General features: G+C 66.7%; 52 protein-coding genes (2 of these 52 only partly in view). 19 read left to right on the forward strand and 33 right to left on the reverse strand.

The genetic code is table 11. The annotated features are described in order from the left end of the window. A protein-coding gene (locus tag DSD28_RS04795) for an acyl-CoA dehydrogenase family protein (RefSeq protein WP_119255210.1) crosses the window boundary here: on the forward strand, positions 1 to 209 show its 3' portion. 1,003 nt of this gene lie to the left of the window's left edge; the window shows 209 of its 1,212 coding nt (coding positions 1,004-1,212); the start codon falls outside the window, past its left edge; its stop codon occupies positions 207 to 209. 195 nt (positions 210 to 404) lie between these two features. On the opposite strand, the gene DSD28_RS04800 is transcribed toward DSD28_RS04795, so the two are convergent. The 8 genes from DSD28_RS04800 to DSD28_RS04835 form a co-directional block, all read right to left on the reverse strand. Continuing rightward, the gene (locus DSD28_RS04800; RefSeq protein ID WP_119255211.1) at positions 405 to 1,619 is read right to left on the reverse strand and encodes an SfnB family sulfur acquisition oxidoreductase; all 1,215 of its coding nucleotides are present in this window, start codon (positions 1,617 to 1,619) and stop codon (positions 405 to 407) included. Positions 1,620 to 1,644: 25 nt separating this feature from the next. Then, positions 1,645 to 2,685, reverse strand: a complete 1,041-nt coding sequence (locus DSD28_RS04805; RefSeq protein WP_119255212.1) for an isopenicillin N synthase family dioxygenase — start codon at positions 2,683 to 2,685, stop codon at positions 1,645 to 1,647. Between the two features lie 253 nt (positions 2,686 to 2,938). Next, the gene (locus DSD28_RS04810; RefSeq protein WP_119255213.1) at positions 2,939 to 4,300 is read right to left on the reverse strand and encodes an O-acetylhomoserine aminocarboxypropyltransferase/cysteine synthase family protein; all 1,362 of its coding nucleotides are present in this window, start codon (positions 4,298 to 4,300) and stop codon (positions 2,939 to 2,941) included. Further along, on the reverse strand, positions 4,297 to 4,626 hold the full coding sequence (locus tag DSD28_RS04815; RefSeq protein ID WP_119255214.1) for a hypothetical protein: 330 nt from the start codon (positions 4,624 to 4,626) through the stop codon (positions 4,297 to 4,299). The genes DSD28_RS04810 and DSD28_RS04815 overlap by 4 nt, the downstream gene beginning before the upstream one ends. Next, the gene (locus DSD28_RS04820) at positions 4,616 to 5,404 is read right to left on the reverse strand and encodes an ABC transporter ATP-binding protein (protein ID WP_119255215.1); all 789 of its coding nucleotides are present in this window, start codon (positions 5,402 to 5,404) and stop codon (positions 4,616 to 4,618) included. The genes DSD28_RS04815 and DSD28_RS04820 overlap by 11 nt, the downstream gene beginning before the upstream one ends. Beyond that, positions 5,404 to 6,405: an ABC transporter permease gene (locus tag DSD28_RS04825; protein ID WP_119255465.1), complete on the reverse strand. Its 1,002-nt coding sequence runs from the start codon at positions 6,403 to 6,405 to the stop codon at positions 5,404 to 5,406. Before DSD28_RS04825 ends, DSD28_RS04820 begins: the two co-directional genes overlap by 1 nt. Before the next feature lie 5 nt (positions 6,406 to 6,410). Continuing rightward, the gene (locus tag DSD28_RS04830) at positions 6,411 to 7,445 is read right to left on the reverse strand and encodes an ABC transporter substrate-binding protein (RefSeq protein WP_119255216.1); all 1,035 of its coding nucleotides are present in this window, start codon (positions 7,443 to 7,445) and stop codon (positions 6,411 to 6,413) included. 203 nt (positions 7,446 to 7,648) lie between these two features. Beyond that, a complete protein-coding gene (locus tag DSD28_RS04835) occupies positions 7,649 to 8,374 on the reverse strand; it encodes an outer membrane beta-barrel protein (RefSeq protein WP_348627898.1) in 726 nt (241 codons plus the stop codon). A 360-nt stretch (positions 8,375 to 8,734) separates the two neighbouring features. On the opposite strand from DSD28_RS04835, the gene DSD28_RS04840 reads away from it, so the two are divergent. The 5 genes from DSD28_RS04840 (at position 8,735) to DSD28_RS04860 (ending at position 13,998) form a co-directional block, all read left to right on the forward strand. Next, positions 8,735 to 9,697, forward strand: coding sequence for an amino acid ABC transporter substrate-binding protein (locus DSD28_RS04840; protein WP_245424762.1), 963 nt, complete (start codon positions 8,735 to 8,737; stop codon positions 9,695 to 9,697). Positions 9,698 to 9,810: 113 nt separating this feature from the next. Further along, positions 9,811 to 10,995, forward strand: a complete 1,185-nt coding sequence (locus tag DSD28_RS04845) for an amino acid ABC transporter permease (protein ID WP_245424748.1) — start codon at positions 9,811 to 9,813, stop codon at positions 10,993 to 10,995. Beyond that, positions 10,992 to 12,092, forward strand: coding sequence for an amino acid ABC transporter permease (locus DSD28_RS04850; RefSeq protein ID WP_119255219.1), 1,101 nt, complete (start codon positions 10,992 to 10,994; stop codon positions 12,090 to 12,092). The genes DSD28_RS04845 and DSD28_RS04850 overlap by 4 nt, the downstream gene beginning before the upstream one ends. A 97-nt stretch (positions 12,093 to 12,189) precedes the next feature. Then, positions 12,190 to 13,359 (forward strand): FMNH2-dependent alkanesulfonate monooxygenase, encoded by a 1,170-nt coding sequence (gene ssuD / locus DSD28_RS04855; protein ID WP_119255220.1) that lies wholly within the window; start codon positions 12,190 to 12,192, stop codon positions 13,357 to 13,359. Between the two features lie 99 nt (positions 13,360 to 13,458). Then, positions 13,459 to 13,998, forward strand: coding sequence for a GNAT family N-acetyltransferase (locus tag DSD28_RS04860; protein WP_119255221.1), 540 nt, complete (start codon positions 13,459 to 13,461; stop codon positions 13,996 to 13,998). 75 nt (positions 13,999 to 14,073) lie between these two features. Here the strand turns inward: DSD28_RS04860 and DSD28_RS04865 are convergent, their stop codons facing one another. Both DSD28_RS04865 and DSD28_RS04870 read right to left on the reverse strand, forming a co-directional pair. Further along, entirely contained in the window at positions 14,074 to 14,529 is a 456-nt protein-coding gene (locus DSD28_RS04865; protein ID WP_119255222.1) for a hypothetical protein, read from the reverse strand. Between the two features lie 46 nt (positions 14,530 to 14,575). Then, the gene (locus DSD28_RS04870; RefSeq protein ID WP_119255223.1) at positions 14,576 to 14,923 is read right to left on the reverse strand and encodes a YidB family protein; all 348 of its coding nucleotides are present in this window, start codon (positions 14,921 to 14,923) and stop codon (positions 14,576 to 14,578) included. 536 nt (positions 14,924 to 15,459) lie between these two features. On the opposite strand from DSD28_RS04870, the gene DSD28_RS04875 reads away from it, so the two are divergent. From DSD28_RS04875 to DSD28_RS04885, 3 genes are all read left to right on the forward strand, one after another. Then, on the forward strand, positions 15,460 to 16,911 hold the full coding sequence (locus DSD28_RS04875) for an NCS1 family nucleobase:cation symporter-1 (protein WP_119255224.1): 1,452 nt from the start codon (positions 15,460 to 15,462) through the stop codon (positions 16,909 to 16,911). Between the two features lie 186 nt (positions 16,912 to 17,097). Next, positions 17,098 to 18,003, forward strand: coding sequence for a glutathione-dependent disulfide-bond oxidoreductase (gene yghU / locus DSD28_RS04880; protein ID WP_119255467.1), 906 nt, complete (start codon positions 17,098 to 17,100; stop codon positions 18,001 to 18,003). An 11-nt stretch (positions 18,004 to 18,014) separates the two neighbouring features. Then, positions 18,015 to 18,392, forward strand: a complete 378-nt coding sequence (locus DSD28_RS04885; RefSeq protein WP_119255225.1) for a hypothetical protein — start codon at positions 18,015 to 18,017, stop codon at positions 18,390 to 18,392. A gap of 11 nt (positions 18,393 to 18,403) precedes the next feature. Here DSD28_RS04885 and DSD28_RS04890 read toward each other — a convergent pair whose 3' ends face one another. From DSD28_RS04890 to DSD28_RS04915, 6 genes are all read right to left on the reverse strand, one after another. Beyond that, positions 18,404 to 19,468, reverse strand: a complete 1,065-nt coding sequence (locus tag DSD28_RS04890; protein ID WP_119255226.1) for an ABC transporter ATP-binding protein — start codon at positions 19,466 to 19,468, stop codon at positions 18,404 to 18,406. Beyond that, the gene (locus tag DSD28_RS04895) at positions 19,465 to 20,388 is read right to left on the reverse strand and encodes a PfkB family carbohydrate kinase (protein ID WP_119255227.1); all 924 of its coding nucleotides are present in this window, start codon (positions 20,386 to 20,388) and stop codon (positions 19,465 to 19,467) included. Before DSD28_RS04895 ends, DSD28_RS04890 begins: the two co-directional genes overlap by 4 nt. Further along, entirely contained in the window at positions 20,389 to 21,411 is a 1,023-nt protein-coding gene (locus tag DSD28_RS04900; RefSeq protein ID WP_432430840.1) for an SIS domain-containing protein, read from the reverse strand. Further along, positions 21,408 to 22,253, reverse strand: a complete 846-nt coding sequence (locus DSD28_RS04905; protein WP_119255229.1) for a carbohydrate ABC transporter permease — start codon at positions 22,251 to 22,253, stop codon at positions 21,408 to 21,410. The genes DSD28_RS04900 and DSD28_RS04905 overlap by 4 nt, the downstream gene beginning before the upstream one ends. Then, positions 22,253 to 23,137 carry a carbohydrate ABC transporter permease gene (locus DSD28_RS04910; protein ID WP_119255230.1) on the reverse strand — a complete coding sequence of 295 codons (885 nt, stop codon included), beginning with the start codon at positions 23,135 to 23,137 and terminating at the stop codon, positions 22,253 to 22,255. Before DSD28_RS04910 ends, DSD28_RS04905 begins: the two co-directional genes overlap by 1 nt. Before the next feature lie 66 nt (positions 23,138 to 23,203). Then, positions 23,204 to 24,442 (reverse strand): extracellular solute-binding protein, encoded by a 1,239-nt coding sequence (locus DSD28_RS04915; protein WP_119255231.1) that lies wholly within the window; start codon positions 24,440 to 24,442, stop codon positions 23,204 to 23,206. Between the two features lie 141 nt (positions 24,443 to 24,583). On the opposite strand from DSD28_RS04915, the gene DSD28_RS04920 reads away from it, so the two are divergent. After that, entirely contained in the window at positions 24,584 to 25,789 is a 1,206-nt protein-coding gene (locus tag DSD28_RS04920; RefSeq protein WP_119255468.1) for an ROK family transcriptional regulator, read from the forward strand. 6 nt (positions 25,790 to 25,795) lie between these two features. Here the strand turns inward: DSD28_RS04920 and DSD28_RS04925 are convergent, their stop codons facing one another. Further along, positions 25,796 to 26,698 (reverse strand): LysR family transcriptional regulator, encoded by a 903-nt coding sequence (locus DSD28_RS04925; RefSeq protein WP_119255469.1) that lies wholly within the window; start codon positions 26,696 to 26,698, stop codon positions 25,796 to 25,798. A gap of 273 nt (positions 26,699 to 26,971) precedes the next feature. Here DSD28_RS04925 and DSD28_RS04930 point away from each other — a divergent pair, with 273 nt between their 5' ends. Genes DSD28_RS04930 through DSD28_RS04960 form a run of 7 tightly spaced genes read left to right on the forward strand, consistent with a single transcriptional unit; the run spans position 26,972 to position 35,046 of the window. Beyond that, entirely contained in the window at positions 26,972 to 28,477 is a 1,506-nt protein-coding gene (locus tag DSD28_RS04930) for a leucyl aminopeptidase (protein WP_119255232.1), read from the forward strand. Between the two features lie 28 nt (positions 28,478 to 28,505). Next, entirely contained in the window at positions 28,506 to 29,411 is a 906-nt protein-coding gene (locus DSD28_RS04935) for a proline iminopeptidase-family hydrolase (RefSeq protein ID WP_119255233.1), read from the forward strand. 14 nt (positions 29,412 to 29,425) lie between these two features. Continuing rightward, on the forward strand, positions 29,426 to 31,087 hold the full coding sequence (locus tag DSD28_RS04940) for an ABC transporter substrate-binding protein (protein WP_119255234.1): 1,662 nt from the start codon (positions 29,426 to 29,428) through the stop codon (positions 31,085 to 31,087). Positions 31,088 to 31,128: 41 nt separating this feature from the next. Further along, the gene (locus tag DSD28_RS04945; protein WP_281048094.1) at positions 31,129 to 32,124 is read left to right on the forward strand and encodes an ABC transporter permease; all 996 of its coding nucleotides are present in this window, start codon (positions 31,129 to 31,131) and stop codon (positions 32,122 to 32,124) included. Then, positions 32,124 to 33,095 carry an ABC transporter permease gene (locus DSD28_RS04950; RefSeq protein WP_119255236.1) on the forward strand — a complete coding sequence of 324 codons (972 nt, stop codon included), beginning with the start codon at positions 32,124 to 32,126 and terminating at the stop codon, positions 33,093 to 33,095. The genes DSD28_RS04945 and DSD28_RS04950 overlap by 1 nt, the downstream gene beginning before the upstream one ends. Beyond that, complete coding sequence (locus DSD28_RS04955; RefSeq protein WP_119255237.1) at positions 33,092 to 34,051, forward strand: ABC transporter ATP-binding protein; 960 nt, start codon at positions 33,092 to 33,094, stop codon at positions 34,049 to 34,051. Before DSD28_RS04950 ends, DSD28_RS04955 begins: the two co-directional genes overlap by 4 nt. Continuing rightward, positions 34,048 to 35,046, forward strand: coding sequence for an ABC transporter ATP-binding protein (locus DSD28_RS04960; protein ID WP_245424750.1), 999 nt, complete (start codon positions 34,048 to 34,050; stop codon positions 35,044 to 35,046). The genes DSD28_RS04955 and DSD28_RS04960 overlap by 4 nt, the downstream gene beginning before the upstream one ends. A 33-nt stretch (positions 35,047 to 35,079) precedes the next feature. Here the strand turns inward: DSD28_RS04960 and iolD are convergent, their stop codons facing one another. Together iolD and DSD28_RS04970 are read right to left on the reverse strand one after the other, a co-directional pair. Next, positions 35,080 to 36,921, reverse strand: a complete 1,842-nt coding sequence (iolD, locus tag DSD28_RS04965) for a 3D-(3,5/4)-trihydroxycyclohexane-1,2-dione acylhydrolase (decyclizing) (protein WP_119255238.1) — start codon at positions 36,919 to 36,921, stop codon at positions 35,080 to 35,082. Between the two features lie 90 nt (positions 36,922 to 37,011). Further along, complete coding sequence (locus tag DSD28_RS04970) at positions 37,012 to 38,202, reverse strand: Gfo/Idh/MocA family protein (protein ID WP_119255239.1); 1,191 nt, start codon at positions 38,200 to 38,202, stop codon at positions 37,012 to 37,014. A gap of 99 nt (positions 38,203 to 38,301) precedes the next feature. On the opposite strand from DSD28_RS04970, the gene iolG reads away from it, so the two are divergent. Continuing rightward, positions 38,302 to 39,303: an inositol 2-dehydrogenase gene (iolG, locus tag DSD28_RS04975; protein ID WP_119255240.1), complete on the forward strand. Its 1,002-nt coding sequence runs from the start codon at positions 38,302 to 38,304 to the stop codon at positions 39,301 to 39,303. A 9-nt stretch (positions 39,304 to 39,312) separates the two neighbouring features. Here the strand turns inward: iolG and DSD28_RS04980 are convergent, their stop codons facing one another. From DSD28_RS04980 to DSD28_RS05020, 9 genes are all read right to left on the reverse strand, one after another. Then, the gene (locus tag DSD28_RS04980; protein WP_119255241.1) at positions 39,313 to 40,224 is read right to left on the reverse strand and encodes a MurR/RpiR family transcriptional regulator; all 912 of its coding nucleotides are present in this window, start codon (positions 40,222 to 40,224) and stop codon (positions 39,313 to 39,315) included. A gap of 313 nt (positions 40,225 to 40,537) precedes the next feature. Further along, complete coding sequence (locus DSD28_RS04985; protein ID WP_119255242.1) at positions 40,538 to 41,485, reverse strand: substrate-binding domain-containing protein; 948 nt, start codon at positions 41,483 to 41,485, stop codon at positions 40,538 to 40,540. Between the two features lie 37 nt (positions 41,486 to 41,522). Then, positions 41,523 to 42,530, reverse strand: coding sequence for an ABC transporter permease (locus DSD28_RS04990; protein ID WP_119255243.1), 1,008 nt, complete (start codon positions 42,528 to 42,530; stop codon positions 41,523 to 41,525). A gap of 5 nt (positions 42,531 to 42,535) precedes the next feature. After that, entirely contained in the window at positions 42,536 to 44,044 is a 1,509-nt protein-coding gene (locus tag DSD28_RS04995; RefSeq protein ID WP_119255244.1) for a sugar ABC transporter ATP-binding protein, read from the reverse strand. 2 nt (positions 44,045 to 44,046) lie between these two features. Further along, positions 44,047 to 45,036: a hydroxyacid dehydrogenase gene (locus DSD28_RS05000; RefSeq protein ID WP_119255245.1), complete on the reverse strand. Its 990-nt coding sequence runs from the start codon at positions 45,034 to 45,036 to the stop codon at positions 44,047 to 44,049. Continuing rightward, positions 45,037 to 45,852 (reverse strand): HpcH/HpaI aldolase family protein, encoded by an 816-nt coding sequence (locus tag DSD28_RS05005; RefSeq protein WP_119255246.1) that lies wholly within the window; start codon positions 45,850 to 45,852, stop codon positions 45,037 to 45,039. Between the two features lie 11 nt (positions 45,853 to 45,863). Then, entirely contained in the window at positions 45,864 to 47,300 is a 1,437-nt protein-coding gene (locus DSD28_RS05010; RefSeq protein ID WP_119255247.1) for an NAD-dependent succinate-semialdehyde dehydrogenase, read from the reverse strand. A 127-nt stretch (positions 47,301 to 47,427) separates the two neighbouring features. Continuing rightward, positions 47,428 to 48,402: a Gfo/Idh/MocA family protein gene (locus tag DSD28_RS05015; RefSeq protein ID WP_119255248.1), complete on the reverse strand. Its 975-nt coding sequence runs from the start codon at positions 48,400 to 48,402 to the stop codon at positions 47,428 to 47,430. 17 nt (positions 48,403 to 48,419) lie between these two features. Then, positions 48,420 to 49,535, reverse strand: coding sequence for a Gfo/Idh/MocA family protein (locus DSD28_RS05020; RefSeq protein WP_119255249.1), 1,116 nt, complete (start codon positions 49,533 to 49,535; stop codon positions 48,420 to 48,422). 151 nt (positions 49,536 to 49,686) lie between these two features. Between DSD28_RS05020 and iolE the strand changes: the two genes are divergently transcribed. Then, positions 49,687 to 50,586: a myo-inosose-2 dehydratase gene (iolE, locus tag DSD28_RS05025; RefSeq protein WP_119255250.1), complete on the forward strand. Its 900-nt coding sequence runs from the start codon at positions 49,687 to 49,689 to the stop codon at positions 50,584 to 50,586. Between the two features lie 180 nt (positions 50,587 to 50,766). On the opposite strand, the gene DSD28_RS05030 is transcribed toward iolE, so the two are convergent. The 5 genes from DSD28_RS05030 to DSD28_RS05050 all read right to left on the reverse strand — a co-directional run. After that, positions 50,767 to 51,543 (reverse strand): ATP-binding cassette domain-containing protein, encoded by a 777-nt coding sequence (locus DSD28_RS05030; RefSeq protein ID WP_119255251.1) that lies wholly within the window; start codon positions 51,541 to 51,543, stop codon positions 50,767 to 50,769. Beyond that, on the reverse strand, positions 51,543 to 52,664 hold the full coding sequence (locus DSD28_RS05035) for an ABC transporter permease (protein WP_119255252.1): 1,122 nt from the start codon (positions 52,662 to 52,664) through the stop codon (positions 51,543 to 51,545). Before DSD28_RS05035 ends, DSD28_RS05030 begins: the two co-directional genes overlap by 1 nt. A 71-nt stretch (positions 52,665 to 52,735) precedes the next feature. Then, positions 52,736 to 53,680, reverse strand: a complete 945-nt coding sequence (locus tag DSD28_RS05040; RefSeq protein ID WP_119255253.1) for a sugar ABC transporter substrate-binding protein — start codon at positions 53,678 to 53,680, stop codon at positions 52,736 to 52,738. A gap of 85 nt (positions 53,681 to 53,765) precedes the next feature. Further along, positions 53,766 to 54,875 (reverse strand): phytanoyl-CoA dioxygenase family protein, encoded by a 1,110-nt coding sequence (locus DSD28_RS05045; RefSeq protein ID WP_162911256.1) that lies wholly within the window; start codon positions 54,873 to 54,875, stop codon positions 53,766 to 53,768. 201 nt (positions 54,876 to 55,076) lie between these two features. After that, positions 55,077 to 55,774, reverse strand: partial view of a LysR family transcriptional regulator gene (locus DSD28_RS05050; protein WP_119255255.1) — the 3' portion only. It continues 196 nt past the right edge of the window; 698 of the gene's 894 nt are visible here — the last part of the coding sequence; its start codon lies off the right edge, out of view; it ends in the stop codon at positions 55,077 to 55,079.

Here is a 55,774-nt window from a genome sequence, read left to right on the forward strand (position 1 = left end):
AGGTCAGCGCCACCCATGTTGCGCTCGACATCACCGCCCGCGTCTTCGAACTGACCGGCGCCCGCTCGACGGCCTCGCATTACCGCTTCGACCGCTATTGGCGCAACGTGCGCACCCACACGCTGCACGACCCGGTATTCTACAAGGCCCGCGAGGTCGGCGACTTCGTGCTCAACGGCCGCGTGCCTGAGCCGAGCCTTTATAGCTGAGGCTAGAGACTCCCAAGGCCACCATCCGCCGGCATGCCCGGCGGATGGATTCTCGGCTCAAGGCCGAGGATGACGGCAGCGGGCGGGGCAACCTTGCCGGCAAAAGGCTTCTCATGCTCCTCGTTCGTTCACGCAAAAAAGGCCGCAATCCCGAGGATTGCGGCCAGGCGACCACCCCCACCACGAGGGTTGATTTCAGAGCGCGCCGTTTCTCGGCGGCGTGACGCCGTTGAGGTGATAGTTGCCGACGACGTGGTATTTCCAGCGCACCGGATCGTGCAGCGTGTGGGTGCGGGCGTTGCGCCAATGGCGCTCGAGGTTGAGGCCGCGTTTGGTGGCGGAGGTGCCGGCCAGCTCGAAGAGCACGTTGGCCGCGTCGATGGCGAGTTCCGTCGTCAGCACCTTGGCGGCGGCGGCGGCGAGGGTTGCCGCGACGGCATTTTCCGCGCTGAGGTTCACCTGCGCCAGATCGACCTTCCGCCCGGCCCGCTCCAGCGTCGCCTCGGCCGCCTCGACGCGGATGGCGAGTTCGCCGATGCGGGCGATGGTCAGGGGATCGTCCGCGGCGCGCTCGACGCCGCTGTCGGTCCACGGCCGCGCCTTGTCGCGGACATAGCCGATGGTCTCCTTCAGCGCCGCGCGCGCGATGCCGAGATCGATGGCGGCATGGATGATCTGGCCGACCGAGCCGATGGTGCCGGGTCGCTCGAAGCCCTTCTGGTGCGGCACGACGGCATCGGCCGGCACGTAGACGTCGCGCAGGATCGTCGTGCCGCTGCCTGTCGTGCGCTGGCCGAAACCGTCCCAGTCGTCGACGATCTCGATGCCCTCCGTCTCGCGCGGCACGAAGGACATGGTGAGGCGGTCTTCCCCATCCAGCGCGAAGATCGCCACCCAATGGGCAAAGAGCACGCCGGTCGAATAGAATTTCCGACCGTTGATGCGGAAGCCGGCACCGTCGGGGTTAATGCGCGTGTTGTAGTCGCCGACGGTCTTCGTGCCGACCTCGGAAAGCGCGTTGCCGAAGCGGTCGCCGGCAAGCGCGCGGCCGAAATAGAAGCGCTTCTGCGCCTCGCTGCCGTCATGGCGCAGGGCTTCCAGAATGTAGAAGTGGTTCTGCGGGATCTGGCCGATGGAGCTGTCGGCCTCCGACAGGATCGCCGTCACCTCGGCCAGGACGGCATTCGACACATCGATGCCGCCATAGTCCGCCGGCACGGTGATGGCAAGGAGGCCGGAGGCGGAAAGCCGGTCCAGCTCGGCGAAGGGGAGCGCGCGCTCGTAGTCACGCCGGCTCGCGCCGCTTTCGAATTCGGCCGCAAGCGAGCGGGCGACGGCAAGCGCCTCCTCCTCGCTGGCGATGCGGTGGACGGTCTCCTGCCGTTCGGCGAACCGGGTGACGCTGCTCATGGTCGTTCCTTTCACGCGGGCGGGATCAGGCCCTGGCCGGTTTTTCGAGAAGGTGAAGCAGGTCGGGATGGTGCTTCGCCGCGACGTCGGGATGCGAGCGCAGGCGGCTCTTCAGGTGGTTGATGCCGACCTCCCGGAAGATCGGGTTGAGCGGGTCGATGGTGACGCCGCGCTCGCCGCGCTTCAGCTCCTCCGGCAACGGAATGACTGGAATGGTCGCGTCGTAGCGGGCGCCGAGGAAGAAGGCGACCGAGAAGCGTTCCGTACCGGCCGGCGGGGTGACGACGTCGTGCACGTCGGCGCGCACGAAGCCGTTCGTCGCCAGCTCAAGGAGTTCGCCGCTGTTGATGACGAAGGTGCCCGGCACCGGCGGCGCATCGATCCAGACGCCATCCTCCGTGCGGATGCGCAGGCCCGGCGTCGTATCCTGAAGAAGCACGGTGACGAAGCCGCCGTCCTTGTGCGCGCCGACGCCCTGGTCGCTGCCCGCCGCCTCGCGGCCCGGATAGCGGATGATCTTCAGAAGCTGCGACGGGGACGGCTCATAAATGTCGGCAAAGGCGTTTTCCGGCTGACCGAGGGAAAGCGCGACGGCCTTCAGCACGTCGATGCCGATGCGGGTGACTTCCGTCTGATAGCGCAGAAGCAACGGCTTCAGCTCCGGCAGAGCCTCCGGCCACTGGTTCGGGCCGTAGAGGCGGTTCCAAGGCGCCTCGGCGCTGTCCGCCACCGGCTCGCCCTCGGTGTTGACGTCGAGCTGTTCACGCCAGTCCTGCTCGCCGCGGGTGCGCTCGTAGCCGGCGCGGTTATAGCCGCGGAAATGCGGCGACCTGACCATCTCGATCGACAGCTTGTCGGCTTCCGGCAGCGCGAAGAAGCGCTTGGACGCGGCGAGCACGTCGTCGATCAGGCTCTGCGGCACGCCATGGCCGGTGAGATAGAAGAAGCCGTGGTCGTGCAGGACGCGCGTCAGCTCCTTGATGAAAGCCGCGCGCTCGTCCGCGCTGCCGTAGAAGCGGGAAAAATCGATCGTCGGCAGGTGGACGGGCTTGGTGTGGATGGTCATGTCGGCTCTCTCCCCGAGAAAATGGTTGGACCTTGCGTCATTACCGCGCCGTTGCAGCCGGTTGAATCGGCTCGTTCGCGCGGCCACGCCTGGAACTGCGGGAGAGAGTAGCGGCCATTCGGGCCGAATACAGAAAATCTATCATTTTTATACACTTCAAGGAGGAATGATGTTTCTTTCTGAAGAACCGGCCGGAGGAAACCCCGGCGCGAGGAGGGAGCGCCGGGGTCGCACGCCGATCAGGCGGCCGGCCTCAGGCCAGCGCTATGGCTCTTTCAAGATCGGCGATCAGGTCTTCGGGATGTTCGAGGCCGATGGAAAGCCGCACATAGCCGGGCGTCACGCCCGTCGCGAGCTGGTCTTCCAGCGAGAGCTGCGAATGGGTCGTGGTTGATGGATGGATCGCCAGCGACCGCGCATCGCCGATATTGGCGAGGTGGTAGAAGAGCTGGAGATTGTCGATGAAGCCGCGCCCCGCCTCCCGCCCGCCCTTCAGCTCGAAACCGACCAGCGCGCCGAAATGCCCGGCCTTGAAGTATGTCTCCGCCCGCGCCCTGGCGGCGCCCTCCTGGAACTTCGGGAAGATCACCCGCTCCACCTTCGGGTGGGCCTTCAGGTATTCGGCCACTTTGACCGCGTTCTCGTTGTGCTGGCGAAGGCGCAGCGGCAGCGTTTCGAGCCCCTGGATGAACTGGAAGGCGTTCTGCGGGCTGATCGCCGCGCCGAGATCGCGCAGCAGCACGGCGCGGGCGCGCAGGATATAGGGGTGAAAGGCGATGGCTGCCGCCTTCTCGATCCACGTCCTGCCCTGGTAGCTCGCATCCGGCTCGTTGAGGTTCGGCTGCCGCGCGGCATGGTCCGCCCAGGGGAAGTTGCCGCCGTCGACGATGGCGCCGCCGATGGAGGTGCCGTGGCCGCCGATATATTTGGTGGTCGAGTAGACGACGACCGCCGCGCCATGCTCCAGCGGCCGGATGATGAGGGGTGCGGCCGTGTTGTCGATAATCAGCGGAATGCCGTGGCGACGACCGATGGCCGCGACTTCGGCGATCGGGAAGACCTCCAGCTTCGGGTTCGGCAGGGATTCGGCATAGTAGGCGCGGGTGCGCGCGTCGGTCGCCTTCTCGAAGGCTTCCAGATCCGCCGCATCGACGAAGCGCGTCTCGATGCCGAAGCTCTTCAGCGTCGCGGCGAAGAGCGCCCAGGTGCCGCCATAGAGGCCCGCCGCGCTGACTATATTGTCGCCGGCCCGCGCCAGATTGAGGATCGCGAAGGCCGAGGCGGCCTGGCCAGAAGAGACCGCCAGCGCCGCCGCCCCGCCCTCAAGCTCGGCAAGGCGCTGCTCGAAGGCATCCTGCGTCGGGTTGGAGACGCGGGTATAGAGATGGCCGGGCGCTTCCAGCGCGAAAAGCTTGTCGGCGCCGTCCGTGCCGGGAAGCTGGAAGGAACTCGTCTGGTAGATCGGCACGGCCACCGCGCCGCTTGCCGGATCGAAGCGGAAGCTGCCGCCGTGCAGCGCTATGGTTTCGGGATGCCGGCTCTTGAAGGTCGCGGTTCCGGCCGGGACCTCGACGATATCCTGTTCGGCGACCTCGGGGGATTGATGGATCGTCATGACACTTCTCCTTTGGTGAGGCGCCCTCGGGCGCGCGAGGGATGGACGGACAGAAGGGCGCCCGCGACGAGAATGGCCGCTGCGGCCCAGAAGGCTTCCGGCGCGTACCACCGGATGCCGTAGAGGTGATCCTCGGTGCAGAGCGCCTGGGCGAGCGTGCAGAGGTCGCTTGTGCCCGCAAGGCAGGTGACGGCCTGCCGGACAGTGAGGTAGTCGTTCCCGACCACCTTGCCGAAGATCAGCCACCACCAGCCGACGGAAAGGAGCGCGAGGACGCCGCCGGCGAGCGCGACGGCATGGTGGGAAAGGCGCGTGCTAGACGTCATGGGAGATCCCCAGCTTTTCCAGCAATGACCGGCGAAGCGCGACGAGGTCCGGATCGTCCCGGCGGCGCGGATGCGGCTGGCCGACGCGCACCTCCGCGACGATGGCGGCGGGCCGGTCGGAGAGAACGATCACCCGGTCGGCCAGAAGCAGCGCCTCCTCGACGTCGTGCGTGACGAGGAGCGCGGTGAAGCCGGCGCTCTTCCAGAGATCGAGAAGCTCGTTCTGCATCCTCAGCCGCGTCAGCGAATCGAGCTTGCCGAAGGGCTCGTCGAGCAGCAGCAGCTTCGGATCGTTGACCAGTGCCCGAGCAAGCGCGGCGCGCTGCGCCATGCCGCCGGAAAGCTGATGCGGGTAGAAATCGGCAAAGCCTTCCAGCTTCACCAGCTTCAGCACCTCGTCGATGCGGTATTCCTGCTCGCGGATGAGGCCGCGCGCCTCCAGGCCAGTCGCGATGTTGGCGCGCACGGTGCGCCAGGGAAACAGCGTGGCGTCCTGGAAGACGAGGATGCGGTCCGGGTTAGGCGCGGCGATCGGCCGGCCGTCTTCCAGTACCCTGCCCGTCGTCGGCGTCTCCAGCCCGGCGGCAAGGCGCAGCAGCGTGGACTTGCCGCAGCCGGAGGGGCCGAGAAGGGCGACGAATTCGCCCGGCGCGAGGGAAAGGCTGACATCGTCGAGGACCGCAAGGGCCCTGCCGTCGAGGTCGTAGCGATGGGTCACGCCCTCGATATCGAGCGCGATGCTGCTTGCGGGCGTGGGATCGGCAAGAGCGAGCGACATCAAAGGATTCCCTTCTGCCAGCCGAGGAGCTGGTCGCGCAGGACGAAGAGCAGGCGCACGAGGCCGGCGCAGATCAGCGCCATGACGATCAGCGCGGCATAGACATTGGCATAGGCCGAATAGGCCGTGTTGAACTGGAGGTACCAGCCGAGGCCGAACTTCGCCCCGAGCATCTCGGCGACGACCAGCACGGCGAAGGAATAGTAGAGCCCCATGAAGACGCCGACGAAGACGTTCGGCAGCGCGGCGGGGATCGCCACCTTGAAGATGAGGAAGCGGTTGTCCGCGCCGAGGGTGCGGGCGACGTCGTAATAGGCGCGATTGACCTGCGCGACGCCGGCCGCCGTGAGGATCGCGACGGGAATGCCCGAGGCAAGCGCCACGAGGAAGATCGAGGCGTGGAACGTCGTCGGGAAAAGGAAGAAGGTGCAGGGGATCCAGGCGCTCGCCGGCACCGGGCCGATGAGTTTCAGGAGCGGCATGCCCCAATAGGCGAAGCGCTTCGACCAGCCGAGCGCCACGCCCCCGGCAAAGCCGGCGAGGATGCCCGAGAAGAAGCCGAGCCCCCAGAGCCGCCCGGTATAGGCGACGCAGACGAGCAGGCGCTCCCAGTCCGTCACATAGACATGCAGCAGGCCCTGCGGCGGCGAGAAGAACGGCTTCGGCAGCCAGCCGAGCTTGGCCGTCAGCACCTCCCAGCCCGCAAGCCAGAGGCCGAGGACGATGAACCACGGCCCGTAATGCACCAGCGTGCGGCCGAAGCGGCCGAGCCTGTGCACGGTGAGCGACAGCGCGAGAAAGAGCCCCGCGCCGGCAAGGGTGACCGCGGCGAAAAGTGCCGTCGCACCCCAGGTGATGACATCCGGCAGGCCATAGGTGACGGCCGAGGCGAGAAGCCACGTGCCGGCCGCGTAAAGGCCGTTTCGCCAGATCCCGCCGGAAGGCAGGGCGAAGGCCCGCCGCCCTGCCCCGCCGAATGTTTCCTCTATCGCCGCGCTCATCGGGATCACGCGAAGATGTCGATGGTGACGCGGCCGGCGATTTCCGCAGGGTCGGTCGAGGCGTCGATGACACCCGTCAGTTTCAGGTCCTCGTAGCCGATCTGCACCTCCTTCAGGAGGTCCTTGCCGAACCAGTGGTCGTGATAGGTGAAGGCGGCGAGGACTTCCGTCAGGTCCTCCAGAGAGAGGCCCGGCTTCAGCGTGTCGAAGTACCATTTGGCCACTTCGTCGGGGTGCCTGGCCGTGTACTGGTGGATTTCGAGATTGGCCGCCGCGACGCGCTTGATGGCGTCCTTGTTGGCCTCGTAATAGTCGCCGTTGACGCCGAGCACGCAGCAGACGCGATCCTTGAAGGTGCCGGTCTGCGTGTCCGCGACGCGGCGGAAGCCGTGCTGCTTCTCGTAGGAATAGGCCCAGGGATCCATATGCGCGACGGCATCCGCCTCGCCCCTCAGCACGCCCTCGGCGACGAGATCGAAGGGGAAGACCTTCCAGGTGACGTCGGTTTCCGGGTTGAGCCCGGCCTTGGCGAGCGCGACCGAGAAGGCGACGCGCGAGGGCGACATGACGTCGAAGGTGCCGATGGTCTTGCCCTTGAGGTCGGTCAGCGTTTTGATATCGGAGTCCGGCTTGACGAGGATGCTCTGGCAGCCGCCATGCGAGCCGGCGAAGAGCCGCACGTCGAAGCCCTGCTCGATCGGCTTCAGCCAGTCGTAGAGAAGGCCGGGGCCGGCCTCGGCCTTGCGGGTGGCGAGCGCCTGGATGAGCGTCTGGCCGCTCGAACCCTGGTAGAACAATTCCACATCGAGGCCGTGCCTGGCATAGATGCCCTTGGCAAGGCCGAAACCAACGGGAGAATGGCAGGCGGCGACCTCCGTCCATTCCAGCTTGATCGGAATGAGGTTGCCAGCAATGGCATAGCGCGTCGAGCGCGCGCCGATCACGCCGGCGGTGGCGGCAACGGCCGTGACGCCGGCGGCCTTGATCAGGCCGCGGCGCGACAGCCCCTTGGAAAGGATGGTTTCGGACTGCTGGCTCATCGGATGTCCCCTCGAATGACGATGGGACCAGCCTAGCGATAACAAATTTTGTTTATAGATTTTATAGATTATTGTGGCGGCGGAAAGGGAAATATTCTTTCATCGAGGGCCGGCGCGATGGATTTGGCATGCGGCGGCGGCAGCTGGCGGGGCAAACGAGGGGCTGCGACAGCCCTTCAGGGAAAGCGGAAGGCGCCCGCCCCTCAGAACGCGAAGCGGATGGAAGCGCCGAGATTCACCCGCAGCACACGATCGATCTCATAGGGATTGATGGGTGTGGTACCCAAATTACCGAAACGGGTATTGCCGGTCTCGAACCCGCCCGCATAGGAAACCAGGGCATCGAGACCCAGGACGGCATTAGGTGCGATCCTGTGCCGGACACCGGCGCCGACCTGCGCGACGGGGCCGATCTTCGTGTGGCCCGCGACATCGGACACGAAACTCCCCGTCCCCCTGTCCGTCTCCGTCACGCCGGAGAGGGTGTTGAACGTCAGTCCCAGCCCGGCCGTGCCCCTGAGCGTGGTGGCCTCGGAGAGGGGCACGTCATATGCGACGCTGCCCAGGATCACGTCGCTGCTCGCCATGCCTTTGAAATCCGAGGTACCGGCCGAGAAGGGCGGGTTCACCAGGAAATCCGCGCTCCATCTGATATTGCTGCGAATATGCTGATAGCCGAGGGAGACCGAGAGGTCCGGATCGAGCCGATAGCCGATATGGGCGCCGCCGCCTATCGCACCGCCGAACCGCACCTCGTCCACGGTGCCGAAGCCGGCCCCGCCGTTGGTGGTGCTGGAGGAGCCGAAGGCAAAGCCGCCGAGCACATCCAGCCCGACGAAGAAATCATCCTCTCCGGCCAGCGCCGTCATAGGGAAAGCCGCGGAAACGGCGGCAGCCAGAAGCAGGTATCGCGGGCGCATGGGCATCATCAGGAGGGTGAAGGCGGGACAGCTTGGCAAATCATGGTTAGCAAACCGCTAATCCCCCGCGGCGTTGATGAAATTCGCAAGGACCTTCTGCCGGCGCCATTCTTCCGTCTTGGTCAAAAACCGGCCGCCCGGCCTGCTTTCCGGAGAAGCAATTTCCACCCCGGCATTCCAATTTGGAATGGGCATTCCTTAAATACAGTAATTTTATAGATAATATAAAAATACCTTCCGCATCCGACGAGGCTTCGCGTGGCGGAAGCTCGGTTGTTTTGAAAATGGGGACATTTCGACATGACAGTGCAGAAGACCTTCCGGCGGGCGATCCAGGCGGCAGCGGCCGCGGCTTTCCTCGCCACCACCATGCTTTCGGGACTTGCCCATGCCGGCCCGACGCTGGACAAGATCAACCAGCGCGGCACGATCAAGGTCGGTGTCGGCACGACGCCCGGCTTCTTCGCCCCCGACGGCAACGGCAAGTGGCAGGGCTTCTTCGTCGATTTCGGCCGTGCCCTTTCCATTGCCGTCTTCGGCGATCCGGACAAGGTGGAATTCACCAATTCCTCGCCGCAGCAGCGCCTTCCCGCCCTCCAGAGCGGCGAATTCGACATCCTGCTTTCCGGCGTGACGGTGACGACCACCCGCGCCTTCAAGCTCGGCTTCCACTTCGGCCCGGCGGTCTTTTATGACGGCCAGGGCATTCTCGTTCGCAAGGACCTCGGCGTGACGAAGGCTGCCGATCTCGACGGCGCGACCATCGGCGCGCAGAGCGGCACGACGGGCGAATTGAACGTCGCCGACTTCTTCCGCAAGACGGGCAAGTCCTTCACGCCGGTCACCATCGAGGATACCGGGCAGTTCATCGACGCGCTCGAATCCGGCCGCGTCGACGCGATCACGCAGGACTCCTCCGACCTCGTCGGCAAACGCACCCAGCTCAAGAAGCCGGACGATTACGTGCTGCTGCCCGAGCGCCTTTCCAAGGAGCCGCTGGCGCCGGCGATCGCCGGTGGCGACGACCGCTGGCTGGAACTCGTCAACTGGACGGTGAACGCGACGATCCAGGCCGAGGAATGGGGCATCACCTCGGCCAATGTCGATGAATTCCTGAAGTCGGAAGACCCGGCCATCCAGCGCTTCCTCGGCGTCGATCCGTCCTTTGCCAACGAGATCGGGCTCGATCCGAAATGGGCCTACAACATCGTCAAGACGGTCGGGAACTACGGCGAGATCTTCGAGCGCAACCTCAAGCCGCTCGGCTGGGAGCGCGGCTACAACAGCCTGTGGACCAATGGCGGCCTGCTCTATTCGCCGCCGTTCCGCTGAGCGATCCGGCAAAGAGAACAGCGGTGTTGCGCCTGGAATTGCGTAAGAACGGGGAGAGGGAGCATTTTCGTGCTTCGAGGAAGAGCGGGAATGCGCCGATCCCTGACCCACGCTTGTTCCGCACCGTCCTGCCGGGCCCGCCGCGGCCCGGCATCCTCGGGAAGATCCGCGCCTGGTGGGGCGGCTGGCCGCTCGGCCAGCTCGCCTTCCTCCTCGCGGTCGCCGCGCTCGGCACGCTCTTCGTCGGCAATGTGCTGGAAACGATGGCGCGCATCGGCATCCTGCCGGGCTTCGGCTTCCTTTCCAGCTCCGCCAATTTCGAGATCGGCGAAAGCCCCATCGCCTTCCGCGCCGGCGATACCTATCTGCGGGCGATCCTGGCGGGCCTCGTCAACACGCTGAAGGTCTCGCTGCTCGGCTGCGTCCTTGCGACCATCCTCGGTGTCGCCGTCGGCGTCGCGGGGCTTTCGCGCAACCTGCTGCTTTCCGGCCTCGTGCGCTGGTTCATCGAGATCACCCGCAACACGCCGCTCCTGCTGCAGCTCTTCTTCTGGATGGCGCTTGCCAAGGCGCTGCCGGCGCCGCGCCAGGCAGCCGCCCTCTTCGGCTCCGTCTTCCTCACCAATCGCGGTGTCTATATTCCCGCGATCTCTCTGGAGGGCGGGCCGTTCGGACTGGCCGCGGCGCTCGGCATCACGGGTCTTGCCGCCGTCGCGCTCCTTCTCCTCCTGCGCGCCACGCGCCGCCTCACGCGCCGGACCGGAGCGGTCGCGCTCGCGCTCGCCATCGCGGCGCCCCTCGCCTTCCTCCTTCTTTCCGGCGCCCGGCCGGAAGCCGAGATGCCGGTGCTTTCCGGCTTCAACATTCGCGGCGGGCTCAATCTCTCGCCGGAATTCGCCGCGCTGCTCACCGGCCTCGTCGTGAAATTCGCGGCGCTGATCGCGGAGATCGTGCGGGCGGGCATCCAGTCGGTCGGCACCGGCCAGTGGGAGGCGGCGCGGGCGCTCGGGCTGCATGATGGCCAGATCATCCGCCTCGTCGTGCTGCCGCAGGCGCTGCGCGTCATCACGCCCCTGACGACATCGAGCTATCTCGACCTCACCAAGGATTCCAGCCTTGCGGTCGCCATCGGCTTTCCCGACCTCGTCAGCATCGTCAACACGACGGCAAACACGACGGGCCAATCCCTCGAGGCGCTGATCATCCTGATAGGCGCCTTCCTCACCATCAATCTCGCCCTCTCGGCGCTGATGAACCTCTATAACAGCCGCGTCGCGCTGAGGGGAACGAGACGATGACCGCCACCGCCTCCCGCCTGCTGCCGGCGCTGCGCACCGGCCTTTTCGGAACGCGCACCAACACGCTCATCACCCTTGCGACGCTTCTCGTCCTCTCGCAGGTCGTGCCGCCGTTCCTGCGCTGGGCGGTGCTCGACGCCACCTTTTCCGGCAATGCGGAGGCCTGCAGCCGCGAGGGCGCCTGCTGGGCCTTCGTCACGGCGAAGCTGCGCTTCATCCTCTTCGCCTTCTATCCGCCGGAGCTGCAATGGCGGCCGTCGCTGGTCATCGTGCTCCTCGGCGCGATCCTTTCGGCAAGCGCGCTGCCGCGCTTCTGGGGGCGGCCGCTTCTCGTCGCCTGGCCGCTGACCATCCTTGCCTGCTGGCTGCTGATGCAGGGCGCCTTCACCGCAACGCCCATTCCGTCCAACCAGTGGGGCGGCCTGCCGGTGACGCTCTTCGTCTGGGCGGTATGCTTCGCCGCGGCGACGCCCATCGCCGTGCTTCTGGCGCTCGCCCGCCGCTCGACGCTCGGGGGCCTGCGTACCTTTTCCGTCCTCTATATCGAGTTGATGCGCGGCACGCCCATGGTCGCCATCCTCTATGTCGCCATGCTGATCCTGCCGATGGCGCTGCCGGACGGCCTTTCCTTCGACAAGATGCTTCGTGCCATCCTCATGGTCACGCTGTTCTGGGCCGCCTATATCGCCGAGGTCATCCGTGCCGGGCTCCAGGCCATCCCCAACGGCCAGACCGAAGCGGCGACGGCGCTCGGCCTCGGCTACTGGCGCACCCAGCGCCTGGTGATCCTGCCGCAGGCGCTGCGCATCGTCATCCCCGGCATGGTGAACCTCGCCATCGGCTTCCTGCTCGCGACCTCTCTGCTCGCCGTCATCGGCATCTTCGACCTTCTCAACGCCGCCCGCGCCTCGGCCGCCGATCCGCAATGGCTCGGCTTCTACAACGAGGCCTATATCGTCGTGGCCGTCATCTATTTCGTGATCTGCTTCGGCGCCTCGCGCTACAGCCGCTGGCTGGAGCGGCGCCTTGCGGGCGGCAAGGAAGGCTCCGCCTCCCCGCCCGCAGGCGGCCCATCGCCCGCCCTGCGCAAGGAATAATCCCGCCGGGGCGCTACAAGAGAATATAATTCCTTACTCAAACTATAGAATTTATTATCGTACCGGCATTCTCATTCCCCAACCCGGAAGACAGCGCATGAGCAAGTCCGACCAGCCCCTCGATTTCCTCTGGTTCATCCCCAGTTCCGGCGATGGCGCCTATCTCGGTTCCGACGAGCTCGCCCGTTCGCCTGATCCGGGCTATCTGCGCGAGATCGCCGTTGCCGCCGACCGGCTCGGCTATTCCGGCGTGCTCATTCCCGTTGGGGCAGCGTGCGAGGAATCCTTCGTCCTCGCCGCCGATCTTGCTGCCCGCACCGAGAGGCTGAAGTTCCTTGTGGCGATCCGCCCCGGCACCGCGACGCCGGCCTATTACGCCCGCCTTGCCGCAACGCTCGACCGCATGTCGAACGGCCGTCTCCTTCTCAACATCGTGGTGGGCGGCAGCGCGCAGGAACTGGCCGGCGACGGCATCTTCCTGCCGCATGACGAGCGCTACGACCATGCCGCCGAATTCTTCCAGGTCTTCAACGAGCTGATCGAGACGGGCCGTTCCACGCTCGACGGCAAGTACATCAAGGCGATCGATGCGAAGCTCGGTCTGCCGCCGGTGCAGCAGCCGCGCCCGCCGATCTATTTCGGCGGCTCCTCCGATGCGGCGATCGATTTTGCCGGCGGCCTTGTCGACAAATATCTCACCTGGGGCGAACCGCCGGCGCAGGTGGCCGGGAAGATCGCCCATGCCCGCAAGGCCGCCGCCGCGAAAGGCCGGGAAGCCTCCTTCGGCATCCGCCTGCATTTCATCGTCCGCGAGACGGACGAGGAGGCGTGGGAGGCCGCCGACCGACTGATCTCCAAGCTTTCCGACGACGCCATCGCCGCCGCGCAGGAGACGCTGACGAAGAACTCCGATTCCGTCGGCCAGGCGCGCATGGTGGCGCTGCACAACGGCCAGCGCGACAGGCTGGAGGTCTCGCCGAACCTGTGGGCCGGCATCGGCCTCGTGCGCTCGGGCGCCGGCACCGCCCTCGTCGGCTCGCCGAAGACAGTGGCCGCGCGGCTGCGCGAATACCAGGCGCTCGGCATCGACACGGTCATCGCCTCCGGCTACCCGCATCTCGAGGAGGCCTACCGCGTCTCCGAGCTGCTCTTCCCCGAGCTCGGCCTGCCCGGCCCCCGCGGCCAGCTCCGCGCCTCCTTCGGCGACCGGCAGGTCTTCGGCGGCGGCGGACATGCCGGCAATGTCAGGCTGACATCGGCCTCCTGAACGATGAGGCAAGGCGCCAGTCTTGGCGCGCGCCCGGCCGGGCGATATAAGGCGGTCCTCACCCTTCGCTCGACCGCCCTCCCGCCCGGCTCCAGGACAATGACGACCATTCCGGTAGTAGAAACAGAACGCCTGCTGCTGCGCGGCTTCCGACCCGACGATCTCGACGCCATGGCCGCCATGTGGGCGATGCCCGAGGTCGTGCGCTATATCGGCGGCGTTCCGCAAACACGCGAGCAATGCTGGATCCGCCTTCTCCGGCAGATCGGCATGTGGAGCGTCATGGGCTTCGGCTTCTGGGCGATCACGGAGCGGGCAACGAGCGCGCTGATCGGCGAAGGCGGCTTCCATGAGATGCACCGCGCCATGGACCCCAGCATCGCGGGCACGATGGAGGCCGGCTGGGGCCTGATGCCCGCCTGGCACGGACGCGGCTATGCCAGCGAGGCGCTGGACGCCATGCTCGCCTGGGCCGACGCGGCCCATCGCGGCAAACCCGTCACCTGCATCATCGCCCCCGAGAACGCGCCCTCGATGCGGCTTGCCCATAGGCACGGCTTTGCGGAATTCGCGCGCACCCTGTACCAGGATAGCGAAATCGCGGTCCTCCGTCGCCTCGAAGGGCCGAATGCGGCTTGAGCCTCGACGCCCCGAACGATAAAGGCCCGCCGGGAGGGCGGGCCTTCGTCATGCGATACGATACCTTGATTCCGATCAGCCGCCGGCCTTCAGGGCCGCGCTGCAAAGGCTCCAGTAGCCGCCGCCCTTCTGGATCCATTTCAGGTCGTTGAGCGTGCCGGCATCCTTGTTGACGTGATAGGAGTCCACGCAGGTCTTCAGACGACCCTTCGCCGGGGTCTCACCGGCATATTTCTTGTCGACGGCCTTCGGGAAGCTGACGCCCTTCGGCGCCTTCACCTTCGCCTTGGCCGGTTCCTTCTCGGTCGTCGCCGCAACGGCCTTGTTATCGGCGTCGTCTTCCTTGGCGGCGTCCGCGCCGCAGAACTTCGCGCGGAAATCGTTCCACTTGACGTCCTTGGCGGAGCCGTCGGCCTTGGCGGCCTGATACTTGGTGCTGCATTCCTTCATCGTGAGAGCGGAAGCAGGGCTGACGAAAGCCATGGAAGCCAGGAGTGCTCCCGCAGCCATAAGCGTGACACGTTCGAACATGGATTTAGCCTCGATTGAATCGTGATGTCTGCGAAGGCCGCCCGGCTCAGGAGGGCAGCGTTCCATTCGGCGTGGCGGCATCGACCGCCTTGGGGAGATATTGCGCGAGAAGCGTCGGCACCTCGCTCAGATCGACCCCGAATGTCTTGGCCAGGTTCTGAAGTTGCGTTGAAGAGAGGGCTTGCTGGATCTGCTCGGCAGAAACCGGAAGATTCTCACCGGTCCCGACCCAGGATGTGACCTGTTCGCTGAGGCCCGCCGAATGCAGCTGCGCGAGAACCCCGTCGAGACCGCCCGCGTTCTCGAACATCTGCGTGGCGACCGCCCCGAGATTCACGTCCTTGCCCTGCAATACATCGGTCAGCACCGATCCCAGCCCATCGAACAATCCCATTGCGGATGTCTCCTTCCATTGCTGCGGACAGCTATTCCTAGCACCGGCAAAACCCGTCCGCAAACGCGCAAATACGGCAGGCGAGACCTGCCCGTCACGCGCGGGCGCCGGAATTTTCCCGTCCGCCCGCATCGTCCCTCCAAACAACCATGCGGCGAAAATTCGGACAAATTTATGGAGAGTTCATGGCAGCATCCCGGCAGCGTCGATCTCCTCTACGGTAAAGCCCCGCGACAAGGGACCGACTCGGGCGCACCAGAAGGCAATGCGCCATGAAACGACGGGGCATTTCGCCGTCTCATCTTGAACCGAAGGTTGAAAGTCTTGTGCGCTTTCCGTGAAGACACCATGCGGGAAAGCGAGCAATGCGCCGCCAAGCATTTGACATTTCTGCATTATCGCCCTTGCGGGATTATCTTCGCAAGGCACCCGGACAAGGCCGCAGTACCGAACGGTTCGGTTCGGCATTGACACATGCATGGCTGTAGGATCACTTTCCATAGGCACAGGGTTCATTACGTCAAGAGGGGACAACAATGACGATACCACCCGGTGCATCTCCGCAATTGTACAACGAGGACCTCGCGCCCGCCGAAAAGCGCAACTGGGGCGCCTTCTCGATCTTCAACGTCTGGACATCGGACGTGCACAGCCTCTGGGGCTACTATCTTGCCGCCAGCCTCTTTCTCTTCTGCGGCAGCTTCATCAACTTCCTGCTCGCGATCGGCATCGGCTCGCTGGTCATCTTCGTGCTCATGCACATGGTCGGTCTTGCCGGCGTGCGCACGGGCGTGCCCTTCCCGGTTCTCGCCCGTGCCTCCTTCGGCATCTGGGGCGCGAATTTCCCGGCGCTGGTGCGCGCCATCGTCGCCTGCTTCTGGTACGGCGCGCAGACCGCGGCGGCCTCGGGCGCCATCGTCGCACTGCTCATCCGCAACGAGAGCATCCTGCAGTTCCACCAGTCGAGCCACATGCTCGGCCATTCGACGCTGGAGCTGATCTGCTACGTCATCGTCTGGGGCCTGCAGCTCCTCATCATCCAGAACGGCATGGAAACGGTGCGCAAGTTCCAGGACTGGGCCGGCCCGGCCGTCTGGATCATGATGCTGCTGCTCGCCGTCTATCTCGTCGTCAAATCCGGCGGCTTCTCCTTCAACCACACGATCCCGATGGACGTGCTGCTCGAGAAGACCAAGGATGCGGGCGTGCCGGGCACGCCGGGATCCTTCGCCGCGCTGACGGCGGTCGCCGCGATCTGGGTGACCTATTTCTCGGCGCTCTACCTCAACTTCTGCGATTTCTCGCGCTATTGCCCGAGCGAACGCTCGCTGACGGTCGGCAATCTCTGGGGCCTGCCGGTCAACCTGATCCTCTTCTCGCTGGTCGCCGGCGTCACCACCATCGCAGCCTATAACGTCTATGGCGAGGTGCTGCTCTATCCCGACCAGATCTCGGCCAAGTTCGACAGCATCTTCCTGGCGCTGCTCGCCGCGCTCACCTTCGCGGTGGCGACGCTCGGCATCAACGTCGTCGCCAACTTCGTCTCGCCGGCCTTCGACTTCGCCAACGTCTTCCCCAAGCATATCGACTTCAAGCGGGGCGGCTATATCGCGGCGCTGATCGCGCTGGTGCTCTATCCGTTCGCGCCCTGGGAAGGCGGGGCCGCCCATTTCGTCAACATGGTCGGCAACACGATGGGCCCGATCTTCGGCGTGATGATGGTCGACTACTACCTCATCCGCAAAGGCCGGGTGAATGTCGAGGCGCTCTACCGCGAGGACGGCGAGTTCCGCTTCGAGAACGGCTGGCACGTCAACGCGCTGATCGCCGCCGGCATCGGCATCGTCTTCTCGTCGATCCTGCCGGGCCTGACCTCCATCATGCCGTCCTGGTGGGGCGTCTACGGCTGGTTCTTCGGCGTCGCCATCGCGGGCGTGATCTATTACGCCCTGCGCTCGGCACGCGCCGGCAAGCCGCTGCCGGCCTGACGGGACTTCCCCGCGGGACGGGCGGCCTGCCGCACCGTCCCCGCCTCCGGATCGGGGGTGTCACGCTCCCGATCCCTTTCGCGTCCCGGCCCGCCGCCGGGGATAGAGCCCGCGTATCTTTCCCGTCCATAGTGACTTTGCGCCGCGAAACTGGCTATGCTTCCGCCGACCAGAAGGATGGATTGCATGACCGAGAAATCTCCGAACGACAATTTCCCCGCCGGCTACGAGCCGGCCGAAGTGTGGACCTGGGACAAGGGAAACGGCGGCACTTTCGCCAATATCAACCGCCCCGTCGCCGGCCCGACGCATGACAAGGCGCTGCCCGTCGGCAAGCATCCGCTGCAGCTCTATTCGCTCGCCACGCCCAACGGCGTGAAGGTGACGATCATGCTGGAGGAGCTGCTGGCCGCCGGCCATGCGGGCGCCGAATACGACGCCTGGCCCATCCGCATCGGCGATGGCGACCAGTTCGGCTCCGGCTTCGTCGACGTCAATCCGAACTCGAAGATCCCGGCGCTGATGGACCATGCGCCGAAGGACGGGGGCAAGCCGCTGCGCGTCTTCGAATCCGCCTCGATCCTGCTCTATCTCGCCGAGAAGTTCGACGCCTTCCTGCCGGCCGACCTGCGTGCCCGCACCGAGGCGGTCAACTGGCTGTTCTGGCAGATGGGCTCCGCCCCCTTCCTCGGCGGCGGCTTCGGCCATTTCTATGCCTATGCGCCGATCCGCATCAAATATGCGATCGACCGCTATGCCATGGAGGTCAAGCGCCAGCTCGACGTGCTGGACCGCCATCTCGCCGACAACCGCTTCATGGCCGGCGCCGACTACACTATCGCCGACATGGCGATCTGGCCCTGGTACGGCAGCCTTGCGCAGAACAAGCAGTACGGCAATGCCGGCACGTTCCTCGAAGTCGAGAGCTACAGGAACGTCCAGCGCTGGACGGCGGAGATCGCCGCCCGCCCGGCGGTGCAGCGCGGCCGCATGGTCAACCGCCTCACCGGCGACCCGTCGGAACAGCTGCACGAGCGGCACGACGCCTCCGACTTCGACACGCAGACCGAGGACAAGCGCGGCAGAGCGTAGGAAGAATCGACATGGCAAACCTGCCCGACATGACCAAGCACCGCGGCTTTCCTTCCGGCATGCCGGGGACCGGCGTGCAGTTCACCATCCGCCGCGCCAATCCGCGCGGCGTGACGCCCATCAAGGCGCTGCCCCGGCGCGCCCGGCCGGGCACGGCGGAACACCGCATCGACGCGGCGTTCCTGCATGCCCTCTGGCATCATTTCGGCGACGAGCCCTTCGAGCGGGGCAATCTCGACGCCGCGCGCCTCAGCCTGCTCTTCGGCCGCGAGGTCGTGCCGGCGGAGAAGGAGTTCGATCCGCTCTCCTACGAGGCCATGCTGATGATCGACGAGCGGGTCGCCCGCCAGAGCTTCCCGGAATCCTTCGAGGACGTGTTCGAGGTCTGACGCGCGGCGGCTCAGTTGAGCCGCTGCTCCGTTTCCGCGTCGAAGACGTGGAGGGCGGCAGGATCGACGGTGAGGAACACATCCTCGCCGGCCTCGATACGGGCCGAGGCGGGGAGCGCCGCGACGAGGCCCTGGCCGCCGACCGTGACGGTGACGATGCGCTCCGGCCCGGTCAGTTCGGCGACCTCGCAGCGCGCGGCAAGGCGCAGCCCCTCGCCGCCGGTCCTGACGGCCTCGGGCCGCAGGCCGAGCACCAGCTTGCGCCCCGGCGCAAGCTTTTCCAGCCCCGGAACCGCAAGCACGATATCCGTCCCATCGACCTTCACCCCGTCCGGCCCGGCGGTGGCGGCAAGGAGGTTCATCGGCGGCGCGCCGACGAAGGTCGCGACATAGAGCGTCGCCGGCCGATCGTAGATCGCTTCCGGCGTGTCGAGCTGTTCGATGCGGCCGTTCCGCATCACGGCGATGCGCGTCGCCAGCGTCATTGCCTCGATCTGGTCGTGGGTGACGTAGACGACGGTCGTCCTCGTCATCTGGTGCAGGCGCTTCAGCTCCGTGCGCATCTCCATGCGCAGCTTGGCATCGAGGTTGGAGAGCGGTTCGTCGAAGAGGAAGATCTTCGGGTTGCGCACCAGCGCCCGGCCGATGGCAACGCGCTGGCGCTGGCCGCCCGAAAGCTGGCCGGGCTTGCGCTCGAGAAGATTTTCGATCTGGAGGAGCCTTGCCGTCTCCTCCACCGCGCGGTCGCGCTCGGCCTTGGCCACCTTGCGCATTTCGAGGCCAAAGCCGATGTTCCGGTGCACCGTGAGGTTGGGATAGAGCGCATAGGACTGGAACACCATGGCGATGTCCCGGTCCTTCGGATGCATGCCGACGATGGAGCGCCCGTCGATGCGGATATCGCCGCTCGTCGGCTCGGCGAGGCCGGCGATGATGTTGAGCAGCGTGGACTTGCCGCAGCCCGACGCGCCGAGCAGCACGAGGAACTCGCCGCTTTCCAGCGCGATGTCGATGCCCTTCAGCGTCTCGACGGCGCCGTAGTTCTTGCGGATGGCCTCGATGGTCAGCGTGCTCATGCCGGTCCTTTCTCGGCGGTCGGGACATACCGCCTCGGATGGGTGGAAATCGCCGTGGAGGCGACGGTCGTGCCGGCGGCAAGGCTCGCTTCCAGCCCCCTGCCCCCGGCATAGGCGGCAAGGAACGCCGCATTGAAGACGTCGCCGGCGCCGATCGTGTCGACCACCGCAACCCGCGGGGCCTCGGCCCGCAAGAGCCCGCCATCCGCATCGACGGCGATGGCGCCCTTGGGCCCGCATTTCACGACGACGACGGCATCCTTCGGCATGCCCCGCTGCAGGATACGGCCGGCCTCCGCCGGGTCGGCGACGCCGGCAAGGCTTGTCGTCTCCACCTCGTTGAAGAGGGCGATGCGGCAGCGCGACAGCCAGCCTTTCGCCGCCGCCCGGTTGCTTTCCGTCCAGCCGTGCAGCGGCCAGCCGGTATCGAGCGCGACGGCGATGCCGTGGCGATCCGCCCAGTCGAAGAAGCGGCCGTAGTCCTCCACCAGCCGGTCGGTGAGGAAGGAGCCGCACAGAAGCGCGATGCCACCGGCAAGGCGCGAACCGTCGAGCACCGCGAAGACATCCTCCAGGCTAAAGAGCGGCAGGTGCCCCCGCGTCGTGAAGAAGGTGCGCTCGCCGTCCGGGTGTGTGATGCCGACGGAAAGCGTCGTGCTGTCGCCATGCACCGGCCAGTTCCGCGCCCGCTCGCCGAAGCCTTCCGCAAGCCAGGCGCCGAAGCGGTCGCTGCCGATGCTGGCCGCGATCTCGAAGGGCGTGCCGAGCGCCATCCAGGCAAGCGCCGCATTGCCGGCGGAGCCGCCGACACGCAGCTCGTCATGATCGACGATGATCTCCGTGCCCGGCTGCGGCCAGGGCGCGGCCGGCCCCATGATCAGGTCGACATTGACGTTTCCGACGACGGCAAGCGGTCTCACTCATTCACTCCGGGTAATCTTGCTGGAGCGCACCGGCGTTCCGGCATCGGCGACACGCGCGGCGGCAAAGGCGATCATCAGGCGCTGCGCCGTCGGCAGCATGGAGAAGACGGCGGCAAGTCCCGCCGAGGGCGGGAAGGCAATCGTCGCGGCCCCAGCTACCGGCGGATGGCCGGAAGCGTCGAAGACGACGAGCTTGGCGCCGGCCTCGGCCACGGAGACCGCCATGGCCGTCACCAGGTCGGCGGTCGCATCGTTGCCGCGGAAGAGCACGACGCCCATTTCCGGCGACAGCATCTCCATCGGCCCATGCCGCAACTGGCCGCCTTCCAGCGAGAAGCACGGCACCCGCGACAGCTCCGTAAAGCCGAGCGCGATGGCTTCGGCAAGGCCCTGCAGATGCCGGCCCGACGTCACGACGGAGCGAGCGCCCGAAAGGGCTGCAAGCGCCTCCTCGATGGCGGGCTCCTCGGGGTTTTCCAGTGCGGCGATGGCCGGCCCCGTCTCCTCGCCGAGCGCGCCGAGGATGGCAAGATGCAGCGCGAAGCTCACCATCAGGCTGCGTGTGGCGGCGAAGGCCTGCTCCGTGCCGCCCGCGCCGACAAGGCAGGGCGCGGTGCGGGCGAGGAAGGAGCCCCCCTCCAGCGTGAAGCCGAAGGTTTCCGCATTGCCGCCCGTCTCGCCGAACCAGCGCAGGACCTCGGCGCTCTCGCCCGACTGCGAGGTGATGAAGACGGTTCGACCGTCGAGAACGAGCGGCGCGCAGAGCTGTTCGGAGAGCGGCAGCGCAATGGCGTCGATGCCGAGGCGACGGTAAAGCGGCTCGACCGCGCGGCCGACGGCATGCGAGCCGCCCATGCCGAGAAGAAGGAGCCTGCCGGTCCGCTTGAGGCTTTCGGCGGCCCGTGCCGCCATGGCGCCGTTGGCGTGGAAGGAGGCCAGCGCATCCGCGTGCTGGCGCGCCATTTCCCGGTCGATGGCCCGGAGCCCTTCCGGCCGTGTCGCATTCGTCGTCATCGTCATCCTTTCACACCGCCGCTGGTGAGGCCGGAAATCAGGGCCCGTTGCATGAGAAGGCCGACCAGCACCGGGGGCAGCGCGGCAAGCACGCCGGCGGTCGCGATCAGCCCGTAGTCGGAGACGCGCCCGCCCGCGAGGTCGGCAATGGCGACCGTCAGCGTGCGTGCGCGCTGGTCGGAGGTAAAGAGCAGCGCATAGAAGAACTCATCCCAACCGAGCAGGAAGGCGAAGAGCGCCGACGTCGCGACGATGGGCATGGCGAGCGGCAGGGTGACGATGCGCAGGGTGGCAAAGAGGCTCGCCCCGTCCATCATCGCCGCCTGCTCGATCTCGCGCGGGATCCCGTCGAAGCCGGATTTCATCAGCCAGGTGGTGAAGGGCGCGAGGATACTGAGATAGACGAGCGCGAGGCCGAAGACGGAATTGAGCAGCCCGAGCGCGGCGAGCGCCATGTAGAGCGGCACGGCGAGCGCGACCGGCGGCAGCATATAGGTGGCGATGACGAGCGACAGCGACCAGCCGACGGACGGCGTGCGCGACACGGCCCAGCCGGCCGGAATGGCGAGCGCGATGGCGGCGATCGTCGCCATGCCGGCAACGAGGATGCTGTTGACGAGCGAGGCGACGAAGGAAGCGCCGGCGCTGTTCGGCACGGTCGACAGGAGGTTGGCGTAGCGCGAGAAATCCACCGTGCCCGGCCACCAGCGCAGCGGCCGCGCCATCAGGTCGGCGGCCGGCGAAATGCTCATGACGAAGAGCCACAGGATCGGCGCGAGGATGACGGCCGCCAGGAGAAGCGCGGCACCATGAATGAGGATCGAGGCGAGGAGGCTGCGGCGTTCCATCAGGCGGCACTCCCGGCGGCGCGGCGCACCAGCATGCCGTAGCCGATCGCCAGCACCGTCACGATCAGCGTGACGACAAGGGCGAGCGAGGCCCCGGAGCCGGCGCGCTGGAAGGAGAAGGCCTCCTGGTAGACGAGGATCGACAGGGTGCGCGTGGAGTTGGCCGGCCCGCCGCGCGTCATGACCCAGATGATGTCGAACACCTTGAAGGCCTCGATGGTGCGCAGCACCAGCGCCACCATCAGCGGCCCGGCAAGATAGGGCAGGATGACGAAGCGGAAACGGGCGAAGGGCCCGGCGCCGTCGACCAGCGAGGCGGAGGTGATGTCGCGCGGCACCGCCTGCAGCGCGGCGAGCGCGATGAGGGCGACCAGCGGGAAGTTCTTCCAGCAGTCGGCAAGAATCAGCGCCGTCATCGCGGTGGCGGGCTCACCGAGCCAGGACCGGTAGGCATCGAGGATGCCGACCTGCGTCAGCGCGGCGTTCAGCGCGCCGTATTCCGGATTGTAGATCAGCCGCCAGAGCGTCGCGTTGACGACCGTCGGCAGCGCCCAGGGCAGGATGAGCAGGGCGCGCAGCACCGTGCGGCCGTAGAATTGCTGGTTGAGAAGCAGGGCGGCGAGCACGCCGAGCACCATTTCCGCCGTCACCGAGACGACGGCGAACCATGTGGTCGCGGAAAGCGCCCGAAGGAAATTGCTGCTCGTCAGCATCTTCGCGTAGTTGTCGAAGCCGACGAAACTGCCGCCGAGGCCCACCAGCTTGGCATCGGTGAAGGAGAGCCGCACCGTGTCGACCATCGGCCAGCCGATGACGGCCAGCATGATCGCCAGAAGCGGCAGCATGAGAAGCCATGCCCGGGTCGTCATCCAGGTGCTGGACATAGCGTCCTCTCGTCCATTTCGATCAGAGCGTGCGCGGGCGGCCGGGGCCGCCCGCGAGGTATTCCATCAAAGGCCGCTGTTTTCCGCAGCGGACTTCAGCGCGTCCTCGGGCGTCGCCTGGCCGAGCAGGGCTTCCTGGATGGCCTGCTGCAGCGCCGTCGACAGTTCCTGATACTTCGGTGTGGTCGGGCGCGGATACATGGCGGCAAGGCTGAGCTTGGCGGCCGCGATCATCTCCTCCTGGCCGGCGGTGACGGCCGGATCGTCATAGGAGGAGGCCCAGATCGGCAGGCTCAGCTTCGCATAGGCGTTCTGCGTTTCCTGCGAGGTCATGTGGACGATGTATTTCCAGGCTTCGTCCTGGTGCTTGCTCGTGGAGGTGATGCCGAGGCCCATCGAGCCGTTGACGGCCGAAACCTCGCTCTTGCCTTCCACGCCCGGCGCCGGCACAACGCCGACCTTGCCGGCAACCTTGCTGTCCTTGCCGGCATTGGCCATGTTGTACATGTAGGTCCAGTTGAGCGCGAAGGCCGCCTCGCCGTTCTGGAAGACGTTGCGCACGTCCTCCTCGAGGAATTCCTTCGAGTTCGGGTTGGTAACGCCCGACGTGTAGCTGTCGACCATGTATTTCAGCGCGTCGAGCCCGCCGCCTTCGGTGAAGGCCGGCTTGCCATCCTTCAGGAATGCGCCGCCATAGGCGCTGACGAGGGTGGTGTAGTCGCAGATCGCCGCTTCCGCCTGCGACCAGCTCCAGGCGATCGGCGTGGCGAGAATGCCCTTGTCCTTGATGGTCTTGGCCTGCTCGTTCAGTTCGGCCCAGGTCTTCGGCGGCGCCTTGATGCCGGCCTTTTCAAGGATCTCCTTGTTGTAGAACAGGTACTTGGTGTCGAGGATCCAGGGCATGCCGTAGGACTTGCCGTCATAGTCGACGGTGGTCCAGGCGCCGGGCAGCACGCCCTTCTTCATGTCGTCGGTGATGCGCGGGGTGACGTCGGCCAGCACGTTGTTCGTGGCATATTCGGCCGGCCAGATCACGTCGAAGAGCACGACGTCATAGCCGCCGCCGGAGCCCTGCGCCAGCACGGTCTTGTCGTGCAGGCCCTCGTAGGGCACGAATTCCAGGTTCACCTTGATATCCGGGTTCGCCTTGGTGAAGGCATCCGTCATGGCGCGCACATCCGCCTCGCTATAGGCGGCCTGCGCCATGAAGAGCGCGTTGAGCGTGGTTTCGGCAAAGGCGTGCGGGGCCGCTGCGCCCACGATGAATGCCGCGCCGAGAAGGGTCTTCGTAATCGATTTCAACATGCCGTCCTCCAGTTTGCTTGGTTGTAAGCAAGGCGCCCGCGGCGCCCTGCCCTGTTCCCGGAACGCTTCGGTTCCTTATTAAGTCAAAACTATTGACTTAAGTGTTCTGTATTCTTCAAATGGTGTCAAGAGGGGATGCCGATGAACGAACTCAGGAAGATCCGCGCCAAGAGCGGCACCAACCAGGAAGGTACGAGCGCCCACAACCGGCGCGTCCTCATCGAAGCCATCCGCCTCAACGGCCCGCTGTCGCGCGCCGACCTCGCCCGCGCCACGCGCCTGACCAAACAGACGGTGTCCAACCTTATCGAAAGCCTGGAGGCCGATGGGCTCGTCGCCTCGCAGGCCGTGGTGCGCGGGGCGCGCGGGCAGCCCTCGACGCCCTACGGCCTCGTTCCCGAAGGCGCCTTCGCCCTCGGCGTACAGATCGACCGGGAGCTTGCCCGGGTCGTCGCAGTCGATCTTCTCGGGCGGGAAAGTGCCCGCGCGGTGGCCAACCTGCCGCCCGGCGATCCTGCCGGCGGCAGCCGCGTGATCCTCGACCTCGTCGACACGGTGCGGGGCGAGCTTGCCGCGCGCATTCCCGCCTCAATCCACCGCCTCACCGGCCTCGGCGTCGCCATGCCCGGCCCCTTCGGCCTGGAGCCGCCGGACGACGACCGCTGGATGATGGGCAAGTGGCAGACCTTCCCGCTCCTTGAAACGCTCGCCGCCGGCACGGGGCTCGAAACCAGCCTGCAGAACGACGCCTCCGCCTGCGCCACCGCCGAGCGGATGGGCGGGGCGGCCGACGGCCTCGACCATGTGGTCTGCCTCTATCTCGGCTACGGCATCGGCGCCGGCCTCATCCTCGGCGGCGAACTCTACAGCGGCAGCAACCGCAATGCCGGCGAGCTGGGCATGGTGCTGTTTTCCCGCGGCGGCAGCGTGCAGCCGCTCGAGCACCGCGCCTCGCTCGCCTCGCTCTTCCAGAGCCTCGGCCTCGATTCCGCGACGACCGACGCCTATGACGCGGTCGAGCGGCTGGCGGCGCAAGACGATCCGCGCATCCGCGCCTGGCTCGCCGGGGCGGCGGCGGATTTCCGCCAGGCGGTGCACATGGTCGAGACCCTTTTCGATCCGCAGACCGTCATCCTCACCGGCAGCGCGCCGCAGCCGCTGGCGCTTCGACTGTTCGAGGCGATCTTTCCCCTGCTGCCTTCCAATGCCGAGCGGCCGGGCCGGGCCCTGCCCCGCCTCCAGCTCGGCACGATGGATCCCTGGGCCGTCGCGCTCGGCGCTGCCGCCGAGCCGATCCGCCGGACCTTCGATCCGCTTTTCGCGGCGATCCTGAAGGAAGCCTCCTGAGAAGCCTTAGGCGATGTTCATCGCCCGCTTGTGCCCGGCGACCTCCGCCAGCAGCCAGTCCTGGAAGACGCTGGTCCCCGCCTTGTTGCCGATGCTGCGGCGCTGCTGGAGATAATAGCCCGCCGGATAGGCATGGCGGGCGGCGAAGGGCGCGACGAGCTTGCCCTGCCGCAGGAGATCCTCCGCCATGATCGTGTCCGCAAGCGCGATGCCCGCGCCGTTCATGGCCTCGCGCATGATCAGGGTACAGTCGTGCAACGTCGAGCCGGCCGGCACGGCACCTTCGGAAATGCCCTCCTGCTCCAGCCACTGCTTCCAGCGTGTCGTCTCGCATTCGTGAATGAGGTGATGGTGGAAGAGATCGGCCGGCGAGCGCAGCGGCACCGGCCCCTCCAGCAGCGACGGCGCGCAGACCGGCGTCAGCAGCAGCGGGATCATCATCGTCAGCGCAGGTCCGGCCTTGTAGACGAATTCGTCGACGATCGCGAGGTCGACATTGGTGCGCTTGCCCGAGGTGGAGATTTCGAGGTCGACATTCGGATGCAGGCGGCGGAAGTCCGGCAGGCGGTCGGCAAGCCACAGGTTGAGGAAGGTCGGCTCGCACATCAGCTTGACGCGCTGCGCCTTCTGGCTGCGCGGCCCCTCGCGCAGGCTGACATCCTCCGTCGCGCGCCAGATCGTCTCGAAGGCTTCCGAAAGCGTGCGGGCATAATAGGAGCCGCGCATCGTCGGCGTCACCTGCCGGAAACCGCGCTCGAACAGCTCCTGGCCGAGCGTCTTCTCGAGCGTGCGGATATGCCGGCTGACCGCCGAAGGCGTCAGGTGCAGCTCTTCCGCCGCGTCCTTGATGCTGCCGAGACGCGCGGCGGCTTCGAAAGCGCGCATGCCGTTGAGGGAAGGTAGAACCATGGCGGCGACCATGGATTATCACTTGAGTTTTTGTCAATCGATATGGACGAAATTGACGCTTGAATGGCCGTCCCCTTCGGCGGTACCGATTTGGACCGAGCCCCTAAGTCGCCACGGGAAAACGGTTATTCCGCCCATGGCTCCCATCTTGCCACCGCTGATGGTTGGTTTCGGCACGGCCATCTCTTGCGGACAGGCGCCCGGTGCCGCCTTCCGGGAAATGGGACGGGCCTCGCAGCCAGCCTCCGCGTTGCCGTAACAGGAAGCAGGCCTATGCCCCAATCGCCCGTCCCGGTCTTCGAAGCGGCTGACGCCATCGCTGCCAATGCCTCCGTCATCGTGATCCTGAAGGCCGACGGGCAAGCCCTCGGCCCGCGCGCCGCGGCGCTCGACGAGGCCGCCGGCGGCATTCTCTCGCGCGCCTGTTCCACCGCGGCCGAAGCCGGCACCTGCATCGATCTCGTTCCGCCGCAGGGCGTTGCGGCCCGCCGCCTGATCGTCCTGTCGCTCGGCAAGGCCGAGACCGTCAGCGCGCTTTCGCTGGCCAAGGCCGGCGGCAGCCTTGCCGCCCATCTGGAGGACAAGGGCGAGGACGAGGCGACCCTCGTTCTCGATCCCATTGCCGGCGTCTCGCTTTCCGGCGCAGAAATCCTGGCGCGCGTGGCGCTCGGCCTCAGGCTGCGACGCTACCGTTTCGACCTGCGCAACAAGCGGCCCGTCGCCGCCGCCGACAAGGTCTGGCGCCTGCAACTGGTCGGCGCGGACAAGAATGCACTGGAGGCTGCACTTACCCGCACCAATGCCGTCGCTGAGGGTGTCGAATATGCCCGCACACTGGTCAACCTGCCGCCCAACCACCTTCATCCTGAGAGTTTCCCGAGCCATCTCGAGCCGCTGCGCGCAGCCGGCATCGAGGTCGAGGTGCTGGACGCCGGCCACCTGAAGGAGCTCGGCATGAACGCGATCCTCGCGGTCGGCGCGGGCTCGGTGCGCGCGCCGAAGATCGCCGTGCTGCGCTATCGCGGCGAAGGATCGGGCGAGCAGCCGCTCGCCTTCGTCGGCAAGGGCGTCTGCTTCGATTCCGGGGGCCTGTGCATCAAGGGCGGCGAGCAGATGTTCGACATGAAGGCCGACATGGCCGGCGCTGCCGCCGTCGTCGGTCTCCTCCTGTCGCTCGCCCGGCAGAAGAGCCCGGTTCATGCCGTCGGCGTTCTCGGCATTGCCGAGAACCTGCCCTCCGGCACGGCGCTGAAGCCCCGCGAGATCATCACCACCGGGTCGGGCCAGACCGTCGAGGTCTTCGATACCGACGCGGAAGGCCGCCTCATCCTTGCCGATTGCCTCTACTATACGGCGACACGCTTCGAACCCTCCGCCATCGTCGATCTTGCGACGCTCACCTATTCCGTGATGCGCGGCCTCGGCTCGATCTTCGCCGGCCTCTTCAGTACGGACGACGCGATCGCCGCGCAGATGATCGCGGCCGGCGAGACGGTCGGCGAGCGCTTCTGGCAGCTGCCGCTTGACCGCGCCTATGACGAAGGGTTGAAATCGCCACTGGCGGACCTGCGCCACCATGCCAAGGACATGGAGGACGGCGATGCGCCCTATGCCGCCGCCTTCCTCCGCCATTTCACGGAAGACCGTCCCTGGGTGCATCTCGACATCGCCGGCAAGGAGCTGGCTGGCGAGGATCGCCCGCTCGGCCGGGAAGGCGCCACGGCCTTCGGCGTTCAGATGCTGGAGGAATGGGTGCAGATGAATAGAAAGAGCGCTTGACGCGACTTCGGCCTTGGGAGAGGGAAACATGTCGGATCGGATCAACAGCACGGAAGGGCGGGCACCGTTCCGGGGCTACGAGACCTGGTACCGCGTCAGCGGCGACCTTCGCAGCGGCAAGCTGCCGGTGGTCATCTTGCATGGCGGACCGGGCGTCGCGCACAATTATGTCGACGCCTACAAGCTGCTGGCCCGCGACGGCCGGACGGTCATCCATTACGATCAGCTTGGCTGCGGCAACTCCACCCTGCTGCCGGAAAAGGGCGCGGACTTCTGGACGCCGCAGCTCTTCATCGACGAGCTGGAAAGCCTCGTCGACCATCTCGGCATCCGAGGCGGCTTCCATGTGCTCGGCCAGAGCTGGGGCGGCATGCTGGGCGCCGAATATGCCGTGCTGCAGCCCGAAGGCCTCGTCTCCCTGACCATCGCCAATTCGCCCGCCTCCATGAAGCTCTGGGTCGAGGAAGCCAACCGGCTGCGCGCCGACCTGCCGCAGGACGTGCAGGACACGCTGACGCGGCACGAGACGGCCGGCACGACGGACCATGCGGATTACCAGCAGGCGACGAACGTCTTCTACGAGCGGCATGTCTGCCGCGTCGTGCCCTTCCCGCCGGAGGTGACGGCGAGCTTCGAGCAGGCGGCGCGCAATCCCACCGTCTACACGCTGATGAACGGGCCGAACGAATTCCACGTCATCGGCACGCTGAAGACCTGGAGCGTCATCGACCGCCTTCCGGCCGTCGACGTGCCGACGCTCATCATTTCCGGGCGCTACGACGAAGCCACGCCCGCCACGGTGCAGCCCTTCAAGGACGGCATCAAAGGCGCGCGCTGGGAAATATTCGAGCATTCCAGCCACATGCCGCATGTCGAGGAACAGGAAAACTGCATGCGGGTGGTCGGGGACTTCCTCAATCAGCACGATCGATAGAAAAGGGGACAGACATGAAGAAACTGCTTTTGACGGCCTCGACCGTCGCGCTCCTGGCCGGCGGATGGCTGGCTCCGGCGCAAGCCGAATACCAGCAGGACCACCGCGGCGGCACGATGCGCCTTCTCGCCCGCTCGGCGGCCGGCACGCTCGACCCGCATATCAACTACACCGACCAGGGCTGGCAGATGTATCAGCCGATCTATGACGGCCTCGTCGCCTTCCGCAAGGCCGAGGGCACGGACGGCTTCACCATCGTCCCGGACCTCGCCGAAGCGCTGCCGGAGGTCACCAACGACGGCAAGACCTTCACCTTCAAGCTGCGCAAGGGCATCAAGTTCTCCACCGGCCAGGAGGTCGGCGTGAAGGACGTGGTCGCCTCGTTCCAGCGTATCTTCAAGATTTCCGGCCCGACCTCGGGCACCTTCTATGCCGGCATCGTCGGCGCGGACAAGTGCCTTGCCGAGACGAAGACCTGCACGCTGGAAGGCGGCGTCGTGGGTGACGAGGCCGCCGGCACCGTGACGATCAACATCGTCAAGCCGGATGCCGAATTCCTCTACAAGCTCGCCCTTCCCCACGCCGTGACGCTGCCGGCCGACACGCCCGCCGAGGATGCCGGCTCCGTGCCGATCCCGAGCACCGGCCCCTACATGATCTCGGCCTTCGACCCCAACAAGGGCATGACCGTCTCGCGCAACCCGCACTTCAAGCAGTGGAGCGAGGAAGCGCAGCCGGACGGCTATCCGGACGTGGTGCAGTACGACTTCGGCCTTTCGGAAGAAGCCGCCGTGACGGCGATCCAGAATGGCGAGGCGGACTGGATGTTCGACGCGCTGCCGAGCGACCGCCTTGGCGAACTCGGCACCAAGTACAAGGACCAGCTCCACATCGCGCCGCTTTCGGCCTGGTGGTATGCGCCGCTCAACACGCGCCTTGCGCCCTTTGACAACATCAAGGCCCGCCAGGCGGTGGCCTTCGCAATCGACCGCAACACGCTGGTCAAGCTCTTCGGCGGCAAGGTTCTCGCCTCCCCGGTCTGCCAGGTCCTGCCACCGGACTTCCCCGGCCATGTCGACTATTGCCCCTATACGAAGGATCCGGGCGCCAAGTGGTCGGCTCCCGATCTCGAAAAGGCCAAGCAGCTTGTCGAGGAATCCGGCACCAAGGGCCAGAAGGTCACGATCATCGTCGAGGATACCGCGGTCTCGCGTTCGATCGGCGTCTACCTGCAGAGCGTCCTAACGAGCATCGGCTATGTCGCCGACGTCAAGCCGATCTCCGCCAACATCCAGTTCACCTATATCCAGAACACCAACAACAAGGTGCAGATGTCGGTGACCCAGTGGTACAAGGACTATCCGGCCGCTTCCGACTTCCTGCACATCCTGTTCGGCTGCGCCTCGTTCCGCGAAGGTTCGGACGCCTCGATCAACATTGCAGGCTTCTGCGACGAGGCGATCGATGCCAAGATGCAGAAGGCGCTCGACCTCGGCGTGACCGACCAGGCCGCGGCAGACGCGCTCTGGGCCGAGATCGACCATGAAGTCACCGACCAGGCGCCGGCCGTCGGCCTCTTCACGCCCAAGCGCCTCGACTTCGTCAGCAAGCGCCTCGGCAACTTCCAGTTCAACCCCCAGTTCAACTGGATGATCACCCAGTCCTGGGTACAGTAAGACCCGGCGGAGGGGTTTGCGTGTCGAATGAAGCCGTTGCCGTGCAGCGCCGGACGCGGGGGCCATGGGCCCTCGCTTTCGCGCGGCTGAGGCGCAACAGGGCCGCGATGGCGTCCCTTAGCGTCTTCCTCATCATCGTCCTCGCCTGTCTCAGCGCGCCGCTCTACGCGCGCTGGGCGGGCGTCGATCCGTTCACGTCGACGCTCGACGCGGTCATCCACGTCGACGGCGTGGAGGTTCCGGTGATGGAGCCTTCGACGGAAGGCCTCGGGCTCGGCTACACGCCGATCGGCCCGACCTGGGAACTCGGCAACTACTTCCTCGGCTCGGACAACCAGGGCCGCGACGTCATGGCCCGCCTCCTTTACGGCGGGCTGAATTCCCTGATGATCGCGGGGGCCGCGACCATCTTCACGCTGATCATCGGCACGGCGGCGGGCCTGACGGCCGGCTATTTCGGCGGCCTCACCGACACGGTGCTGTCGCGCCTGCTCGACGTCCTCTGGGCGTTTCCGATCTACCTGCTCGCAATCTCGCTTTCCATCGTGACGATCGCGCAGGGCATTTCCATCGGGCCGATCCTCATCGAATCCGGCAGTCTCTGGCTGCCGGTCATCATCATCGGCATCGTCTACGTGCCCTATGTGGCCCGGCCGATCCGCGGCCAGGTACTCTCGCTGCGCAACAGCGAATTCGTGCTCGCCGCCATCAATCTCGGCGTTCCCGGCTGGCGCATTCTCCTGCGCGACATCCAGCCGAACATCACGACGACCCTCATCGTCTTCGTGCCGCTGATGATGGCGCTGAACATGCTGACGGAATCGGCGCTGTCCTTCCTGTCCATCGGCGTGCAACCGCCGGCGGCAAGCTGGGGCACGATCATCCAGGACGGACAGGCGCTGCTCTATACGCGCCCGCTCGTGGCGCTCGCGCCGGGCATCGCCATCGCGCTGTCCGTCATGGTCCTCAACGTCTTCGGCGACGGTCTGCGCGATGCGCTCGACCCGCGCTCGAAGGTCCAACTGGGGCGCACGTGATGATCTACGCCATCCTGCGCCGCTTCGGTCAGATGCTGTTCGTCATGTTCGGCATTTCCGTGATCGTCTTCCTGATCTTCTTCGCAACGCCCGGCTCCGATCCCGCCGCGCGCATCGCGGGCCGCAACGCCTCGCCCGAGGTGCTGGAGGCCGTGCGCCACTCCTTCGGCTTCGACCGCCCGCTCTATGTCCAGTACGGGCTGATGATGCAGAAGATCTTCGTCACCGGCGACCTCACCTCCTTCGTCAACCGCGGCTGGAAGGTCGTGCCGGCCGTGCTCGATGCCATCCCCGTCACGCTGTCGCTGGTCTTCGGCGCGGCGATCCTGTGGGTGGTGATCTCCGTCATCATCGGCATCGTGGCGGCCGCCACGCGCGACAGCTGGCTGGACAAGCTCCTGATGGCGCTCGGCCTCATCGGCATTTCCATGCCCGTCTACTGGCTCGGCGAGGTGATGAACCTCATCACCCAGAGCCGCTATCACGATACCTGGCTGTTCTCCTGGGTACCGCCGCTCGGCTACAAGCCGCTGATGAGCGACCCGAAGGGCTGGTTCCTGACGCTGGTCATTCCATGGATCACGCTCGCCGTGCTCTATATCGGCATCTATGGCCGCGTGCTGCGCGCCGCGATCATCGAATCCATGCAGGAGGACTTCATCCGCACCGCGCGGGCCAAGGGCCTGTCGGAGACGCGCATCCTGCTGCGCCATGCCCTGCGCACCTCGCTGATCGCCTTCGTCACCCTGTTCGGCCTCGATTTCGGCGCGCTCGTCGGCGGCTCGGCGCTGCTGACCGAGGTGGTGTTCGGCCTCAACGGCATCGGCAAGCTCACCTATGACGCCATGCAGAACCTCGACCTGCCGATGATCATGGCGACGGTGATGTATGCCTCGATGTTCGTCGTCATTGCCAATGCGGTGGTCGACTTCGTCTATATCCTTCTCGATCCCCGTGTGAGGACGTCATGATGCTCTCCGTGCGCGACCTCAGGGTATCGTTCCGCACCGAAGACGGCCTGGTGCGAGCCATCGACGGCGTCTCCTTCGACCTCGACGAGGGCGAGATCCTCGGCGTCGTCGGCGAATCCGGCTCCGGCAAGACCGTCTCGCTCCTGGCGGTGATGGGCCTCATCACCGATCCCAACGCCACGATCGAAGGCTCGATCCGCTACAAGGGCCGCGAGCTGATCGGGCTTCCCGCCCGCGAGCTCAGGCGCCTGCGCGGCAACGAGATCGCCATGATCTTCCAGGATCCGATGACGGCGCTGACGCCCGTCTACACGATCGGCTGGCAGATTGCCGAGCAGATCCGCGCCCACCGGAGCATCAGCAAGGCGAAGGCCTTGGCCCAGGTGGAGGAACTGCTGGCGGAAGTGAACTTCCCCAATCCGCGCGAGGCCATGTCGCGCTATCCGCACCAGCTTTCCGGCGGCATGCGCCAACGTGCGGTCATCGCCATGGCGCTGTCCTGCAATCCGGCGCTGCTGGTGGCGGACGAGCCGACGACGGCGCTCGACGTCACCGTGCAGGCCGGCATTCTCGACCTCGTGCGCAAGCTGCGGTCCACGCACAATTCGGCAGTCGTCTTCATCACGCACGACATGGGCGTGGTCTCCGAGCTCGCCGACCGGGTGATGGTCATGTATGCGGGCCGGGTGGTGGAGCGTGGCAGCCGCGCGGCGCTGTTCTCCGATCCGCGCCATCCCTATACCCGCGCGCTGCTCGGCTCGATCCCGCCGCTGACCGGCGACAAGCCCCATCGCCTGCCGGCCATTCCGGGCTCGCCGCCATCGCTGCTGCGCCTGCCGCAGGGTTGCGCCTTCGGGCCGCGCTGTCCGGTGCGCTTCGAAGCCTGCACGGCGGAAAAGCCGGCCCTTGGAAGCGGCCCCCACGCCGCCGCCTGCCTCCGCGAGGCGCAAGCATGAGCGACACGATGACCAAGACCGAAGGCCCCATCCTCGAAACCCGCGCGCTGATGAAGCGCTTTTCGATCGGCAGCCGCTTTTCGGCGGAAGGCCGGCGCACCGTCCATGCCGTCGACAACGTGTCTCTGACGGTACGGCGCGGCGAGACTCTGGGTCTCGTCGGCGAATCGGGATGCGGCAAGTCCACGCTCGCGCGCTGTCTCGTGCGGCTCTACGACATCACCGACGGCAAGCTGTTCTTCGAGGGCGAGGACATCACGGGCAGGTCGCTGAACGAGTTGCGGCCGATGCGCCGCCGCCTGCAGATGGTGTTCCAGGACCCGTCCGCCTCGCTCAATCCGCGCCGCCGCGTCGGCGACCTCGTCGCCGAGCCGCTGCGCATCCACACGAAGCTCTCGACCGCCGAGATCAACCGGCGCGTCGCCGAACTCTTCGACATCGTCGGCCTCCTGCCGGACCATGTCACGCGCTATCCGCACGAATTTTCCGGCGGCCAGCGCCAGCGCGTCGGCATCGCGCGGGCCATCGCGCTCAATCCGGACCTCGTGGTGCTGGACGAGCCCGTCTCGGCGCTCGACGTGTCGGTGCAGGCGCAGATCGTCAACCTGCTCGCCGACCTGCAGGAGAAGCTGAACCTCACCTATATCTTCATCGCCCACGACCTGTCCGTGGTGCGCCAGGTCTCGACCCGCATTGCGGTGATGTATCTGGGATCCGTGGTCGAGGAAGGCCCGGCGGAAGCGGTGTTCTCCGCACCCGCCCATCCCTACAGCCAGGCGCTGATCTCCGCCGTGCCGGTGGTGGAGACGACGCCCGGCGGATCGCGCCGGCGCATTCTCCTGACCGGCGACGTGCCGAGCCCGCTCAACCCGCCCTCCGGCTGCCGCTTCCACCCGCGCTGCCCGATCGCGCAGGACCGCTGCCGCACGGAGCGGCCCGAGCCGACGGCCTATGAGGGCGGCCGCAAGGTCGCCTGCCACTTCCCGACGATCTGAGGCCGCCGGCTTTCGTCGGCGGCCGTGTCGGCGTCAGACGCCGACGCGCTGCTTCTTGCGGCCGGCCTGCTGGTCTGCGGCGGCGGCGTTGACTGCGGACCGTGCGCTCACCTGCGGCACGCCGACATCCCACCAGGCATCGCCCGGCGTCCAGGTGAAGGCATCGGAAACGATGGTGATGACCGTGGTGCGATCCGTGGTCTGCGCCCATTCGACCGCATCGCCGAGATCGGCAAGGCTCTCGACATGGCGCGTCAGCGCGCCCATCGCCTCGGCGTGCTTGGCGAAGTCGACGGCGAAGGGCTCCTTGACGCGGCAATCCTTGATCAGGTTGTTGAAGCCCGGCGTGCCCTTGGCGTTCTGCAGGCGGTTGATGACCGCATAGCCGCCGTTGTCGCAGACGATGAGGATCATCTTGTGGCCGGAAAGCACGGTCGAGTAGATGTCCGAATTCATCATCATGTAGGTGCCATCGCCGATCATCACGATGGGCGTGCGGGTCGGGTCGGCCATGGCCGCACCCCAACCGGCGGCGATCTCGTAGCCCATGCAGGAGAAGCCGAACTCGCAGTCGAAAGTGTTGGGCGCCTTGACGCGCCAGTTCTTCATCACCTCGCCCGGCAGGCCGCCGGCAGCGGTGATGAGGAGGTCGCGCTCCCTCGCTTTGGAATTGACGATGCCGACGACCTGGGCATAGGTCGGCACCGGCGCGTTGGTCGGCTTCTGGTAGCCGTCGAGCGCGGCATTCCATTTGGCGAATTCCTGCCGGCCCTTTTCCGTCCAGCCGGCATCCGCCCTGTAGTCGCCGATGGCGGCTTCGAGCTCGCTCACCGTCTCCAGCGCATCGCCGACGACGGCAACGGCGCGGTGCTTGTTCGCGTCCCAGCGCGCCGCGTTGATCGAGACGAAACGGGCATCCGGCGAAAACGCCGTCCACGAGCCGGTGGTGAAATCCATAAGGCGCGTGCCGACGGCCAGCACCACGTCGGCCTCGCCGGCCAGCGCATTGGCCGAGGTCGAGCCGACGATGCCGATGGGGCCGACATGAGCCGGATGGTCATGGGTGACGGTGCCCTTGCCGGCAATGGTCTCGCAAAGCGGGATGCCGTGCTTTTCCGCGAAGGCCGCAAGCGCCGCCTCCGCGCCGGAATAGCGCACGCCGCCGCCGGAGATGATCAGCGGACGCTTGGCCGCCTTCAGCACGCGAACGGCCTCGGCGAGGCTGCCGCGATCCGGCCGCGGGCGCGGGGCCTTATGGACGGTCGGCGCGAAGAAGCTTTCCGGATAATCCCAGGCGATCTCCTGCACGTCCTGCGGCAGGCCAATGAAGGCCGGGCCGCAATCGGCCGGGTCCAGCATGACGGCGACGGCCTGCGGCAGCGAGGCGATGATCTGCTCGGGATGGGTGATGCGATCCCAGTAGCGCGTCACGGCCTTGAAGGCGTCGTTGACGGTGATCGTCGGATTGCCGAAATGCTCGACCTGCTGCATGACCGGGTCGGGCCGGCGATTGACGAAGCTGTCGCCGGCCAGCAGCAGCACGGGCAGGCGGTTGGTATGCGCCACGCCCGCCGCCGTCACCATGTTCAGCGCGCCGGGGCCGATGGAGCTGGTCGCCACCATGATCTGGCGGCGGCGCGTCGCCTTGGCGAAGCCGATGGCGGCGAGCGCCATGGACTGCTCGTTCTGGCCGCGCCAGGTCGGCAGCGTATCCTTCACCGCTTCCAGCGCCTCGGAAAGGCAGGTAACGTTGCCGTGGCCGAAAATGGCGAAGACGCCGGGAAACAGCGGCTCGCGCTTGCCGTCGATCTCGGTGAACTGGTTGCAGAGATAACGCACCAGGGCTTGCGCCATGGTCAGGCGGATGGTGGACATGGTAAACCTCCCTGAGCCGGCCTTCCGGCGCCGGCTCCTATCGAGAAACTTTTATTTCATACTAATTTATTTTGCAATACTCGTTGCAATTCACGCCGGGAGCCGGCAATCCGCCCAGTCGCCCGACCGGCTGGACGCCAGCGCGGCCTCGATGAACTTAACGCCGAGCGCGCCGTCCGTCACCGTCGGATAGTCCAGCAGCCCCTCGGGCAGCGTCCGGCCGAGCCGGCGCGCCTCGACGGCGATGGCGAATTCCTCGTAGAGGTTGCCCCAGGCGTCGCTCAGCGCCTCGGGATGGCCGCGCGGCATGTGCACGAAACGGGCGGCATGGATGCCGATGCCCGCGCCCTCGCCGCGCGTCAGCAGGCGGGCCGGCTCGCCGAAGCGGCGGAAATGCAGCACTTCCGGCTCCTCCTGGTTCCATTCGAGACTCGCCTTGTCGCCGAAGGCGCGGATGCGCAGGCCGCAATGGGCGCCGGGCGCCACCTGCGAGATCATGATCGTACCGGGAATGTCGCCCTCGTAGCGCACATGCATGAAGGCGGTGTCCTCCAGCGGCTTTTCCGGGCCGAGCGTGTGGAACTCCGCCCGCACCGACGTCACCGGCCGGCCGCAGACGAAGGCGCCGAGATGGTGGCAATGGGTGCCGATATCGCCCGTCGTGAAGGTAGGGCCGACGATGGCGGGATCGACGCGCCATTGCGCGCCCGCCCCGCCCTCCTTCGGCGGCGTCAGCGCCCATTCCTGGAAATATTCGACATGGACCTGCTTGAGCGTCCCGAGCGCGCCCTCGCGGATCATCTGCCGCGCCTGCCGCACCATGGCGGAGGAGGCATAGGCATAGGTGACGGCGAAGACGAGGCCCGTCTCCTTCTGCCGGCGGACGAGGTCGAGCGCGTCGTTAAGCGTCGTCGTCAGCGGCTTGTCGCTGATGACGTCGATGCCCTTTTCCATGAAGGCGACGGCGATGGCGTGGTGCGAATTGTTCGGTGTGGCGATGGCGACGGCGTCGATGCCGTCCGGCCGCGCCGCCTCGCGCTCGGCCATCACGCGGTAGTCGGTATAGGCGCGGTCCTCGTCGAACAGCCATTCGCGGCCCGATTCCTTCGCGACCTGCGGGCGCGACGACAGGGCCCCCGCCACCACGTCCCAACGGTTGGAAAGCCGCGCGCCGCGTGCATGCACCTTGCCGATGAAACTGCCCTGCCCGCCGCCGACGACACCCAGCCGCAAGCGCCGCTCCGCCTGCGGAAACGCCGCCTTGTCCGAATTTCCTGCCATGATCGCCTCCCTCGTCTCCTCTGCCCGAAAACGGGCTTGCAGAATTAATATTGAGAGAATATCAAAAACGCAATGAATTTTGCAAACGGAGGAGAACCGATGACGAGGATTGCACTGCTCGGCTGCGGACGCATCGGCAAGATGCATGCGGCAACCATCGTGCGCGCCGAGGGCGCGGAACTGGCCGCGGTCTACGACCCCGTGACCGCCGCCGCCGAGGAGACGGGCCGCCGCCACGGCTGCACCGTCGCCGCAAGCGCGGAGGAAGCAATCGCGCTTGCCGACGCCGTGCTGATCGCCACCTCGACGCCGACCCATGCCGACCTCATCGAGGCTTCCGCGAGAGCCGGCAAGGCGGTGTTCTGCGAAAAGCCCATCGACCTCTCGCTCGCCCGCGTCGTCGCCTGCCGCAAGGCGATCGCCGGCTTTACGCGCCCCGTGCAGATCGGCTTCAACCGCCGCTTTGATCCCGGCCACCGCGCCGCCCGCGATGCCGCCCGGGCGGGCGAGATCGGCGACCTCCAGCAGGTCATCATCACCTCGCGCGATCCCGGCCTTGCCCCGCGCGACTATCTCAAGGTCTCCGGCGGCATCTTCCGCGACATGACGATCCACGACTTCGACCTTGCCCGCTTCATGCTGGGCGAGGAGCCGGTCGAGGTCTTCGCCACCGGCAGCGCGCTGGTCGATCCGACACTCGCGGAACTGAACGACGTCGATTCCACGATGATCGTCATGCGCACGGCGAGCGGCAGGCTCTGCCACATCAACAACTCCCGCGCCGCCGCCTATGGCTACGACCAGCGCGTCGAGCTGTTCGGCTCGAAGGGCATGCTGATCTCCGGCAACCGCCGCGCTCACCAGGTCGAGCGCTTCAATGCGTCCTCGACCGGCGCGGGCGAACCCTATCTCGACTTCTTCATCGAGCGCTATGTCGAGGCCTTCGAGCTCGGCCTGCAATCCTTCCTGCGCTGCGTCGCGGAGAGCCGCACGCCGGACGTCACCTTCGACGACGGCGAGAAGGCGCTGGTTCTCGCCGAGGCCGCCATCCGCTCGCGCGCCGAGGGGCGCTTCGTCAACGTCGCGGAGATCACGGGCTGAGGCGTCCCCTCAGCCCTTGCGCCGCTGCTTGCCCGTGACCGTCGGGATCTCGGGCGAGCCCTTCTTGTCCTCCTGCAGCAGCGCGGCGAGCGCGACGGCGATGGCCTGCGTCAGGCACATGGGCGCGGCGAGCGAGCGCGAGAAGGAATATTCGTCCTCGGGGATGGTGAAGAGCACCGTGGCATTCTTGGCAAGCGGCGAGAGCTGGCTGTCGGTGATCGCCACGATGGGCGTGCCGTTCTCCGCCGCGACATCGGCGATGGTCACCACCTCCTTCGCATAGTGCCGGAAGGCGATGGCGACGAGCACGTCCTTCTTGCCCATGACCTTCGCCATCTCCGAGGCGAGCCCGCCGGCTGGATCGAGCAGGATGACGCGGCATTGCAGCATGGAGAGCACGTAGCGCAGGAACTTGGCGATGGGCTCGGAGCGGAGCTGGCCGGCGATGAAGATCGTGTCGGCGTTCTTCAGCGTACGGGCCGTCCGCGTCAGGTTCTCTTCCGTCGTGGTGTTGAGAAGCTCCTGCAGGGTCGCGATGTCGCGCACCACGAGGTCGTGCAGGAAGCCGAGATTGCCCTTGCGCTTGGTCTTCTCGAGGTCGACGTCGAGCGCGCTGATGCGCTCGCGATAGCCGGGCGCCGCCGTCGAAAGCCGGCTCTGGAACACCGACTGGAGCTGCTTGAAGCCGGAAAAGCCGAAATGCTGCGCGAAGCGCACGAGGATGGAGGGATGGGCGCCGCACTGTTCGGCAATCGCATTGATCGACTGCATGGCGACGATGTTCGGATTCTGCGTGACGAAGCGGGCGACCTGCTGGAAGCGGTCGGAAAGGTTCGGATAGGCTTGCGTGACGAGGTTGACGAAGGTCTCGTAATTCGCCGTCTTCGGCGGCGGCTGGTCGGACTGCTTTACCCTCGGCATACGCCTACTCCCGAATATCCTCTTGCCGGCCGGAAGGCTCCGGCGCCGGTTTCATGTGCAGTATTGCATAAAAGCAAAGTCTGCAACGTTCGGTCTGCGGACGGTGTGGGCGTGGCTTCGGCCTACCGGCTCGAAGAAGGCGGCCGTTCATGCGCGTTTGCCCCTCACCCTAACCCTCCCCCCGCAAGCGGGGAGAGGGGACTTGCCCCACCAACGGTCGTTGATGGGGAAAACGGTCCGGCACATCTCCTTCTCCCCGCTTGCGGGGAGAAGGTGGCCGGCAGGCCGGATGAGGGGCAGCGCCCCACCCCGGTCAGTAAGGCGCGTCGGGGAAGTAATATTCTGCGGCGTTGTCCTTGGTGATCAGCGGGCTGCCGAGCACGTAGCGGCCGTTGATCGGGGCCTGGGTCGCATATTTCATCGTGACGAGCTCGATAGCCGGGATGATCAGGGTCGGCGGGTAGAAGATGTCGGCATCGACCATGTCGTGGCCGTCCTGCACCAGCTTGATGACCTTGTTCATGCCCGAGCCGCCGAGCACGGCGACATTCTTGCGATCGGCCTGCTTGATCGCCTCGATGGCGCCGAGCGCCGCGTCGTCGTCGCCGGCCCAGACGCCGTCGATCTGCGGGAAGCGCTGGAGATAATCCTGCATGACTTCAAAACCCTTGTCCGGGTTCCAGTTGGCGTACTGCATGTCGAGCACCTCGATCTTGGTGCCCTTCAGCGCCTCGTTGAAGGCCTCGATGCGGATATTGTCGATGGCCGTCGGGATGCCGCGCATCACGACGATCTTGCCGCCGTCGGGGAACTTCTTCTTGAAGTATTCGGCCGCCGCCTTGCCGTATTGCGGGTTGTCGCCGCCGACATAGAGGTCCTCGATGCCCTCTTCCGCAAGGCCGCGGTCGACGGTGGCGATGAAGACGCCCTTGGCCTTGGCGGCCTTGACCGGCTCGGTCAGCGGATCGGATTCGAAGGGCAGCACGACGAGCGCGTTGATGTTGCGCGCCATCAGGTCCTCGATGTCGTTCACCTGCTGGGTGGCGCTCGACGATGTCGCCAGCACGAAATCGATGTTCGGGAAGGCTTCCTTCATCCGGTCGATAGTGCGCTTGGTGTGGTAGTTGAGGCCGCCCGTCCAGCCATGCGTGGCGGCAGGAATGGAAATGCCGATCACGGCATCGGCGGAAAGCGCCGGCGAGGCAAGGCCCGCGACGGCCACCGCACCCGCGGCGATGAAGGATTTCAGTCTGTTGAACATTCACACGTCTCCCTGTTGAAGTGAAAAGGTGGCGGCGTCAGCCCTGCGAACGATCCCGTTGCAGGAGGACGGCGATGATGATGATCGCGCCCTGGAATGCGCCGTTGAGATAGGGGCTGATGAAGCCCGTGAGGTTGAGGATGTTGCTGATGAAGCCGAGGATCAGCACGCCGACGATGGTGCCCCAGATGCGCCCGAAGCCGCCGGAAAGCGCCGTGCCGCCGATGATGACCGCGGCGATCGCCTCCAGCTCCCACATGAGGCCCGTCGAGGGCGTGGCCGCGCCGAGGCGCGGCACGTAGATGACCGTGGCGACGGATACGCAGAGGCCCTGGATGACATAGGTGAGGATGCGCACGCGGCTGACGGGGATCGCCGAATAGAAGGCGACGTGCCGGTTCGAGCCGATGGCCGCGACATGCCGGCCGAAGCGCATGCGCCGCAGCGTCAGCTCGCCGATGACGGCGATGACCGCGAGCACGATGATCGGCACGGCGATGCCGAGGACCTGGCCGTAGTAGATCGGCCGGGCCGCGTCGCGCAGCGAGAAGTCGAGCGAGATCGAGCCGCCGTCCGCAAGCCAGGTGATGACCGAGCGGAAGATGCCCATGGCACCGAGCGTGACGATGAAGGCCTCCACCCGGCCCTTGACGATCATGAAACCGTTGATGAAGCCCGCGAAGGCGCCGATGGCGAGCGAGAAGGCGATGCCGGCGGCAACGAGCAGCCAGCCGTCGCCGAGCGTGGCGGCGGCCGCGTTCATGAACATGATCGTCATGCCCGCGACGAGCGCCGAGAGCGAGCCGACGGAAAGGTCGAGCCCGCCCGCCGTGATGACGAAGGTCGCCCCGACCGCGATGATGCCGATGATGGCGCTGCGGGTGAAGACGTTGGAAAGGTTCTCCGCGCCGAGGAAGCTGTCGCTCATCAGCGAGCCGACGATCATCAAGAGGATGAGGGCGAGGAGCGGGCCGGCGGCCTCCAGAAGGCGCACGAGGGAGCGCCCGGGCGACGCAGCGGCGACGCCCGCGGTCGTTGCGGTCATGTCAGTCAATGGCTTGCCTCCTCCTGTGGACTTGCCTCTTCAAGGCCCATGGCAAATCGGATGATGTCGTTCTCGGTGATGGCGTCGCCCGAAAGCTCACCGGCGATGCGCCCGCGGCGCATCACGAGCACCCGGTCGGAAAGGCCGACGATCTCCTGCATCTCCGAGGAGATGACGACGATGGCCTTGCCTTCGGCGGCGAGCCCCGCGATGATCTCGTAGATCTGCTGCTTGGCGCCGATGTCGACGCCGCGCGTCGGTTCGTCGAAGACGACGAGGTCCGGCTCGACACCGAGCGTCTTGGCGATCAGCACCTTCTGCTGGTTGCCGCCGCTGAGCGCGCCCGCCGTCACGTCCAGACGGCCGGCGCGGATGTCGTAGCGCTCGACCGCCGCCTCCAGATCGCGCCGCTCGGCCCGCCGGTCGATCCATGCGGCCCCGGCGATGGCGCCCCTTGTCAGCGCGACGTTCTGGTCGAGCGGCTTGGCCAGCAGCAGGCCCTTGCCCTTGCGGTCTTCCGTGAGATAGGCAAGCTTCAGCGCCCAGGCCTCGCGCGCCGCCGGCAGACGGCGTTCCCTGCCGCGCAGCACGAAGGAGCGGCATTTCGCCGGACGAAGGCCGAGCAGCGCCTCGAAGAGTTCCGTGCGGCCCGAGCCGACGAGGCCGGAAATGCCGAGCACCTCGCCCTCGCGGATATCGAGCGAGGCATCCTCGACGGCGCCCGGCGCGGACAGGCCGGCAACGCTGAGGAACGCCTTGCGCGGCGTGGCCTCGCGACGGGGCGGGTAGATCTCCGCCAGCGGCCGGCCGACCATGGCCTCGGCCATCTCGTTCTCGGAAATGGCGCTCGTCTTCTCCACCCGCACGATCTGTCCGTCGCGCAGCACCGCGACGCGGTCGGCAATGGCCTTGACCTCGTCGAGGCGGTGCGAGGTGAAGATCACCGAGCCGCCGCTCTTACGGAAGGCGCGGATGCGGGTAAAGAGATTGCCGGCCTCGGTGGCGGAGAGGACGGCGGTCGGCTCATCCATCAGGATGAGCTTCGGCTGGCGGGCGAAGGCTTTCGCAAGCTCGATCATCTGCCAGTCGGAGACCGGCAGGTCGCGAAGCCGCGCCCTGACGGGGGCGGCTGAGCCGAGTTCGGCGAGAAGCGCGCGCGCCTTCACCTCCATCGCCTTGCGGTCGGTAAAGAGGCCGCGCGTCAGCTCGCGGCCGAGGAAGACGTTCTCCGCCACCGTCAGGTGCGGGGCGAGGCAGAATTCCTGGTGCACCATGACGATGCCGGCGCGCTCGGCCTCCTGCAGCGTCGTAGGCGCGGGCGCACCGTCGAGCAGCATGGTGCCGGCCGAAGGGGCGGCAAGGCCGGCCGCGATGCGCATGAGCGTCGACTTGCCGGCGCCGTTCTCCCCGACGAGGGCGAGAACCTCGCCCGGCTCGACGGCAAGCTCGATGCCCTTGAGGACCGGCACGACGCCGTAGGATTTCTCGATCTGGCGGAAGGTCAGGAGCGCCATGGTCAGGCCCCGACGGCCGAAAGGCGCTGCGCGGCGATCTCGGAGCGGTTGACGACCAGCGCCGGATCGAGCGTGCCCTTGAAATAGTCGACGATGTTCGTGGCCGCCGAAATCGCCATGCGGCGCGCGCAGGCTTCCGTCAGGCCCGCATTGTGCGGCGAGAGCACGACGCGCTCGCAGGCGAGCATCGGGTCGCCCGGAGCCGGCGGCTCGGCGTCGAACACGTCGAGGCCGGCGGCGGCAAGACGGCCCTCGTTCAACGCGGCAAGCAGCGCCGCCTCGTCGATCAGCCCGCCGCGCGCCGTGTTGACGAGGACGGCCGAGCGCTTCATGGCGGCCAGTTCCGCCACACCGATCAGCGGTTCGGCGCCGGATTTCGGCACATGCAGCGAGACGACGTCGGCGCGCTTCAGCCCGTCCATGAGGTCGCCGACCGGGGTGACGCCCGCCGCCGCGATCTCGGCGGCGTCCTGGAACCTGTCATAGGCGATGACCGCCATGCCGAGCGCCGCCGCGATCTGCGCCAGCCGCCGGCCGATGCGCCCGAAGCCGACGATGAGGAGCGTGCGCCCGTCGAGTTCGTCCGCATCGAGGCTGTTGCGGTAGTTCCAGTCGCCGGCGCGCATCTTGCGGTCGAAGAGCACGGTGCGTCGCGCGGCCGCCAGCATCAGCATGACGGCATGCTCGGCGACGGCGCGCGAATTGACGTCGCCGACGACGGCGAGCGGAATGCCCCGGGCATTCAGCGCCGCGACATCGACGGAATCGTAGCCGACGCCGTGGCGGGAGACGATGCCGAGCCGGGGCGCCTTCTCGACGAAGGCGGCCGGCAGCGGCTGGGTGCGGATGAGCAGCGCATCGGCGGCCGGCAGGAACGGCTCGTAGCTCGCCGCCGAGACCTCCTCGACATAATCCACCGTCACCCCGGGCGCAGCATGAAGGACGGCGAGGCCGTCGGCGTGGATCTTGCCCGCGACGAGAACCCTCGGCATTCAGTATCCTCCCGTGTCGATCTTGTTTGCCGGAACGACTTCCTGCGTCAGCTCGCGGAACTTTCGAACGCTCGCCTCCGCCGCGCCGGCGAGCAGGCGCACGTCGTTGGAGACGGTCACGAAATCGAAGCCCCAGCTCACCGCCTCGGCGGCATAGTCCGGCGTGCCGTTGTGCAGCGCGGCGCGCTTGCCCGCCTTGTGGGCGGCGTGGAGGATGGTCTTGATCGCCTCGATCATCTCTGGCTCGCGGCGGTCGAAGCCCGGCGCATATTTCTTGCCCTGCAACCCGAGCGTCAGGTCGGCGGGGCCGATATAGACGCCGTCGAGGCCTGGGGTCGCGAGGATATCCTCGAGGTTCTCATAGGCCTGCGCCGTCTCGATCATGGCGAGGCAGATGATCTCTTCGTCGGCTTCCGCCGCATAGCCGGGGCCGGCGGAAAAGAGCGCCCGGCTCGGGCCGAAGCTGCGCACGCCGGCGGGCGGATAGCGCACATAGGAGACCAGCCGCTCTGCCTCGGCGCGGGTATTGATCATCGGGCAGATGACACCGTAGGCCCCGGCATCCAGCGCCTTCATGATGTCGGCGGGGTCGAGCCAGGGCACGCGCACCAGCGGCGTCACGCCGCTCGCCCGCATCGCTTGCAGCATCGGCACCGCGCCGTCATAGCCGACGATGCCGTGCTGCATGTCGATGGTGACGCTGTCATAGCCCTGCGCGGCCATGATCTCCGCGCTGAAGGAATTGGCGATGGAGAGCCAGCCGTTGAGCACCGGCCTGCCTTCCGCCCAGCGCTGCTTGACACCGTTCCTGATCATGGATGCCTCCCTCAGACCGTCATCTGCGCAAGCTTGACGTTGGAATAGTCGAGGATGCCCTCGGTGCCGCCCTCGCGGCCCATGCCGCTGGCCTTGATGCCGCCGAAGGGCGCCTCGGCCGCCGCCAGCGCAAAGCTGTTCACGCCGACCATGCCGGCCTCCAGCCGCGCCGCCGCCTCGCGGGCGCGGCCCGCATCGCGGGTGAAGACATAGGCCGACAGGCCCATTTCCGAGGCATTGGCGCGCTCGAAGACCTCGTCCACCTTCGAGAAGGGCGTTATCGCGGCGATGGGGCCGAAATTCTCCTCGGCGATGGCCTTGGCGTCGTCGGGAAGGCCGGTGATGACGGTCGGCTCGAAGTAGAAGCCGGCATTCATCTCCGCCGGGCGGCGACCGCCGGCAAGGATCTTTCCGCCCCGGTCGCGCGCATCGGCGACGATCTCCTCGATGGCGGCGATGCGACGCTCGTTGATCAGCGGGCCCATCTGCGTCGCCTCGTCGAGGCCATGGCCGAGCTTCAGCGCCCGGGCGCGGGCGGCAAAGCCCTCGGCGAAACGGTCGTGCAGTGCCTCGTGCACGTAGAAGCGGTCCGGCGTGACGCAGACCTGGCCGGCATTGGCGTATTTCGTCGGCACGGCGAGATCGAGCGCCCTGTCGAGATCGGCATCGTCGAAGACGATCATCGGCGCATTGCCGCCGAGCTCCATGCTGACGCGCTTCACCGTCTCGGCGCTGTCGCGGATCATCTGCTGGCCGACGCGGGTGGAGCCGGTCAGCGAGACCTTGCGCACCAGGGGCGAGGCCATGATCGGCTTGTAGGTATTGGCGGTCGGGCCGGTGAGGAGATTGGCGACGCCGGCCGGAAGGCCCGCCTCGCGCAGGCAGTCGAACAGGATCATCGCCACGCCCGGCACCTCGACGGAGGGCCGCACGATAACCGAGCAGCCGGCGGCAAGGGCGGGCGCGACCTTGCGCGCGATCAGCGCCGCCGGGAAGTTCCAGGCCGTGAAGGCTGCGACAACGCCGACCGGCTCGTGCGACACCTCCAGCCGGCCGCCCGGCGCGCGGCTCTCGACGATGCGGCCGTAGATGCGGCGGGCTTCCTCGGCATACCAGCGGAACTGGTCGACGGCGAGGCCCCATTCGCGGCCCGACTGGGCGAGCGGCTTGCCGGTCTCCAGCGTGATCTGGCGGGCCGCTTCCGCCGCCCGGACGGCCATGACGTCGGCGGCCTTGTGCAGGAGGTCGGCGCGCATCCAGGCGGGCGTCGCCTTCCAGCTCCGGAAGGCGCGGTCTGCAACGGAAATCGCGCGCTCCGTATCCTCGACGCTCGCGGCGGGCACCGTGCCCAGCACCGCGCCGTTGCCGGGATCGGTGATCTCGGTGGAAGCCCCCTTTGCCGGCCCCGACCAGGCGCCGTCAATGAACAAACCGTATGAGCCGTACATGTCATCTCCTCCATGCGGGTCGCGGCCCCAAGCCGCGTCCGCACCCATATTTCCATGATCAGAAGAATAGCAATTATTATTGCAAGTCAAGAGCGATCCGCAACGCACCATGCGCCGGCCGGCCCGTTCAGCGCGGCTTTTCGGGCAGTGTGAGCGGGGTGCGCCGGCGCGTTTCCATCGCGGCGACGATCTGGTCGGCAAGGCAGGTGGCGACGAGGCCGTCCCAGGCGGTCGAGCCGTCCGCGGGCGGCGTGCCGGCGCGGATGCCGTCGACCCAGGCCTGGTCCTGGATGCGGTAGGCATCGCGGAAGCGTGGAATCCAGTTTTCCGGGAAAGCCCCCTCCTCCGCGCCGTCGCGGCGGGTGCGGATCGGTGCGGGATGCGCCATGCCGACCGTGCCCTTCGCGCAGACGGCCTCCGCATGGACATGGTAGCCATAGGCGGCGTTCATGAAGACCTCGACGGAAACGATGCTGCCGGCCTCCGTCTCGAAGACGAAGAGCGCGGGGTCGCCCCCGGGAGACGGGATGACGGTGACGGCGCTGTATTCCGTCGACAGCAGCCAGCGGCAGACGTCGATCTCGTGCACCAGCGAATTGGTGACGGCCATCGCGCCGGTGAACCAGGCGGGCGCGGCGAGATTGCGGTGCTGGCAATGGAGGATGCGCACGCCGCCGAGCGCGCCGCCGTCGACGGCCGCCTTCATCTCGCGATAGGCGGGATCGAAGCGGCGCATGAAGCCGGTCTGCACCAGCGGACGGCCGGCGCGCGCCTCGGCCACGACGATCTCCAGGCACTCCTGCGTGCTGGCGGCGAGCGGCTTTTCGCAGAGCACCGGCTTGCCGGCGGCGATCGCCGCCAGCACGAGCCGCTGGTGCGTCGCATCCGGCGAGGCGATCAGCACGGCCGCGACCGAAGGATCGGCGATGAGGGCCTCGGGGTCCGTCATCGCCCGGCCGCCATGCGCCGCCGCCTCGGCCCGCGCCGGGTCCGCGTCGGCGACGGCGGCAAGATGCGCGCCGGAGACCTCGCGGGCGATGATGCGCGCATGTTCCGCGCCCATCACGCCCGCCCCGATGACGCCGATACCGATGCTTCTCATGGCTCTTCCTCCCTCGCTCAGTCCACCGCCAGCCAGCTTCCGGCGCGGGCGGACTTCTGGATCGTTTCCACCAATGTCTGGATGCGCAGGCCCGCACGGAAATTGAACGGCTCGGGCCGAAGGCCGGCGATCGCCTCCAGATAGCCTGCAACCTCGATGGCCTTCAGGTCGTTGAAGCCGAGCTGATGGCCGGGTGCCACGCAGAAACGGCCATAGGGCACATGGTCCGGCCCCGCCTCGATGCGGCGGAACCCCTGCCGGCCCCTGGCATCCGCCGTCGAGTAGAAATGCAGCTCGTTGAAGCGCTCCTGCGAGAAGGCGAGCGCGCCCTTCGTGCCGTAGACCTCGAAATCGTGCTGCATCTTGCGGCCGGTAGCGATCCAGTTGCCCTCGACGGAGCCGCTCGCACCATTCGCAAAGCGCAGGAAGGCGCGGCCGACATCGTCGGTCTCGACCGGGCGCGTGCCGCCCCTGCCGTCCGGCCGCTGCGCGATCATCGTCACGCAATCGCCCATGACGCGGGTGATCGGGCCGAGCAGATATTCGGCGGTCGCCAGCGCATGGCTGCCGATATCGGCGAGCGCCCCGCCGCCCGCCGGATCGTGCCGGAAGGTGAAGGGCGCGCCGGCATCGGCCATGTAGTCCTCGGCATGGAGGCCACGATAACCGCGGATCTCGCCGAGCTCGCCGCCGGCGATCATCTCCTTCGCGAGGGCGAGCATGGGATTGCAGAGATAGTTGAAGCCGACCTGCGTCTTGATGCCGGCCTTCTCGGCCGCCTCCGCCATCTCGCGCGCGTCAGTGGAAAGCGGGGCGAGCGGCTTTTCGCAATAGACGTGCTTGCCAGCGGCAATGGCGGCAAGCGCCATCTCCTTGTGCAGCGCGTTCGGCGCGGTGATGTCGATGAGGTCGATCTCGGGATCGGCGACGAGGCTGCGCCAGTCGTCGGTGGCGCGCTGGAAGCCGAGCGCGGCGCGGGCGGCCTCGGCCTGCGCCATCGTCACGTCGGCGATGGCGGTCAGTTCCACCTCGTAAGGCAGGTCGAACACCCGCGCGGCGGCGGCAAAGCCGAACACATGCGTCTTGCCCATGAAACCCGACCCGATGAGGCCAAGGCGGAGCGTCTTCTTCATTCTGCTGATCCTCGGATATGCGGCTCCTGCGGCCGGCAAATGCAATTATCTTTGCAATAATATTGAAATGTCAATATTTGTTTTGTATGACCGTCCTGCCGGGCCGGGAGGCGGCCGGCATTCCCGTTTTCCGCGAGCCCGGAGCCCGAACATGAAAGCCAGACTTGGCATTGCCCCCATTGCATGGTGGAACGACGACCTGCCGGAAATCAGCAGCGACATCTCGCTGGAAGGCTGCCTTGCCGAAGCCGCAGAGGCCGGCTTCACCGGCATGGAGACCGGCCGGCGCTTCCCGATGGACGCGGCCGTGCTGCGCCCCATCCTCGAAAAACATGGCATCCAGGTCTGCGGCGGCTGGTTCTCCGGCCTCCTGCTCGACGGCGACATCGAGGCGGAGAAGGACCGGATCGCCGCGCAGATGGCGCTGTTCAAGGCGGTCGGCGCGCCCTGCATCGTCTATGGCGAGACGGCCGGCACCATCCAGGGCGACCGCAACGCGCCGCTCTCCACCAAGCGCCGGCTCTCCGAGGACGAGATCCGCGCCTATGGCCGCAAGATGACCGCCTTCGGCGAATGGTGCGCCGATCAGGGCATGCCGATCTCCTATCACCACCACATGGCCGCGCCCATCGAGACCGAGGAAGAGCTCGATCTCCTGATGAAGCATTCCGGCGAGGGCCTGCCGCTGCTCTTCGACGCCGGCCACATGGCCTTTGCCGGCGGCGACGTGCTGCGCGTCATCGACAAACACCACAAGCGCATCAGCCATGTCCACACCAAGGACGTCCGCCTGCCCGTCATCGCAGCCCTCGACCGCACGAAGGAAAGCTTCCTCGACGCGGTGATCAAGGGCGCCTTCACGGTCCCCGGCGACGGCAGCCTCGACTTCGAGGCCATCGTCAAGCGCCTCGCCTCCCATGGCTACGAGGGCTGGTTCGTCGTCGAGGCGGAGCAGGATCCCACCCACAACCCGCCGCTCGGCATGGCGAAGATCGGCCATAAGGAACTCCTGCGCGTCATGGCGGCCGCCGGTTACGAGGTGGTCCGCTAAGCTCCCTCCGCCGTCACGGCCGGCCCTCGGTTTGACCTGAGGGCCGGCCATCCACGCCGGGAGGTGTCGCGTGGATCCCGGCTCAGGTCCGGGATGACGTGGGAGAACGGGGTGGGGCCGCAGCCCCCGAACATTCGACAAGGCGTGCCGGGCAAACGTCCGCCACGCCTTTCCTCGTTTTCAGATCGTGCCGCCGAGCGAGCTTTCCAGCAAGGCGAGCTCCTGCCCGCCCGCCATCATGTCCTGCAGGGCGGCGGCGTCCACCGTGCCGCGCTCGGCCGTGCCCAGCGTCTGGCCGCGGTTGAGCACGGTGAAGCGGTCGCCGACGGCGAGCGCGTGGCGGACGTTGTGCGTGATGAAGACGACGCCGATGCCCTGCTTGCGCACGCGGTCGATGGTGCTGAGGACATTGGCCGTCTGGCGCACGCCGAGCGCCGAGGTCGGCTCGTCGAGGATCAGCACCTTGGCGCCGAAATAGACCGCCCGCGCGATGGCGACGGTCTGCCGCTCGCCGCCCGAGAGCGTGCCGACGGCCTGGTCCGGCCCGCGCAGGTTGATGCCCATCTTGCGCATCTCCGTCACGGTGATCTCGTCTGCCTTCGACGTATCGAAGGTCTTGAACGGCCAGATGCCCCGCTCCGGCTCGCGCCCCATCCAGAAATTGCGGCTGACGCTCATCAGCGGGATCATCGCGAGGTCCTGGTAGACCGTGGCGATACCCGCGGCCATGGCGTCGCGCGGGCTGTGGAAGGGTGTCGGCGTGCCCTCCACCAGCACTTCGCCGTCGCTCGGCTTGTAGACGCCGGACATGATCTTGATGAAGGTCGACTTGCCGGCCCCGTTGTCGCCGAGCAGGCAATGGCACTCGCCCGGCCGGATGTCGAAGGAGACGCCGGCCAGCGCGATGACATGGCCGAAGTGCTTCTGGATGTTCCTCATCTCCACGATGGCGGTCATCAGCGTTCTCCCGTGATGATGCGGCGGATATAGGTGTTCATGATCACCGCCGTGAGCAGGATGACGCCGAGAAAGACGCGGAACAGCGAGCTTTCGGCATTGGCGAAGAACAGGCCCTGCTGCACCACGCCGAAGATGATGGCCCCGAGCGCCGCACCGATGACGGAGCCGTAGCCGCCCGTCAGAAGCGCCCCGCCGATGACCACGCAGATGATCGCCTCGAACTCCTTGAGGAGGCCGCGGTCGGCCGCCGCCGAGCCGAACTCCATCACCTGGCAGGTGGCGAAGACGCAGGCGCAGAAGGCCGAGAACATGAACATCAGGATCTTCACCCGGTTGACCGGCACGCCGACATAGCGCGCGGCGAGCGGGTCGCCGCCCGAGGCGAAGATCCAGTTGCCGAACTTGGTGCGGGTGAGCAGCCAGTGGCCGAAGACGACGAGCACGATGGCCCAGACGACGAGCATCGGGACGCCGTCGATCACCGGCTGGCCGGCGCGGTTGCCGCGGGTGAAGGTGGCGATCCAGCCCGCCTCGCCCATCCAGGCAAAGAAGCCGGTCAGGATCTTGCCGCCGAAGAGCGGCGCCAGCCAGTCGCCGGCCGCCTTCTCGCCGACACCGCCGATGATCGTCTGGCGGGTGAAGTAGACCGAGCCCCAGATCGTCAGGCCGCGCAGGATATAGAGGAAGGCGAGCGTGACGATGAAGGACGGCAGCCCCGTGCGGATGACCAGCCAGCCGTTCACCGCGCCGATGAAGACGCAGAAGACGAAGGTGGCAATGATGGAAAGCCACAGCGGCACGCCGAGATGGACGGAGAGGATCGCCATCATCACACCGGAAAAGCCGATCATCGAGCCGGTGGAAAGGTCGAACTCGCCCGCGATCATCAGAAGGCAGGCGCCGACCGCGATGACCATGAACTGTGCCGAGACCACGGTCCAGTTCATCACGCCCTCGGCGGCGAACATGCCGCTGTCGCCGGCGACGATGGCGAACAGCAGGAAGACCAGGATGGTGCCGCAGATGCCGCCGAGCTCGGGCCGGATCAGCGCGCGCCGAAGCGGCGAGACGGGCTTGATGCGCTCGTCCTTCGACGCGCCGTTAATGACGTCCGTCATGAATGCATTCTCCTCCCTCGAAAATCGTTCGGGGCGCGCCGTCGACCGGCGCGCCCCGACGGACCGTCAGGTCAGCGGTACTGACCCGCCAGCGACTCGACGAGCGCGATATTGTCCTTGGTCACGAAGCCCGGACCCGTGAAGATCGAGTTGGCCGGGGCGACGCCGTAGCGGACATAGTTCGTCAGCACCTGGATCGGGATAGAGCCCTGGAGGAAGGGCTGCTGGTCGATGGCGAAGTTGATCGTGCCGTCCTTGATCGCCGCCGAGATCTCGGAGGAGAGGTCGAAGGTGCCGAAATAGATGTCGCCGTCGAGGCCCATCTCCTTGACCGCGCGGATCGAGGGTTCGGCCGAGTTCGGGCCGAGCGTGAGGATCGCGCCGGTATCCTTGTTGGCCGTCAGGTAGGCTTTCACCTTGTTCTGCACTTCCGACGGGTCGATGCCGGAATCGATCATCTGGTTGCCGAGTTCGACGCCGATGCCGTCGGCAAAGCCGCGGCAGCGCTCCACGGAGGCCGGGTTGGTGATGTAGTGGTTCACGCACACGAAGCTCTTGACGCCCGCTTCCTTGGCACGCTTGCCGGCACCGAGCCCCGCCTCGTATTCCGGCTGGCCGACATGCAGCAGCGCGCCGAGCTTCTGGCTTTCCTCGACCGTGCCGGAATTGACGGTGACGACCGGGATGCCCTTGGCGACGGCGTCCTTGATCGGCCCTTCGAGCACGTTGTAGTCGGCGATGGTGACGATGATGCCGTCGACGCCGGCCGCCGAGCTCTGCTGGACGATACGCGCCATGTCGGCAAGGTCGCCCGTCGGCGGGTTGCGGTATTCGGTCTCGACATGCATCTGCTCGTTCGTGACCTTGATGGCGTTCTTGATGACGTTGAACCAGCTGTCGCTGTCCGGTCCATGGCTGATCCAGACGAACTTCTCGCCGTCGGCATGGGCCGCGCCGGCAAGCGCGGTCGTGGCCAGAAGCGCGCCGAGCGCCAGCGATTGCAGAATCTTCTTCATATGTGACTTCCTCCCGAAGTTGGCTTCCTGTTCGCTCCCCGCCCGAAGCCTTTGCGGGTAACCCTCTGTTTCTTATTAAGTCCGCTCAGGCCGCGCGCTTGGCGCCCTGTGCATCGAGAGCGGCATCGAGCCGCGCCTGGTCCCAGCCCTCCGCGACGGCGCGGGCGAGCAGTTCCTGTTGGCTTTCCGGCGCAAGGCCGCCCAGCGGCGGGTCGGTGTCGAGATTGGTCGGGAACGGATAACCGTCCGCCGTCGCCGCGATCACCGCCCGCCGCCCCGCCGGAGAAAGAGCCGCCAGGTGCGGATAGACTGCGCGCGCCATCGCCGTGCGGTCAAGGCTTTCCATGTGGCGCGCGAAGGCGGAGGCCGTCTGGATGAGGTTGACCATGCGCACGACGTCGCTCGTGCGGTTCTCGCCGGCGGCGTGGAAGAGCGCCGGGCTGAAGAAGATGGCATCGCCCTTTTCCAGCGGAAGCTGGACGCAGTGCTCCTCGAAATAGTCGCGGAATTCCGGGCGCGTGGCGGCGATATAGCCCGGCAGGTAGCGCTGCGAATGCGGCAGCAGCTTCGTCGTGCCGCTCTCCACCGGCATGTCGCAATGGGCGACGCCCCCCTGCAGGATCAGCGTCGGGCCGGTCGCGTGGATATGGGCCGGATATTCCGCCATCTGCTCGGGCTTCATGAAGCCGAGATGGTAGTCGCGGTGCGGGGCCTGCGCCTTGCCGCCCGGTCGCACCTGGTTGACCTGGGTGGCGATCTGGTAGCCGGGGCCTAGCCAGGCGCGGCAGGCGATGTCGATCACCGGGTTGGCCATGTAGCGGGCATAGACGGCGGGATCGCGCAGGCACAGCTTCTGCAGGCTGTTCCAGATGCGGTCGTTGGCGCCGGCCTTGGCGAAATGGTCGCCCGCCGCCGTGCCGGCCGCCCGCTCGTCGGCGATGATTGCGCGGAACACTTCGCTCGCCGCGTCGATGGCGCCAGGATCGGTGAAGGCGCGCTTGACGACGAAGACGCCCGGCCCCTCGCCGATGACCGAGGCCCATTCCGCGGCGATGCCGTCGTTGACGGCAGCGCCGTCATAGATGGGGATGTTCTTCTCGATGGCGATCGCCGTCGGGCACATCGCCATCGTCGTCTCGGTTTCCACCTGGCGCCGGAATTGCGCAAGGTCGACAACCGTTGCAATATCATTCATCGAAATCCTCCTGTCCGATGTCCGAAGATCGTCCGACGGCAGCATCCATCGGTCCCGCACCGCCCCTCCAAGGCCGCGCGGGCCGCATGCACAGATCAAAAATTGCAGCCATCAACTGTCTGCAATATTAATTGTGAAATTTTGCCGGTGTCAACACATAAGGCGTGACCGGCGCAGGTTTCCGCGCCAGCGACGGCGGCGTCAGAAAATCTCGTCCTTCCGCCCCGCTTCCGCCGGTGCGAGGCCGGCGAACCCCTTGCCGAAGCGCTCGCGCACCTTGCGGGAAAAGGCCGAGACGGTGGCGTGGTCGGCCGAACGCGCGGTGACCAGCACGAATTCCACATCCTCCAGCGCCGGCAGGAGCGGCGGCGCAATCTCGCGAAGGCCCGCGGGCGCGAGGCTGCGCGGCTGGACCAGCACGCCCATGCCGGCGCGCGCGGCCGCCGTCAGCCCGCTGAGGCTCTGGCACGAACAGACGATCCGCCAGGGCATTCCGCTGCGCTCCAGCGCCTCCATCAGCAGGAGGCGCGTGAGGCTCGGCGGTGGGAAGACGATCAGCGGAAGCGCCGGCTTGGCGAGCATAGCCTCGGGATCGCCGGCAAGCCATACCAGCGGCTCGCGCAGGATCGCATCGCCCCGCCGTTCGCCGATCCGCCGCTTGGCCATGACGAGGTCGAGCTCGCCGCGATCCTGCATCTCGGTGAGCGTCTTGGAGAGCGCGACGGAAAGCTGGAGGTCCACCGACGGATAATCTGCGATGAAATCCTCCAGAAGCCCCGGCAACGGCCCGCTCACGAGGTCTTCCGAGATGCCGAGGCGGAAGGGGCCGCGCGGCGCGAACGTGTCGAACTGCGCGGATGCCTGGCGCTCCAGCGCCAGAAGCTGGCGGGCATGGGGAA

The organism is Shinella zoogloeoides (genome assembly GCF_003574625.1).
Lineage (GTDB): Bacteria > Pseudomonadota > Alphaproteobacteria > Rhizobiales > Rhizobiaceae > Shinella > Shinella zoogloeoides_A.

Coding starts and splice junctions, on each gene's coding strand:
- DSD28_RS05005 (WP_119255246.1), bottom strand. CDS start 45,852: ATGATCAGGAACGGTGTCAAGCAGCGCTGGGCGGAAGGCAGGCCGGTG.
- iolE (WP_119255250.1), top strand. CDS start 49,687: ATGAAAGCCAGACTTGGCATTGCCCCCATTGCATGGTGGAACGACGAC.
- iolG (WP_119255240.1), top strand. CDS start 38,302: ATGACGAGGATTGCACTGCTCGGCTGCGGACGCATCGGCAAGATGCAT.
- DSD28_RS04995 (WP_119255244.1), bottom strand. CDS start 44,044: ATGGCGCTCCTGACCTTCCGCCAGATCGAGAAATCCTACGGCGTCGTG.
- DSD28_RS05030 (WP_119255251.1), bottom strand. CDS start 51,543: ATGACCGCCATCGTGGAGATGAGGAACATCCAGAAGCACTTCGGCCAT.
- DSD28_RS04885 (WP_119255225.1), top strand. CDS start 18,015: ATGGCAAACCTGCCCGACATGACCAAGCACCGCGGCTTTCCTTCCGGC.
- iolD (WP_119255238.1), bottom strand. CDS start 36,921: ATGTCCACCATCCGCCTGACCATGGCGCAAGCCCTGGTGCGTTATCTC.
- DSD28_RS04940 (WP_119255234.1), top strand. CDS start 29,426: ATGAAGAAACTGCTTTTGACGGCCTCGACCGTCGCGCTCCTGGCCGGC.
- DSD28_RS04980 (WP_119255241.1), bottom strand. CDS start 40,224: ATGCCGAGGGTAAAGCAGTCCGACCAGCCGCCGCCGAAGACGGCGAAT.
- DSD28_RS04970 (WP_119255239.1), bottom strand. CDS start 38,202: ATGGCAGGAAATTCGGACAAGGCGGCGTTTCCGCAGGCGGAGCGGCGC.
- ssuD (WP_119255220.1), top strand. CDS start 12,190: ATGAGCAAGTCCGACCAGCCCCTCGATTTCCTCTGGTTCATCCCCAGT.
- DSD28_RS04925 (WP_119255469.1), bottom strand. CDS start 26,698: ATGGTTCTACCTTCCCTCAACGGCATGCGCGCTTTCGAAGCCGCCGCG.
- DSD28_RS04825 (WP_119255465.1), bottom strand. CDS start 6,405: ATGAGCGCGGCGATAGAGGAAACATTCGGCGGGGCAGGGCGGCGGGCC.
- DSD28_RS04890 (WP_119255226.1), bottom strand. CDS start 19,468: ATGAGCACGCTGACCATCGAGGCCATCCGCAAGAACTACGGCGCCGTC.
- DSD28_RS04875 (WP_119255224.1), top strand. CDS start 15,460: ATGACGATACCACCCGGTGCATCTCCGCAATTGTACAACGAGGACCTC.
- DSD28_RS04910 (WP_119255230.1), bottom strand. CDS start 23,137: ATGTCCAGCACCTGGATGACGACCCGGGCATGGCTTCTCATGCTGCCG.
- DSD28_RS04865 (WP_119255222.1), bottom strand. CDS start 14,529: ATGTTCGAACGTGTCACGCTTATGGCTGCGGGAGCACTCCTGGCTTCC.
- DSD28_RS05010 (WP_119255247.1), bottom strand. CDS start 47,300: ATGTACGGCTCATACGGTTTGTTCATTGACGGCGCCTGGTCGGGGCCG.
- DSD28_RS04990 (WP_119255243.1), bottom strand. CDS start 42,530: ATGACCGCAACGACCGCGGGCGTCGCCGCTGCGTCGCCCGGGCGCTCC.
- DSD28_RS04905 (WP_119255229.1), bottom strand. CDS start 22,253: ATGGAACGCCGCAGCCTCCTCGCCTCGATCCTCATTCATGGTGCCGCG.
- DSD28_RS04840 (WP_245424762.1), top strand. CDS start 8,735: ATGCTTTCGGGACTTGCCCATGCCGGCCCGACGCTGGACAAGATCAAC.
- DSD28_RS04955 (WP_119255237.1), top strand. CDS start 33,092: ATGATGCTCTCCGTGCGCGACCTCAGGGTATCGTTCCGCACCGAAGAC.
- DSD28_RS04800 (WP_119255211.1), bottom strand. CDS start 1,619: ATGAGCAGCGTCACCCGGTTCGCCGAACGGCAGGAGACCGTCCACCGC.
- DSD28_RS04960 (WP_245424750.1), top strand. CDS start 34,048: ATGAGCGACACGATGACCAAGACCGAAGGCCCCATCCTCGAAACCCGC.
- DSD28_RS04835 (WP_348627898.1), bottom strand. CDS start 8,374: ATGATGCCCATGCGCCCGCGATACCTGCTTCTGGCTGCCGCCGTTTCC.
- DSD28_RS05015 (WP_119255248.1), bottom strand. CDS start 48,402: ATGAGAAGCATCGGTATCGGCGTCATCGGGGCGGGCGTGATGGGCGCG.
- DSD28_RS04820 (WP_119255215.1), bottom strand. CDS start 5,404: ATGTCGCTCGCTCTTGCCGATCCCACGCCCGCAAGCAGCATCGCGCTC.
- DSD28_RS04985 (WP_119255242.1), bottom strand. CDS start 41,485: ATGTTCAACAGACTGAAATCCTTCATCGCCGCGGGTGCGGTGGCCGTC.
- DSD28_RS04810 (WP_119255213.1), bottom strand. CDS start 4,300: ATGACGATCCATCAATCCCCCGAGGTCGCCGAACAGGATATCGTCGAG.
- DSD28_RS04870 (WP_119255223.1), bottom strand. CDS start 14,923: ATGGGATTGTTCGATGGGCTGGGATCGGTGCTGACCGATGTATTGCAG.
- DSD28_RS04815 (WP_119255214.1), bottom strand. CDS start 4,626: ATGACGTCTAGCACGCGCCTTTCCCACCATGCCGTCGCGCTCGCCGGC.
- DSD28_RS04930 (WP_119255232.1), top strand. CDS start 26,972: ATGCCCCAATCGCCCGTCCCGGTCTTCGAAGCGGCTGACGCCATCGCT.
- DSD28_RS05020 (WP_119255249.1), bottom strand. CDS start 49,535: ATGAAGAAGACGCTCCGCCTTGGCCTCATCGGGTCGGGTTTCATGGGC.
- DSD28_RS04950 (WP_119255236.1), top strand. CDS start 32,124: ATGATCTACGCCATCCTGCGCCGCTTCGGTCAGATGCTGTTCGTCATG.
- DSD28_RS04920 (WP_119255468.1), top strand. CDS start 24,584: ATGAACGAACTCAGGAAGATCCGCGCCAAGAGCGGCACCAACCAGGAA.
- DSD28_RS04935 (WP_119255233.1), top strand. CDS start 28,506: ATGTCGGATCGGATCAACAGCACGGAAGGGCGGGCACCGTTCCGGGGC.
- DSD28_RS04900 (WP_432430840.1), bottom strand. CDS start 21,411: ATGACGATGACGACGAATGCGACACGGCCGGAAGGGCTCCGGGCCATC.
- DSD28_RS05035 (WP_119255252.1), bottom strand. CDS start 52,664: ATGACGGACGTCATTAACGGCGCGTCGAAGGACGAGCGCATCAAGCCC.
- DSD28_RS04860 (WP_119255221.1), top strand. CDS start 13,459: ATGACGACCATTCCGGTAGTAGAAACAGAACGCCTGCTGCTGCGCGGC.
- DSD28_RS05045 (WP_162911256.1), bottom strand. CDS start 54,875: ATGAATGATATTGCAACGGTTGTCGACCTTGCGCAATTCCGGCGCCAG.
- DSD28_RS04830 (WP_119255216.1), bottom strand. CDS start 7,445: ATGAGCCAGCAGTCCGAAACCATCCTTTCCAAGGGGCTGTCGCGCCGC.
- yghU (WP_119255467.1), top strand. CDS start 17,098: ATGACCGAGAAATCTCCGAACGACAATTTCCCCGCCGGCTACGAGCCG.
- DSD28_RS04850 (WP_119255219.1), top strand. CDS start 10,992: ATGACCGCCACCGCCTCCCGCCTGCTGCCGGCGCTGCGCACCGGCCTT.
- DSD28_RS04805 (WP_119255212.1), bottom strand. CDS start 2,685: ATGACCATCCACACCAAGCCCGTCCACCTGCCGACGATCGATTTTTCC.
- DSD28_RS05000 (WP_119255245.1), bottom strand. CDS start 45,036: ATGCCGAGGGTTCTCGTCGCGGGCAAGATCCACGCCGACGGCCTCGCC.
- DSD28_RS04915 (WP_119255231.1), bottom strand. CDS start 24,442: ATGTTGAAATCGATTACGAAGACCCTTCTCGGCGCGGCATTCATCGTG.
- DSD28_RS05040 (WP_119255253.1), bottom strand. CDS start 53,680: ATGAAGAAGATTCTGCAATCGCTGGCGCTCGGCGCGCTTCTGGCCACG.